Raw genomic sequence first — 57,671 nt, forward strand, 5'->3', positions numbered from 1 at the left:
TGTATTTGCTGGAATGACTGCACGGAACCCATTCGGTAATAAATTCGTTACCGGTCCATCTTTCACAAGGTACTCTAACGTTTGCTGCATAACCTCATTTGCTTTTGGAGTAGGTACAGCTAATGTTTGCGGTACAACATAACCATTTTTATCAACAAGGTATAGTTCTCTATTCACTGTTTGTCCTTGCTTATCTTTCTTAGCTACTTCTTTCTTTCCACCCTCTGTATACGTAACTTGTTTTGGCGGATCAATTTGTTCCGTTGCCTTCTCCTGATTTATAAAGCCACACCCTGTTAGTAAAACAGCGCTCACAGTAGCACCAACAACCCATTTAAAAGTGGATTTAGGCATGCCATTCCCCCCTAAAATCTAAGTTTGTACTATTATGTATACGAGCTGTTTTATGTTTTAGAACTAGCTGCCCGGCAAATAGCGGGATAAAGTAAAACTTTAATCAGTGGGGTTTTCTTCATTATTAGCCCTCACCAATCGGACTTTTATGGGCAGTTGATCCCCCACCTAACTTCTTTGCTTTCGCTAAATTTTGAGGTGGGGGTCTTACTGCCCATTAATAAACAAAAAACTCCTGATTTCTCAGGAGTTCACGTATATGAATTCTACTATTATTCTTTTTCTAAATGAATATGTTTCACATTTTCAATCGGTTGGCCAAACCATTTCGATGCAATTTCTTTAAATAGGCCTATTTTTCCTGTTGTTAAGAAGAGATGATCACTTTGTTCTTCTCCCTCATTCAACATTTTACTATGGTATAAAATTGTACTTACTTCGCGCGCTGTTTCATCACCTGAACTAATGAGTTGTACTTTATCTCCCATTACTTTTTTAATAACAGGACCTAAAATCGGATAATGTGTACAACCTAAAATAAGTGTATCAATATCAGTATTTTTCAGCGGTTGCAACGTTTCTCTTACAACTTCATATGCCATTTCACTTTCAAAATTGCCACTCTCTACAAGCTCAACGAAAGGTGGACATGCTAAACTTTCTACCATAACACGGTTATTAATAGACTTTAACGCTTCTTCGTATGCACCACTTTTCACCGTTCCAATCGTTCCAATAATCCCAACATGATACGTGTTTGTCACTTTTAAAGCTGTACGTGATCCTGGGTGAATAACTCCTACCACTGGAATTGGTAATTGTTTCTGCATCTCTTCTAATACAACCGCAGTTGCTGTATTACACGCAATAACTAACATTTTGATATTCAAATCTAGTAAATGCTCCGTCATTTCCCACGTAAATTGACGCACTTCTTCTCGAGAACGTGGACCATAAGGGCAACGTGCTGTATCCCCTAAATATATAATGCGCTCTTTCGGCAACTGACGAATTAATTCCTTCGCTACTGTTAAACCGCCAACTCCTGAATCGATAACACCGATTGCTCTATTCAACTTCATCACCCGTTTTCTCATTCATCATCTTATTTTATCATTATATTTTACACACTTTAAGTTCGCTCACTTAAAGTGCTTCTGTATGAAAATTTTCATTTGTACCTGTATAGACTAGGACCTTTTTTATTTTGCTCCTTTTTTTCATAATTTGCAAGACAGAAAAATAACCGACCTTCTATACGAAAGTCGGTTTCTTCTATAATAAAGTACGTATTTATTGCTCCATCTTTTTTTGAAAAGAAGACATTCCTATTAATAAGAAGAAATGAGCAGAAATTAACATGACAATTAAAATAAAATTCAAACGATAACTATTTGTAGATTCCATAATTTTGCTCGCTACAGCTGGTCCAAATGCCATACCGAAAAAGTTAATTAAATTGTATAAACCAAGACCGACTCCAACTTTAGCTGGATGTAATGTTTTCGGTATAAATGTGTTTACTGATACTTGAATAGCTGAATAACTCATAAACGTTAAAATAATCGCCAATACAATAACAGCAATGTTCCCGTTTGGAATAAGCCCTAAAATTAAAAAGCCAACGATCATAATGGCAGACGCTACATAAATCATATTCACATTTCCAAACGAAGGGACGATCTTTCCAGTAAGAAAACTAGATACAATACCAAAGAGTGATGCAACAAACAGTGCGATTCCGATAACGAATGGAGATAATCCGTGCTCTCTTCCTAACAATAATGGTAATAATAATAAACTAGCACATAGCGCCACATTCATTATAAATCCGACCGCTATTAAACGAAGAAATGGTTTATTTGTAAACAACTCAATATCAATAAATGGATGTTCCGCGTTCTTCATACGAACCGTGAATAAAAATAAGAAAGCAGCCGATAACACAAATAGCCAACTATTAATATTTACCCCTAATAAAACAGTCGTAATGAATGCAAATAATAACGCCGCTCCGGTGTAATCAAAATGAAACGCTCCATCCGTATGCTGCGCTTCTTCCGGCATAAATTTTAAAAGCAAGAAAATCCCCACTACTGAAATAACCATAAATAAAAATAAATATGGCCACCCCAATGTGTTCGTAATAGCCCCGCCAACTAAAGGACCAATACCTATTGCTAATGCAATAGAAGAACTAATCATCGCTAACGCACCAGGCTTCTTAGCAGGAACAACTAATTTCGCCACCGCAATCATACTAAGTGCAATAAACGCTGCTCCTCCACTCGCCTGCACTAACCTTGCAAGAATGGTAATCGTATAAGATTGATTCACAAATCCAATAATAGAACCCGCTACAAATATGATAATTGAAATAATTAATAGTTTTTTCACGCTATAACGATCAGCCAGCTTCCCATATATCATCGAGCCAATACCGACAACTAAGGAATACCCTACTACAACCCAACTTACCTTCGATTGGCTAATGGATAAATCACGAGCCATACCCTCTAACGCTACATTAAATAAAACTGCATTCATCGGTCCTAATAAAACGATAAAACATAATGTGAAAACAAACCATTTTGAATGGTTACTTATATCTTTCCCCATGTGTAACACCTCTCCTGATTGTAGTAACTGTAAATAAAAATGAAAAATAAAGTTGTTTAGCTCCTTGATTACCACTAAACAACTTCATCAAATGTATATATTCATCGCGCGACAAACTGAATTTGAAACGAAACATGTACGTTGTTCGATATTCATGGAACTATCATAATTTCAGCATTACAGTTTGTCAACGAAAAATATACAAAGTAAACTAATTAAGTGTTTTTAGTTTACTTTGTATAAAAATTGTTATACACTAATTTCGAATCCGATATAAGGAGGACTGACATGTTTATGCAAGTTTGCAATTTCTAACTTAATAAAACCAAATAAATAAAAAACTTTTATATAGAAGAAACATTACAGGAGGATTATGATGAAGAAAAAAATGTTAGTCGTATTAACGAGCGTAGAAAAATATCCAAATTTAAATCGAGCTACTGGTCTTTGGCTTGGTGAAGCTGTCCATTTCGTTAAAAAGGTAGAAGACGCTGGTTACGAAGTAGATTATGTCAGCCCACAAGGTGGCTATACACCGATTGATCCGCATAGCTTAGCAATGGCGGAGAGCATCGATTGGGAATGGTATCAAAAGAAAGAATTTATGAATCGTCTCGGTTCTACAATGAAGCCGAGTGAAGTAAATCCAGAAGACTACGCTGTTATTTATTACGCAGGCGGTCACGGTGTAATTTGGGACTTCCCAGAAAATAAAGAACTTCAAATGATTAGCCGCAACATTTATGAAAATGGCGGAATTGTTTCCTCTGTTTGTCACGGAGCTGCTGGTTTATTTCATATCACATTAAGTAATGGAGAACGTTTAATTAGCGGCAAAAAAGTAACAGGATTTTCAAATGAAGAAGAAAAGCTAGCTGAATTAGATCAATTCGTTCCATTTTTAACAGAGGATGAACTCATTAAAAATGGAGGGCTTTACGAAAAAGCTACGCAGCCTTGGGAAGCTTACGCTGTAGAAGATAATCGTGTTATCACTGGTCAAAACCCAGCTTCAGGTGGCCCAGTAGCTGAATTAGTATTACAACACGCAAACAAATAACAGGTAATAAAAAAAGCAGGTTTTCCATTACTATAGGAAAACCTGCTTTTTTACGAAATCATTTGCAAAATAGCAATAACTTCTTTTTCAACTTCCGAATCATCAATTGCTTCTATATACTCTGGTTTAAAAAGTTGATACTTCTTTAGTTGATAAAAATCAAGTATCGCTTTTTTTAACGTAATATCGTACTGAATACAAAAAGAATGATCTATAATACGTCTTAACATCACGTCATCTTGCACCATAAATAATTGTGCGTTCATTTTATTAAAGTAGCCTTGTTCCATACCAGCTTCAAAAAACATTTGCAAATTATGATTACGATTTTGTTGTGCAGCGACTAACTGATCAGATAAGTGCGGATATGCCTCTTTCAAATCTTGTAAAAAAACATCAGAAATATATGTCACACATTTTAAAGAGTGGATAAACGTCTTTTGGAAACGTTCTGCAAAAGACATACTTTCATTTTGATTATCCGCATCTCCTTCAAGAAGGTAGTTCATAAAGTCTTCTACCACAGCTTCAATAATCTCATCTTTTGAAGAAAAACGTTTATATAAAGTAGCTTTACTAATATCCATATATTTCGCAATTTCATCTATTTTCAATTGGCTAAAACTCGTTCTTCTAATAACGGGCTTTATTTTATTAATATAAGTGTTTGCACACGCAACTTTTCTCATTAAAAGAGCCTCCCCTTTTGTCCATACAAAATAGTATAGCAAATTCACGATTAATTATAAATGAAGTCACTATACGCAATACACCTTTTTAGTTTAAGGAGTCATTTATACTATAGAAAAAATGCCCGCTACCTTTATGAGTAACGAGCACTTTTTCTATACTTTATTTACAGCTCTTCTTATAGCTTTCCCTATTTCCATACTAGACTGCGGATTTTGCCCTGTAATTAAACGCCCATCTACTACGACATGTGGCGTGAATTTTGGAGCAACATAAAACAAAGCCCCTTCTTCTTTCAATTTACTTTCTAATAAAAACGGCACTCGCTTTTCTAAATGTACAGCTTTTTCCTCATCATTCGTATAACCTGTTATACGCTTACCAGCAACAAAAAACGATCCGTCCTTATTTTTCACACCGACTAAAGAACTTACTCCGTGACAAACAGCCGCTACAATCCTGTTATTGTTGTACATATTCTCAATTAAATTTGCAACATACGGATTACCTGGAAAATCTACAATTGCCCCGTGCCCACCACCAAATAAAACTGCATCATAATCCGAAAAATGAACCTTTGAGATCGGCTTCGTATTTTGCAATAAAGAAGCAACATGCTTAAATTCACGAGGTATCCCGTTCGGAATAGAAACTCTATCAATAGATACTCTACCACCCTTTATCGACACAATATCAACATCGAACTTAGCCTTTTTAAATACATGATAAGGAGCTGCGAGCTCTTCCAGCCACAAACCAGTCGGGTGTCCATTCATATCATGAGCGCTTGTTGAAACTAACAATATCCTTTTCAACATATCCCCTCCTTACTACCTATTTATGTATGGAGTGTTCTTATCATTCTTATAGAACATGAAACAGGCAGAAAAATAGCCGACTCTTCATTTAAAAGTCGGCTTTCTTTTTATAGTTCGAGCTCTCCCATGCGAAGAAGCTCAACAACTGCTTGTGAACGTCCTTTAACTCCTAGCTTCTGCATTGCGTTTGAGATGTGGTTGCGTACTGTTTTTTCACTAATAAAAAGTTCACCTGCAATTTCCTTCGTTGTTTTATCTTGAACCAGTAATTCAAATACTTCTCTCTCTCTCTTTGTGAGTAACGGTTTAGATTGATACGCTTTTTCCTTCAACTGGTATAACCCTCCTTGCTTAAGCCAGAGCCGTGTATGTGTAAGTTGGGTGTTTATTTAGTCAAGATATTGTATGAACGAAATGTGCAGGTGGTGAATGAAAATGGGCTTTATTTCACATGTTATTTTAGACTTTTATACAGTGCAGACACTCTTTGTATCCACTCACTTTTCTGTACGCCATATTTGTTCTAGTAATATGCTGACAACAGTACCTACGAATAAACCATTTCCGAATATATATTGCATAACAGACGGCAATGATTGAAGTGCTCCAGACGGTAAAAACATAACACCGCTTCCAAATAATACAGCAACTCCTAAAATCGTTACATTCCTTTCGCTCATTGGTACTTGTCTTATATTATGAAAACCAATTCCAATTAGTTGTACGAACGAAGCCATTAAAACTGCAGATGCGACAGCGGATGGCAACGATGCTAAATAACGAATAATACTCGGAAACAGCGACATTACGACTAGTAACATACATGCTAGTAAAAACGATCGTATATATTTTTGTTTCGTTAAACGTATAAATCCTGCCGTTGCTGGCAATGGCACGACACCTACAGTTGAAAATACAGAAGAAATGATATGAGAAATCCCTCCAACCCACGTACCATCCTTCAACTGTTTCTGTTCAATAATCCCTTTTTGAATGGTAGCTTGATTAATTGCTATAATAGCTGCCACTGTATTAGAAACTAAAATACATACCATAACGAAACTTGATACAGCCATACCTGTATTCCATTTCGGAAGTCCCCAAGCAAACATTTGTGGAAGTTGCACAAAATGAGTTACTTGAGATGGAATCGTCACTTTTCCTGCAATTAGAAAAAGAATCCACCCACTAATTAATCCGATTAAAACCGCATAACTTTTGACAAAACCTTTTCCAAAATTAGATAGTATAATAACGAAAAGAAATATGCTAAACGCAATTATCGCTGTAAATCCATCAATTTGAGAAACAGTAGCAGTAATTCCTAGCATCCCTTTTAGGAATACACCGCTTAATTGTAAACATAATAAAAGTAAAAACGTCCCTGTCACAAGCGGCGTAAATAAAAATAAAATACGTCCTATAAAACCAGTTACTCCTAATCCTATTAAAATAACACCGGAAATTATCATTCCTAATTCTAAAATTTGCAACGTACTATGTAATTGATCTTGTCCGGCCGTTGCGTAAGCAAGTACGGTAAATACTCCAACCCAAGATCCAGCTGGTCCATCCGCAATTGGTAGTCTATGTCCAAGCCACCCTTGTAAAAAAGAAGATATACCAACTACAAAGAATGTACGCTGCATTAAATAAAATATTTCTTCCGTCGTAAGATGAAATAATCCGCCAACGACAATTGGTAATGCGATTGAATTCGCTAATAAAAATATAAACCATTGCAAAGTTCCCATAATATGATTTTGATTATGTTGATTGTCCAAATTTTTCATCCTTCCTATCTAACCTATAAAAAAATATTGTAAGCATAAAAAAAGAAGGGTTCTACACTCGCAATTAGAACCCTCCTCAAAACATTTAAACGATTCTTTTATACAAGATTATTTAATTCCACCTTATTTAAACTACCAACAACAATATTTCCTTTATGTACAACGAGACACTTTTCTGTTTGACGCGCTACCGCTTCAGCAGTACATGTTGCATTCGTCAAAACAAAACTCGCTTCATCTCCTACATTCGGCCATACTCGCTTCCCTTTATTGTTTAACGTTTCTTTCCCTCCCGTAATAAAGCGAAGGGCTTTTCCTAAAGACCTTTCGTCACTCCACCCAAAACGTTCTGCCAATCGATTTGCCTTTTGCAGCATATCACCTGTACCAAACGGTGACCAATGATCAGTAATACTATCATTTCCTAACGAGACTTTCACACCTTTTTTATCTAATAACGGAATCGGGATTACTTGTTTCCCAATTGGCACGGTTGAAGTAATATCAATGTTTAAAGCAGCTAATCTTTCTGCCACTTCCTCAGCTTCTTTATCCGTAACACCACCAAGTCCAAGCGCATGACTAATTGTTACGCGACCTTGCCATCCCGCTTCTTCTGTTAAACTTGCCAATCTCTTCATTGTAAACGTTCCAAGATTATTCGCATCATGCAGATGAATATCAACATCCGCATTAAATTCTACTGCAATATCCATAATCGTATGTAATGATTTTTCGATATCATTATCCACTGTAGCTGGATCCACTCCACCTACTAAATTCGCACCCATACGCATCGCATCTTTCACAAGTTGCACAGAATTACTGCGCAATAATCCATGTTGTGGAAAAGCAACGATTCTACCAGAAACCTGATTTTTATATGTTTCCAGCGCCGCTAACGTCGCCTCCAAATTACCAAGTCCAATAATCGGATCAACATTACAATGCGTTCTAATATTCGTTGCACCATTTCGAAGCAATAACTGTAGCATATTTTCCGCTCTATCTTGAGCAGTCGCTAATTGCTTCGGCAAAATTTTTTCTTCTTCATGAAAACGTGTGAAAATACTCTCTGCTGGCATACAAGCTTTCCAAGGGCCACTATAATACGTCTTATCAATATGAATATGCATCTCTTCGAAAGCAGGCAAAATTAATAAACGATTGGCATCAAAAATTGATACCCCTTCCTCTTGAACAGCCCCTGCTATTATACTTTTAATTCGTCCATCTTCAATGAGTAAACTACATAACTCTGTTTCTGTTTGGGAAATTCTCCCCTCTTCATATGTATACCCTGATTCAAGCATTACATTAGTCAACCAATATACTGTCATCTCTATTCCCCCACCCTTTATTAAAAGTTACCTCATACCTCTTACTATAATTTTAATATCAACTGAAAATTAAGACAATTAATACGACTGTTTCCTAAAAAAATTGTAATACAACCGCATAGCCTTCTCATAAATTTCCATATAGAATAGAAGTATATAGTTTGCTAAAAAAGGAGTGAATTGGAAGATGTCAAAAAGATTATATAAATCCGAAACTGATAAAATGCTGTTTGGTATATGCGGTGGTTTAGGAGAATATTTTGATATTAGTTCTACCCTCATTCGCATACTTTGGGTCATTGCTGTTTTATGTTTCGGGACTGGTTTTTTAGTTTATTTCATTTGTTTATTACTTATGCCTCGTTCGTACTAGTGGCATCCTGCATATACTTAATCGAAATATAAAAAATCACCTATAGAATCCTATAGGTGATTTTTTTATGAAGAATATTTCATTGTTAAATGCAATATTGCAACTTCATCTTCTTCATTCTTATAACTATGTTTCTTATTCGCTTCAAATTGAATAGAGTCAAACTCATTCAATTCATATACATCGTTTTCCACTTGAATCGATATTTTCCCCTTCATGATCGTTACAAGTTCAATAGCACCTTCATGATGAGCTTCTGGTTCATATATACTATTCGATCTTAAACAAGCACGGTGCATTTCCATTCCTGTTTCTTTCGTATAACGGAACATCGTTTCTAAGTGCCACGCTTGTCCTACATCTACTGCAAATCCTTCTCCGCAGCGTGCAACAGCTACAGGTTCTCCAACAACCATCAATCTCGATAAAGGAATCGATAATCCTTTCGTTATTTTCCAAATGACAGCTAATGTCGGATTCGTTTCGCCTCTTTCAATCTTTCCTAATGTTAATTTACTAACCCCTGTTTTTTGAGCTAATTCTTCTAAACTTAATCTTTGTTCATTTCGAATTTGTCTTAACAGCTGACCTACTTGCTGAATGACTTCTTTCGTTTGCATATCTTCATGTTCTTTCATCTATAAAACCACCTTGAAGTATAAAATAGTTTACTTTTATTTATTTTAAGTATATTATACTATACATAATTATCAAGTTTCGAAAGGAGTGCTATACTTTATGCGCGCAATTTTATTAGGCCTTTTATCATCAGCCTTTTTTTCCGCAACCTTTATTATTAATAGAGCGATGAATGTATCTGGAACGAGCTGGGCTTGGACAGCTTCCTTCCGTTTTTTATTCGCTCTCCCTATTTTATTCCTTATCGTTTTATTTCGCAAAAACTTAAGGGGATTATGGGAAGAATTAAAGAAACATCCATTAGCGTGGATCGGATGGGGTTCCGTTGCTGGTATTGGCTTCTACTCTTTATTAAGTTTCGCAGCTGTTTTTTCTCCAGCGTGGCTCGTTGCTGGAACTTGGCAAGTTACGATATTAGCAGGATTACTTTTATCGCCATTATTCTTCGTTAAAATAGAAACGAAATCAGGTGCAAAACTTGTACGCGGAAAAATCCCGCTTCGCAGTTTATATGTTGCATTATTTATTTTACTTGGTGTAATTTGTATGCAAGCGACTGCAGCAGGTCATATTACAATGACTCAGTTTATTTCAGGATTTTTACCTGTCGTGGTAGCCGCTTTCTTATATCCATTCGGCAACCGTAAAATGATGGAACTTGTTGGTGGGCGTCTCGATACATTCCAACGTGTATTAGGAATGGCAATAGGTAGTCTTCCTATAACAATTTTACTTGGCATATACGGATTTTCTACTACCGGTATTCCAACATCAAGCCAAATGCTGCAAGGCTTTTTGTTAGCATTATGTTCTGGCGTAATTGCAACGATGACATTTTTCTTTGCTACTGACTTAGCAAAAGATAACCTCGCCCTACTTGGAGCTGTCGAAGCAACGCAAGCTGGAACGATGGTCTTTACCGTGCTTGGCGAAATTGTTTTCTTGAATGGTTCATTCCCTGGTGGGCTTTCCCTGCTTGGAATGATTATTATTATGTTAGGAATGGTTGCAAATAGCGTTTTAAATCGATCTGTTCCAATCGTTAAGCAGAAAAAAACAGCATAAAAAGGAGTATGGTTCTATCCCAAAGAACCATACTCCTTTTTTATTGTCCCCCTATTTCGCCTTATCAGAATAGTATTTCATTAGCTGTTTATACTAAAACCTATGTTATAATACGTTTCATGCGCAATATTAGGAGGTAAATTATGTTAAAAAAAGCAATCGCTGAATTTATTGGTACATTTGTACTTGTATTATTCGGAACTGGAGTAGCTGTCATTGGCGGCGGAATTGAAGGAATTGGAACGTTAGGAATCGCTATGGCTTTCGGTCTATCTATTGTGGCTATGGCATATAGCATCGGAACAATTTCTGGATGTCACATTAACCCAGCAGTATCAGTAGCTATGTTCATCAACAAAAGAATGAACGCTATGGAACTTTGTTATTATGTATTAGCTCAAATTTTAGGTGGTTTATTAGGAACTGCAACGTTAGTAACGATTTTAAAATCTGCTAAAACACCTTTAGATAATTTAGGACAAAATGGTTTTGGAACTCTTGGTTTATCTGGAGCATTTCTAGTTGAATTCATTTTAACTTTCGTATTCATTTTAGTGATCGTTGCTGTAACAGGTAAAAAAGGAAGTTCTTCTCTAGCTGGATTAGTAATTGGTTTCACATTAGTTTTAGTTCACTTATTAGGAATTCCGTTAACTGGAACTTCTGTTAACCCAGCTCGTAGTATCGCACCAGCTTTATTCGCTGGCGGAGAAGCCCTTTCTCAACTATGGGTATTCATCGTTGCACCAATTCTTGGTGGTATTGTAGCAGCTATTGTTGGTAAATTCATTTTAAATACTGAAAAATAGAATTTTCAATATTTCTGAATAAAAAAAGGCGAGCCCTCATTATGAGGATGCTCGCTTTTTTACTTTTTCATTTTAGACTTTAAATTTGTAACTAATTGATCTACTGTTACATTTGCAAGTACGTTTTCCATCGCTTCTTGCGCTTGCATTAAAATAATTTCTAATACTGATTGAATATTAGCTCCTACTGGACATTCAATGTTGGGATTTTCATGGAAGGAAAATAGCTGTCCTTCTTCTACAACTTCCACTGCTTTATATACATCAAGTAATGTAATTTCTTCTAAATCACGAGCAAGTGTCGTACCACCTTTACCAGCTTGTACATCAACAAGTCCTGCTCTCTTCAACATTCCTGTAATGCGACGAATCACAACTGGATTTGTATTCACACTACCAGCAATCCATTCAGAGGTACAGCGAGAGTTTCGATCTATCGCAAGTAACGTTAACATATGAACACCTACTGTAAAACGACTACTAATCCCCATCTGCACACCCTCCTTTGTATTCATTCTATTAAAAGACGACTCTTATTATTATATACTATTTTTAATTTATACATAAAGAAAAAGCATGATTCCAATAGGAAATCATACTTTTCTCTCATTATTGACGCTTTATAAACTTCGCTAAATCTTTAAATTTCACTTTATCTGAGTAATTCATTACACCGTTTACGTAAATGCGGCTTGTAACAGCACTTAATATACCGATTGTCGCTAAAAGAATTAGCAGTGTTATCGTAATTTCTAACATACCCGTCTCACCAGCTACAAAGCGTGAGAATGTGACCATCGGGGTAAAGAATGGAACGTAAGAACTTATAACAACAATCGTACTATTTGGATCACCTAGCGATTTAAGACTTATAAACAATGCTGCCATTATTAAAATCGATACTGGTATCATTACACCTTGTAAATCCTCAGTCTTAGAAACAACCGCACCAGCCGCTGCATACATCATCGCATAGAGGAAATATCCTGTAACAAAATAAATGAGGAACATACCGATAACTTGTGCATCTAACTTTGTAAAATCAATTGGCAATCCAAATAAGGAACCATTTTCTAAATCTACCCATCCTAGTAACCAAGGAACTAGGTAACCACATGCCAATATGACAAGTTGTAATAACGCCGTTGAAACAACCGCTAAAATTTTCGCATACATCATCGTAAGCGGTTTTACTTTCGGAATCATGACTTCCATAACACGAGAAGCTTTTTCAGAAGCAATATTCATCGCAATTGTGCTTCCGAACATGACAATAAACATATACAAAGCAAATGTAAAGAAATAGGCAATTCCGAAAGAAGCAGAACGATCTTTAATCGCTTCTTGTTTCACTGTGATTTCAGTTTGCAATTTTTGTGCAATTTCCGGTGAAACATTATGTGTAGCAATTGTTACTGCCGTATATTGCGCTTTTAAATAACTAGCCATAATTGTAGAAGTTGTTTCACTAGGGAACCCATTAAACATATACGTAACTTCTGGAACTCCATTCTTTTCAGTCACACGGAATAAACCGTCTAACTCGCCTTCTTCTACTTGTTTATGTAGTCTATTAAAATCTTCTTTTGAACCAATTGTTAATTTAGCTGATGGTAGTAACTTATTTAACTCTTCTTTTTGTATTTTATATGTAGAACTCTCTACTACAACTGCAATTTTATCTTTATCCTTATTTTTATCATTACTTGAAGTAAAATGATTAAATGCAAAAATCCCAAATACAATTAAAAACAAAATCGCACTCGTAATTAATGATCTTTTAGATAAAAATGATTCCCTAAAATAAAATGAAAATACGTGAGAAAATTTACGCATCGTTATTTCGCCCTCTCTACAAAGATTTCGTTTAACGTCGGCTCTAACATTTTAAATTGTCGTAAAGTAATACCTTGTTCTTGCAACTGTTGTAAAATCTTTAGAGCTTCTGCATCATCTTGTACTTGCACATAAAGAAGGCCTTGTTGCTTTTCATACGATACATGTATAGCCGCTAATCCCTTCTCATTCTCTTCTGTATCTTCAATCGTTAAATTGCGGAAACCATATTCTTTTTTAATATCGCTTAACTGGCCTTTTACGACCGCTTCACCTTTTTTCAAAATACATACATGTTGGCAAAAAGCCTCTACTTGTTCCATACGATGACTAGATAAAATAATGGTCTTTCCGCTCTGTACTTGTTCTTCAATAATGCTAGCTAACATTCCAGCATTAACTGGGTCTAGTCCGCTAAACGGTTCATCTAAAATGAGAAGTTCAGGATTATGAAGAAGAGCAGCAATTAATTGGATTTTTTGCTGGTTCCCTTTTGAAAGCTCTCCTGCCGTTTTAAATTTATATTCCGGTATTGCCAATCGATCTAACCAGTGATCAATAGCAAGATCTACTTCTTTTTCGTCATTCCTTCTAATCTACCAAAATATCGCAACTGGTCTATTACTCTACTTTTTGTATATAAACCTCTCTCTTCTGGTAAATATCCAATTGTTACCCCACTAGTCCCAAATGATTTTCCATCCCATGTAATAGATCCTTCATTAGGCGTTAATAATCCGAGAAGCATTTTGATTGTCGTTGTTTTCCCTGCACCATTTCGTCCAAGTAATCCTAGCACTTCACCTTTAGGTAACGAAATTTGCAAGCCGTTAACTGCTTTTGATTCCCCAAATAGTTTCGTTAAGTTTTGAATTTGTAAACTCAAAGTATAAAGCCTCCCCTTTAATATCATTCATACTCTCTTTCAAAGACTATGTTTATATAGGATAAAATATAGCACTACGCTTCATCCTTTTAATATGTAGCACCACCTTAATCCATCATTTGTTCTATTTAGTTAAAATTGTAAATAATATCATGTTATTTGTCAATTATAATTGTCATTTCGACAATAAAACTTGTCAAAATGATTCCCAACATTTTTCTCATCTTTCTAATATAGGACATACTACTATATATATAAAAGACAATATGCAAATGTTCATACAAAAAATATTATTTTTCGATATATAATATTAACTGATTTTCTAACATCGAGGAGGATACATATGAAGATGAAGAGGGGCATTACCACTTTATTATCTGTAGCAGTTCTATCTACATCGCTTGTAGCATGTTCAGGAACACAAGAGAAAACTGTGGCGAAAGAAGAGAAGGCAAAATTAACAGACCAGCAATTAATGGCTGATTTATGGTATCAAACAGCTGGTGAGACGAAAGCACTTTACTACCAAGGATACAATATCGGTCAATTAAAGCTCGATGTAATTCTTGCAAAAGGGACAGAGAAAAAACCTGCTATCGTACTGGATTTAGATGAAACGGTTTTAGATAACAGTCCTCATCAAGCAATGAGTGTAAAGACAGGAAAAGGCTATCCTTACAAATGGGATGACTGGATTAATAAGGCTGAAGCTGAAGCCCTTCCAGGCGCAATTGATTTCTTAAAATATACCGAATCTAAAGGTGTAGATATTTACTACATCTCAAATCGTAAAACGAACCAACTAGATGCAACAATTAAAAATCTTGAGCGTGTAGGTGCTCCTCAAGCAACGAAAGAACATATATTACTACAAGATCCGAAAGAAAAAGGAAAAGAAAAACGCCGTGAACTCGTTTCGCAAACACATGATATCGTCTTATTCTTCGGCGATAACTTATCTGATTTCACTGGTTTTGATGGAAAGTCTGTAAACGATCGCAATCAAGCAGTCGCAGATTCAAAAGCACAATTTGGTGAGAAATTTATTATTTTCCCGAATCCGATGTATGGTGATTGGGAAGGCGCTTTATATGATTATGATTTCAAAAAATCAGATGCAGAAAAAGATAAAATCCGTCGCGACAACTTAAAATCATTTGATGCAAAATAAAGAGGATGGCATTCGCCATCCTCTTTATTGCATATTTCTCGTTAAAGGTAAAATAAACACTTCTACACGTCTATTTTTCGCCTTTCCTTCTTGCGTATCGTTCGGGGCAATTGAACGGTATTCTCCGTAACCAACCGCACTAAATTTCCCTGGCTGTAATTCTTTATTTTGCAGTAATACTTGCATAAAATTAACTGCCCGCTGCGTACTTAATTCCCAATTCGATGCAAATTGCGCATTTGCAATAGGAACATTGTCCGTATGACCAGATACTGTAATTTCACGAGGTGATGCTGAAACAAGTAAATTAGACATTTCTTTTGCAATACTTAGCGATTCTAATTTCACGTCCGCTTTCCCAGAATCAAATAGTACATTTTCTAATATCGTTACCTTTAGTCCTTTTTCTGTTAAATCAGTTTTAAAAGAAGAAGATAATTGATTTTCCTCAATATACTTATCAATACCTTTTTGTACCGCTTTTAATTCGTTCATTTCTTGCTGCTTTACTTCAGCTTCAGCATTCTTTTTAATCTTCTCAGATTCTAGACTGTTTGCCGATAACTCTTTCTCTTCATTCGGCTTTTGATCACTTAAAAATTCTTTATTTCCTGTTCCACCTGCTAATTCGCTTCGAAACGCTACTGCCATCTGTTTGAACTTCGCAGCATCTATACTACTCATCGCAAATAAAACGATGAACAATGCAAATAACAACGTTAACATATCAGAATAAGGGATTAACCAAGTTTCATCGATATGTTCTTCGTGTTTTTTCTTTTTGCCTCTTCTATTTTTTTTACTCCGCATTTTTTTCTGCTCCTTTTTCAAGCTTTTTACGCTCAGTTGCAGAAAGTGCACCTAAAATGCGGTTCTTCATAATAAACGGATATGTACCCTCTTGTAACATTAATAAACAATCAATAATTAAACGTTTTTTCTCTAGTTCATCTGCAGATTTTTGCTTTAATTTATTTGCAAATGGATGCCATAATACATAACCTGAAAAAATACCAAAAATCGTTGCAATAAACGCACCCGAAATAGCGTGACCTAACTTTTCAATATCAGTTAAATTGCCAAGTGCAGCTACTAGACCAATAACAGCACCTAAAACCCCTAATGTCGGTGCATATGTACCAGCTTGAGAAAAAATTGCCGCTCCTTTTGCATGCCTTTCTTCAATTGCTTCTAATTCAGCTTCTAAAATCTGCTCTAAATCTTCTGCGGATACGCCATCAATCACAAATTTCATACCACGCAAAAGAAATTCATCTTGAATTTTATCTAATTGCTGCTCTAAAGACAAAATACCGTATTTTCTACTTTCAGATGTCCAATGAACAAATAATTCTAGCAACTGTTCATAACTTAAATCTTTTTTATTAGAACCAAAAAGAACTTTAAATAATTTTGGAACCCTCTTTAGTTGATTCATCGGAAATGCTATACATACTGCAGCAAATGTACCAACAAAAATAATTAATGCTGCGGCAGGGTTAACTAAGGCCATTACGTCAGCGCCCTTGACGACCATCCCTACCACTACCGCCACTACTCCTAAAATGAGTCCAATAAGTGTTGCAAAATCCATTCCCATTCACTCCTAGTCTATACAAGAAGTTCTTCATTCTCGATAATCGCTACATCTTCTTATATATATATATTACATAAAAAATGAATTTCATGAAAGATAAGAAATGAATTATATGAAAAAATACTACAATTTCACACATTTTCTGACATTTTCTTTGCATTTCTATTACGTTATGACTCTTATATTTCTTTTTCAGTAAACTAGACTTATAATAAAAAACGATACATATTTCATTAAGAAAGGACCGTGATTACAAGGTATCATGAAAAAGATAATCATTATTTCTGCCACTACTATTGTAATCGGTATCACTTCTTTCGCTTACTTTAGTTCTAAATCACCACTGCAAAATGAGGCGAAAGCTGTCGAAAGTCAACAGCATAGTAATCACCAAAAAGAAGAGATTCCTGCTTTTCCAAAAGCTGATCATAATGCAAAGAAGCTAGACAATGATTTTTCCGTTGTAACAAATCCAGAGTCTAATCTTGTCTTAGTTAATAAACATCGAAAACTACCAGACGGATACACACCTGAAGACTTAACAAGACCGAACGTACCATTTACTAGTCCAAAAGATAAAGAAAAAACGCTACTGCGCAAAGATGCTGCAGATGCGCTTGAAAATATGTTTGAAGCGGCAAAGAAAGAAGGACTTGAACTTACAGCTGTATCTGGTTATCGTTCCTACAAACGCCAAAAATCATTACATGACACATACGTTAGACGTCAAGGAAAAGCTGAAGCTGATTCAGTAAGTGCCATTCCTGGTACGAGTGAACATCAAACTGGTTTAGCAATGGATATTAGTTCAAAATCTGCTAAATTCCAATTAGAGCCTATTTTTGGAGAGACAGCCGAAGGAAAATGGGTTGCAAAACATGCCCATGAATTTGGCTTTGTCATTCGTTATTTAGAAGATAAAACAGAAACAACAGAATATGCATACGAACCGTGGCATTTGCGCTACGTTGGCAATCCATACGCTACATACATATATAAACATCATTTAACATTAGAAGAAGCGATGGAAGACAAAAAATAAGAGAGCAAATTGCTCTCTTATTTTTCTTTCACTCTATCATTGTAGTAATTTTTTCTTCCACTCTTCAGGCCATGGTTCGCCTCTTCCCGTTTTTTTCGATGCTTGAACCATCATTCCACGACCAACTAAACAAACTTCTCCTGCTGCATTCTTCACCATATAATGCAAATCTAAAGAAGAATTCCCAACCGATCCCGCTTTTACATATACTTTCAACTGTTCATCAAAATATATTTGCTTAATAAAATTACATTGTAAATCTGCTACAACGATCATCGTTTCTGAAGATTCATGCGTCCATTCTTGCATAAATCCAAGTTCTTTAAACAGTGCAATACGTGCTTCTTCAAAATAAGTAAAGGCAACGACATTATTTACATGTCCAAACATATCTACTTCACCAAAACGAACTTTTACAGGACTATAAAATGAAAAACCACTTTCCCATTGCTCAAAGTCTTCAATATAAGAAATTCTCTTCATTGTTCCCTCTCCTTTTCGCCTTAAAATAAACAGAATAAACAGAAAAATAAAGTTATAAATATTGCCTCTTCAACATGAAGAGGCAATATTTATTAATAGTTATTGTCGCTACCAAAGAAATCTTTGAACGATTGAATTGTTGTATCACGGTTTAATGCCGCAATTGAAGTTGTTAATGGAATACCCTTTGGACATGATTGCACACAGTTTTGAGAGTTACCACAGTTTGCAAGTCCGCCATCTCCCATAATTGCACGTAAGCGATCTGCTTTATGCATTTCACCTGTTGGATGTGAGTTGAATAAACGAGCTTGTGATAACGGTGCTGGTCCAATAAAGTCAGATTTACTATTTACGTTTGGACATGACTCTAAGCAAACACCACATGTCATACATTTTGAAAGCTCATAAGCCCATTGACGTTTCTTCTCAGGCATTCTTGGTCCTGGTCCTAAGTCATATGTACCATCAATTGGAATCCAAGCTTTAACGCGTTTTAGAGCGTTAAACATGCGACTACGGTCAACTTGTAAGTCACGTACAACTGGGAATGTCTTCATCGGCTTTAAGCGAATTGGTTGTTCTAACTGATCAATAAGAGCTGTACATGATTGACGTGGTTTTCCGTTAATCACCATCGAACATGCGCCACATACTTCCTCTAAACAGTTCATATCCCATGCAATCGGAGTCGTCTGGTTTCCTTTTGAATCAACAGGATTACGACGAATTTCCATCAGTGCCGAAATAATGTTCATATTTGGACGATATGGAATTTCAAACTCTTGGTCAAACTCTTGTGCATCTGGTCCATCTTGTCTCGTAATGATGAGGCGGATTGTTTTCTCAGACATGTTGCTTATCCCCCTTCTCTTCACCCTTAGCAGCTACATCATGTTTTGAAGAATAGTCACGTTTACGTGGTTTAATTAAGGAAACATCCACTTCTTCGTAATGGAATGCTGGTGCTTTTCCTTCTCCCTCAAATTTCGCCATCGTAGTTTTTAAGAAGTTTGCATCATCACGATTTGGGAATTCAGGTTTGTAATGTGCTCCGCGGCTCTCATTACGGTTATATGCGCCAATTGTAATAACACGTGCTAACTCAAACATATTCGCAAGTTGGCGTGTAAATGAAGCACCTTGGTTACTCCATCTTGCTGTATCGTTAATGTTAATACGTTTGTAACGAGCCATTAGCTCTTCAATTTTCGCATCTGTTTCTAGTAACTTTTTATTTTCACGAACTACTGTAACGTTATCTGTCATCCATTCTCCAAGCTCTTTATGAAGAACATACGCATTCTCGTTACCATCAAGCGTTAAAATATTGTTAAATTTCTCTGTTTCGATTAATTCATTTTGCTCATATACAGTAGATGAAACAGCATCAGATGATTTAGAAAGACCTTTCATATACTCAATCGCGTTCGGTCCTGCTACCATACCACCGTAAATTGCTGATAATAGTGAGTTCGCACCAAGGCGGTTACCACCGTGCATAGAATAATCACACTCACCTGCTGCAAATAAACCTGGAATACTTGTCATCTGCTTATAATCAACCCATAGTCCGCCCATTGAATAGTGAACTGCTGGGAAGATTTTCATTGGTAGTTTACGAGGATCATCACCTGTAAACTTCTCATAGATTTCAATAATTCCACCAAGTTTAATATCTAGTTCTTTCGGATCTTTATGAGAAAGATCTAAGTACACCATGTTTTCACCGTTAATACCTAGTTTTTGCTCTACGCAAACGTCAAAGATTTCACGCGTTGCAATATCACGAGGTACAAGGTTTCCGTAAGCCGGATATTTTTCTTCTAGGAAGTACCATGGTTTACCATCTTTATATGTCCAAACACGGCCACCTTCACCACGTGCAGATTCACTCATAAGACGTAATTTATCGTCTCCAGGAATTGCCGTTGGATGAATTTGAATGAACTCGCCGTTTGCATAATATGCGCCTTGTTGATATACAGCAGAAGCTGCTGTACCTGTATTAATAATAGAGTTAGTTGATTTTCCAAAGATGATACCAGGGCCCCCTGTTGCCATAATCACGGCATCAGCTTGGAAACTTTTAATCTCCATTGTTTGTAAGTCTTGTGCAACGATTCCTCGGCACACACCTTCGTCATCCACAACAGCTCGTAAGAAATCCCAACCTTCGTATTTCGTTACAAGTCCTGCTACTTCATGACGACGTACTTGCTCATCTAATGCGTATAGTAATTGCTGTCCAGTTGTTGCACCAGCAAATGCTGTACGGTGATGTTGTGTTCCACCAAAACGACGGAAATCAAGAAGTCCTTCTTCCGTACGGTTGAACATAACACCCATACGGTCCATTAAATGGATGATACCAGGTGCTGCTTCACACATTGCTTTAACTGGTGGTTGGTTCGCTAAGAAGTCCCCACCATAAATTGTATCGTCAAAGTGGATCCATGGAGAATCCCCTTCACCTTTCGTATTTACGGCACCGTTAATTCCACCTTGGGCACATACAGAATGCGAACGTTTTACTGGTACTAAAGAAAACAGTTCAACATTTACTCCTGCTTCCGCCGCTTTAATCGTTGCCATTAAGCCAGCCAAGCCACCGCCGACTACTATAAGTTTCCCTTTCATGCTCTCCCACTCCTTACTGGTTTGCTAGCTGTGGATCGATGAACGCTAATAATGCACTCACACCTACATAAGATAGACCTAAGAAAATAGCTAATGTTACATAAGTAGAGATTCTTTGTGAACGTGGAGATACTGTAATTCCCCAGCTGATGCAGAATGTCCATAGTCCATTTGCAAAGTGGAAAATTGTTGAAACAACACCGACTAAGTAAAATGCAAACATAGCTGGATTGTTTAAAATATCTGCCATCATATCATAGTTTACCTCTTTACCTAACATTGCTTGAATACGAGTTTCCCAGACGTGCCAAGAAATGAAAATCAGTGTAACGATACCTGAAATTCTTTGGAAGACGAACATCCAGTTACGGAAATAACCGTAAGAAACCGCATTGTTCTTAGCTGTAAATGCAATATATAAGCCATATATAGCATGGTACAGTATCGGTAAAAAGATGATGAAAATCTCTAGCGCGTACCGGAATGGAAGGAGCTCCATAAAGCCTGCAGCTTTGTTAAAAGCCTCTGCTCCTCGTGTTGCAAAGTTGTTTACAATTAAATGTTGCGTCAAAAAGACACCAACCGGGATGACCCCCATTAATGAGTGCCACTTACGAAACGTATACTCGCGGCCTTTCATGTCCCCATTACCCCCCTTGAATGTTTGACTGCTGTTTTCAGATTAGTTTACAACAATAATGTTTTTTCACTATTGGCATAAGAAAAACTGAAAAAATTATTCGAAATATTTCAGCATAATTTGATACCAAATTCATTTTACTCCTATTTTTGTCGAAGCGTCAAGAAAACGTATACATAATTTGCATATAATTTGCCAATTCTTTTTTTCTTCTTATATATTCAGATTTTCCCAAAGAAAAATCTGTTTTTATAAATGAGAAATGTTATATAATAATCCCTATAGAAAGAGGGGAATATTGTGAGTAAAAATACAATCGATACAACATCTTTAGAAGATGTTTCATTGAACGCCTTCGCTTATGAATTGCTACGTGAAGAATTACTACCTGATTTAATCGGTAACGATTTAGATGGTATTTTATACTGGTCCGGTAGAAACCTTGCAAGAAAATATCCACTAGAAACAACTGAAGAAGTCATTCAGTTCTTCGAAAAAGCTGGCTGGGGCACTTTAAGCATTATTGAACATAAGCGTCGTGAAATGCAGTTCCAACTTAAAGGCACACTCATCGCTGAACGCCAAAAACAAAACAGACATTCTTCTTATCAATTAGAAGCTGGATTCATCGCTGAACAAATTCAAAAACAACGAAACGTCGTTGCAGAGTCCTATGAAGAAAAGAAAAAACGTTCAGACTCTATTACATTTCTTGTGAAATGGGATATAAAAGATCTCATTGAAGTGTAGCATTACCTACAGTCAACTAGACATATAAGTTTAGTTGACTTTTTTGTATTTTCATTCAGTTAGATTTATTTTAAATCTTCAGAAATTATACCAGAAAATAGAAGACGTTGTAAACTACAACGTCTTCTTATCCGCTAAATAAGTATAAATCGTTTGTGCGACATTTTTCGGCATACCTGCTTCGACAAATTCAGCTACAGAAGCTTCCTTCATCTTCTTTAATGAACCAAAATGTTTTAACAATACCTTTTTCCGTTTATCACCGATTCCTGGAATATCATCCAGTGCTGATTGAATGACAGATTTCCCATGTAATTGACGATGGAATGTAATCGCAAATCGATGCACTTCATCTTGAATGCGCTGCAACAAATAAAATTCTTGGCTATTTCGCTCAAGCATCACGGGTTCAGGTGGGTCCCCAATAATTAAATGGGAGGTTTTATGTTTGTCATCTTTTACAAGGCCTGCCATCGGAATATATAAACCGAGTTCATTTTCTAAAACATCACTTACAGCTGCCAGATGACCTTTTCCACCATCAATAATGATTAAATCTGGTAAAGGCAAACTTTCTTTCAGTGCCCTTGTATAACGGCGTCTCACAACTTCTCTCATAGACTCATAATCATCCGGTCCTTGAACCGTTTTAATTTTATATTTCCTGTATTCTTTCTTAGCTGGTTTCCCATCAATAAAAGCAATCATTGCAGAAACAGGATTTGTCCCTTGAATATTTGAGTTATCAAACGCCTCAATACGATAAGGTGTTTCAATCCCAAGCTGTTTCCCTAAATGATCTACCGCTTTAATCGTTCGCTCTTCATCACGTTCAATTAAATAGAATTTCTCTTCAAGAGCAATCTTCGCATTTTTATTTGCTAATTCTACAAGATCTTTTTTCTTACCACGTTTCGGCTGTGTCGCTTCCACTTCTAAAAAGCGCTCTACTAGCTCTGAGTCTATACTCCCTGGAACGACAACTTCCTTCGGCTTAAAATGACTGCTGTTCTCATAAAATTGACCGATAAACGTTAAAAACCCCTCTTCTGGTTCGTCGTAAATTGGAAACATAGAAACGTCACGTTCAATTAGCTTTCCTTTTCGAACGAAGAAAACTTGAACACACATCCATCCTTTATCAACTGCATACCCAAACACATCACGATCCACTAAGTCACTCATAATCATCTTTTGTTTTTCCATAATCGCATCAATATGCGCGATTTGATCGCGTAATTCTTTTGCGCGTTCAAATTCTAGTTTCTCTGAAGCTTCATACATCTTTGTTTCTAATTCTGAACGAACTTCTTTATGTCCACCATTTAAAAACTTAATAATTTCATCTACAATTTCTTTGTTTTGTTCTTCCGTCACTTCTTTCACACAAGGTGCTAAACATTGACCCATATGATAATATAAACAAACTTTATCGGGCATATTTGAGCACTTACGAAGCGGATACATACGGTCTAGCAATTTTTTCGTTTCATGAGCTGATTGTGCATTCGGATAAGGACCAAAATACTTTCCTTTATCCTTTTTTACGTTTCGTGTAATGAGTAATCGCGGCTGTTTCTCAGCTGTAATTTTAATAAAAGGATATGTTTTATCGTCTTTTAATTGAATATTATATTTTGGATCATGTTTTTTTATTAAATTTAACTCTAAAATGAGAGCCTCTAGATTTGAGGAGGTTACAATATATTCAAAATCTACAATTTCTCCTACAAGCCGAAGTGTTTTTCCATCATGTGAACCAGTAAAGTACGAGCGCACACGATTTTTAAGCACTTTTGCCTTTCCGACATATATAACCGTTCCTTGCTTATCTTTCATTAAATAACAACCAGGTTGATCTGGTAAAATAGCCAGCTTCTCTTTTAAATGTTCGTGCACTCGTCACCCTCCATTTCTACATGCTTAGCATTTTTATTTTCACATGAAAACATACTATGCCAAAACACCCAACATACGTTCTTCCATTGTAACGGAAAGGTGTAAAAAAGGAAAATAAAAAAAGCTGCCAAATGGCAGCTCCTTTATTTTAGAAGTGTTTAGAAACTAATTCTACTAACGCTTCTTTCGGTTTGTAACCTAACGCTTGATCAACTACTTTACCGTCTTTTAATACGAAAAGAGCTGGAATGCTCATTACTTCGAATTGACGAGCAGTTTCTTGGTTTTCATCCACGTCTACTTTTACTACTTTTACTTTTTCGCCTAGTTCTGCATCAATTTCCTCTAATACAGGAGCGATCATTTTACAAGGTCCACACCATGGTGCCCAGAAATCTAATAATACAACACCTTCGCTAGTTTCAGATGCGAAGCTTTGGTCATTTGCGTTTACAATTGCCATTTTATTTCCTCCTTCAAGTATATTCTACCAAGAGTATATCATTAACTTATATACGTGGCGAATAATATGTATCGTTATGTATTGTAACAAAAAAGTGTTCCTTTATACTATATAAAAATATGGATTACATACTAAAAAGATGAGAGACAGGGGATCTCTCACCTTTTTCTATATATAGGGGTACTTCACTTGGAACTCAAGGGTACTCAAATCATGAATGTACTTTTAACTTTTTAAACTCTTCTGTTAAAAGAGGTAACACTTCAAATAAATCGCCAACAATACCATAGTCAGCTACTTTGAAGATGCTTGCTTCTGGATCTTTATTAATCGCAACGATTATTTTCGAGTTAGACATACCAGCTAAATGCTGAATCGCGCCCGAAATACCGCATGCAATGTATAAGTCTGGCGTAACAACTTTACCAGTTTGACCAATTTGTAATGAGTAATCGCAATACTCAGCGTCACAGGCACCACGAGATGCTCCAACTGCACCGCCTAATACGTCAGCTAACTCTTTTAATGGCTTGAATCCTTCTTCACTCTTCACACCGCGTCCGCCAGCGATAATAACTTTCGCTTCAGAAAGATCAACACCTTCTGCAGTTTTACGGACGACATCTTGAATGATTGTACGTAGGTCTTTTACATCTACCGTAATAGAAGATACATCACCACTGCGAGACTCATCTTTTTCAAGCGTTGCAATGTTATTTGGACGCACTGTCGCAAATAAGATACCATCTGTTACAATCTTCTTCTCAAACGCTTTACCAGAGTAGATTGGACGAGTGAAGATAACATTTCCACCTTCAACCTCTAAAGCAGTTACGTCAGAAACTAGACCAGCTTCAAGCTTCGCTGCTAATTTTGGTGATAAATCTTTACCAAGTGCTGTATGTCCAAATACAATACCCTCTGGCTTTTCTTCAGCATATACAGCTAAAAACGCTTGTGCATACCCATCAGATGTATATGATTTTAATTTATCATTTTCAACTGTCACAACGCGATCTGCACCGTAATGAATCAATTCATTTGCAAAAGAGGCAACGCTGTCTCCAACTAGAAGACCTACTACTTCACCGCCTTCTGCAATTGTTTTTGCTGCTGCTACCGCTTCAAACGAAACGTTACGTAGCGATCCATCACGAACTTCACCCATTACCAATACTTTACGAGCCATAGATTTTCCCTCCTGCATATATAATTTCGTATTTTATTAGATTACTTTCGCTTCTGTATGGAGCAACGATACAAGTTCTTTTACTTGATCTTGCAGCTCGCCTTGTAACACTTTTCCTGCATCTTTCTTAGGAGGCAAATAGATTTCAATTGTTTTTGTCTTTGCTTCCACATCATCTTCTTCTAAATCTAAATCATCTAATTCTACTTCTTCTAGTGGCTTTCTCTTCGCTTTCATAATACCTGGAAGCGATGGATAACGCGGTTCATTTAAACCTTGTTGTGCTGTTACTAAAACTGGTAATGAAGTTTCAATCACTTCCGTATCACCTTCAACATCACGCTCAATCTTCACATTTGTACCGTCAATTTCAAGTTTTGTAATTGTCGTTACGTATGGAATATTTAACGCTTCAGCTACACGTGGACCAACTTGTCCAGATGCACCATCAATTGCAACGTTCCCACCTAAAATTAAATCTGCATCTTTATCTTTTAAATATTCAGCAAGTACTTTTGCTGTCGTGAACTGGTCACCATTTTCAACATCATCTTCAATATTAATTAATACCGCTTTATCGCAGCCCATCGCTAATGCCGTACGAAGTTCTTTCTCACTTTCTTCGCCACCGACTGTTACAACAGTAACTTCGCCACCTTGTGCGTCTCTTACTTGAATTGCTTCTTCAATCGCATATTCGTCGTAAGGGTTGATGATGAATTCCGCTTCGCCATCGTAAATTGCACCGTTTTTAATTACGATTTTTTCTTCTGTATCAAATGTTCGTTTCATGAGTACGTAGATGTTCATTCCATTTACCCCCTTGTTTTTCAGAAAGATTCTATCAATTCTAATTTTCTGTTAATTTATATTAAAAAAATAATTGAACTACCTGCCACTAAATGAAGGTTTACGCTTTTCTAAAAACGCTGCTACACCTTCTCTTCCATCTTCACCCGTAAATACTTCACCAAAGATTTGAGCTTCGCGTTGTACACCTTCATAATAATGAGACGATTTCGTCGTTTGCAATAACTCTAGTACAGCACGAGTCGTCGCTGGGCTTTTTCCAGCAATCTGTTTTGCAACTTTAAGCGTATCATCTAAAAATGTTTCTTCAGCAAAAACTCCATTAACCAGTCCCCATTTTAATGCTTCTGCACCAGTAATCGGTGTACTTGTTAACATCATTTCACAAGCTTTCGCTTTCCCAACATAACGCGGTAATCGCTGTGTACCTGCAAATCCAGGAATTAAGCCAAGTGTTAATTCAGGTAAACCCAGTTTTGCACTTTCAGTTGCAAAGCGCATGTGGCAAGACATAGCAAACTCAAGGCCGCCGCCAAGTGCCGCTCCATGAATTGCCGCGATAACTGGTTTTGAACATTTTTCAACACGCTCAAACGTAACTTGTCCAAGCTGTGCTAATTCAGTCGCTTGCTTCGCTTCAGTAACAGATGTAAATTCTTTAATATCTGCTCCCGCTGAGAAGAAGCGCCCTTCACCGTGAATTACAACAACACGAATGTTATCATCTTTCTCCACTTGATCAATTAATTCAGTAACGTCATGCATAACTTGTGAAGACATCGCGTTAGCCGGCGCATGATTTAACGTCGCCACCGCGATATGATCTTCAACTCTTACAGATAGGAATTTCAACATGATCCCTCCCATTATTGACGATAGCCACAAGCTGCAATAAGTAGCCCATGTACCGTTTTTGAAAGTGCGACCAGATCATACTTATGATCGCTCATTACCCAATTGGTCACAACTTCATCTACTGTTCCAAAGATCATTTGTCTTGCCACACGAACATTTAAATCCGCTTGGAATTCACCTTGCTTTATACCTGTCTCTAAAATCTCATCCATAACTTGTAAGTAGCCTTTTAATACTTCATTTATTTTCAGGCGTAAGTCTTGATTGGATTGTCTTAGCTCTAATTGCGTAACGATAGCAAGAGGATCATTTTGTGACAACAGCAAGAAGTGCGTTTCTACCAACATGAATAATTTCGATACAGCGCTTTCAATTCCTGCTGTTTTTTGACGAATTGTTTCGACAAATTCTCCCATCTTCTCTTGGAATAAGGATATTAATATATCTTCTTTATTTTTAAAATATAAGTAAATCGTGCCATCAGCTACCCCAGCTTGTTTTGCTATTTTAGAAACTTGCGCTTGGTGGTACCCATTCTCCGCAATCACAATGACTGCCGCATCAATAATTTGATTGTATTTCGGTCTATTTTTCCTCACTTTACTGTCCCCTTCAAGAAGATGACTGAATGAATAGTCATTCATATTCTTATAATACTGACTATTTAGAAAAGTGTCAATCCTATTTTTTCAAAAAGAAAGGGCCTTAGCCCGTTTGCTCATCCTCATTCTTCTTTTTCTCTTCATCTATTAGGACACGACGTAAAATTTTTCCGACTGTCGTTTTCGGCAGTTCATCTCTAAACTCATATACTTTCGGCACTTTATAAGCCGCTAAATATTTGCGCGCAAACTGATTTAATTCTTCCTCAGAACACTCCATACCTTCTTTTAACACAACAAACGCTTTAACTGTCTCTCCTCGGTACGGATCGGGAATTCCAATCGTCACTACTTCTTGCACTTTTTCATGCTCATATAATACTTCTTCTACTTCACGAGGATACACATTAAAGCCACTCGCAACAATCATATCTTTCTTCCGATCTTTCACATAGAAAAATCCATCTTCATCCATGTAACCAACATCCCCTGTATGAAGCCATCCGTCTTGTAATACAGCTGCTGTTTCTTCTGGCTTATTCCAATACCCTTTCATAATTTGAGGACCCTTTACAACAATTTCACCAATTTCACCCGGAGGTAAAGCCTCTCCAGTTTCAAGTGACATAATGTTTGCCTCTGTATCTGGCCACGGCACACCAATACTTCCTGGCACGCGTTTTTCCCACAAAAAATTCCCATGTGTAACTGGCGACGACTCCGTTAATCCATAACCTTCTACCAATTTGCCACCTGTAACTCTCTCAAACTCTTCCTGCACTTCTACAGGAAGCGGGGCAGATCCACTAATACAAGCCTCGATAGAAGAAATATCATATTCTTTTAAGAGGGGACTATTTAATAGAGCAATATAAATGGTTGGTGCCCCTGGAAATAGTGTGACTTTATGTTTTTTTATTGCTTCAAAAACCATTTTCATATCAAACTTCGGAATCAGCACCATTTTATACCCTTGCATAATACTTAAATTCATTACAGCTGTCATCCCATACACATGAAAGAACGGAAGAACACCAAGAATTACTTCTTCTCCTTCTTTACAATTATATAGCCAATGCGCTCCCATTAAAGTATTCGAAACAAGGTTTTTATGCGTCAACATAACGCCTTTCGGAAATCCCGTTGTTCCTCCTGTGTACTGTAAAAGAGCTAAATCATTTTCAGGATTACAAGGAACTTCAACATTAACATTACTTTCTCGTTCTACTGATTTCCATAGATGAATCGTTTCACTTTCCGACACATTCACAACAAGATTTGCCTGCTTTTTTTGTACAAATGGATAAAGTAAATTTTTAGGGAAAGGTAAAAAGTCCGCAATACGGGTTACGATAATATGTTCAATTTTTGTAGCAGCTTGAACATTCGTTACTCTTGGAAACACTAGATCGAGACAAAGAATTACTTTTGCTCCCGAGTCATGAAGCTGGTATTCTAATTCTCTTTCTGTATATAGTGGATTTGTTTGTACTACGATACCTCCCGCAAGTAATGTGCCATAATAACCAATTACAGATTGCGGACAGTTCGGCAACATAATAGCAACTCGATCACCCTTTTCCACACCGAGCTTTTGAAGATAATTTGCAAATCTCTTCACCTTATCGTGGAAGTCTGAAAATGTAATATCCTTCCCTAAAAAGTGAAGCGCTTTCTTTTCTGGATAGCGAGAAGCCACCTGTTCCACATATCCATGAAGCGGCTGAATATCATAAGAAATCGTACTTGGAATTTCTTCTGGATAACTTTTCAACCATGGTTTTTCCACCTTCATTCCCCCTTCAAATACATAAAAAATAAATGAATGTTCATTCATGATGGTTGTTTTCATTATATTATAGTCGCCATAACGTTGCAATCATAATATTCTGACTTTTATATAACTATGCTTCACTCCATTAACTTCTTATTATATGTATAAACTCTCCTCATCTATAAAAGAATAAGAGAGTTATTATTTAGCTTAATCTTATTATCGTTAACACAGCTCCTGGTGTAGTTGTTGATAATGTGGCAACAGCTAACAAACCAAATAGTTGCAAACTAATAGCATCTCCTGCTGCAAGAGTTGTAATAATTGTTGCACTAAATGATGTAGTTGCTAACGCAGGAGCATTGATCGTCCCAGCAAGTGGTGCTCCATTAATTGTAATCCGCGAACTGACTAATAATGAAGCCGTTATATTAATCGTATATGAAATGTAATAATTCCCAGCATTTGCAACCGTAAATACTGTGTTTCCACCAGAAACAGTAATTCCTGGACCGATGTTTTGATTATTTGGAAGCGGGACATTCGTTCCACCTAGAAGTACCGATATCGCTGTTCCTGACGTATTATTTGCAAATGCATATGTCGCCGTGATACTTGTACCTGTTACTCCCGTCGGACCGGTCGCTCCTGTTGGACCCGTCGAACCTGTTGGACCTGTTGGACCTGTTGCTCCTGTTATTCCCGTCGCTCCTGTTGGACCTGTTGCTCCTGTTATTCCCGTCGCTCCTGTTGGACCCGTTGCCCCTGTTATTCCCGTCGCTCCTGTTGGACCTGTTGCTCCTGTTATTCCCGTTGCTCCTGTTGGACCTGTTGAACCTGTTATTCCCGTTGCTCCTGTTGGACCTGTTGAACCTGTTATTCCCGTCGCTCCTGTTGGACCCGTTGCCCCTGTTATTCCCGTCGCTCCTGTTGGACCCGTTGCCCCTGTTATTCCCGTTGCTCCTGTTGGACCTGTTGGACCTGTTGAACCTGTTGAACCTGTTATTCCCGTCGCTCCTGTTGGACCCGTTGCCCCTGTTATTCCCGTCGCTCCCGTTGGACCTGTTGCTCCTGTTATTCCCGTCGCTCCCGTTGGACCTGTTGCTCCTGTTATTCCTGTCGCTCCTGTTGGACCCGTTGCCCCTGTTATTCCCGTTGCTCCTGTTGGACCTGTTGAACCTGTTGAACCTGTTATTCCCGTCGCTCCCGTTGGACCTGTTGCTCCTGTTATTCCTGTCGCTCCTGTTGGGCCTGTTGCTCCTGTTATTCCTGTCGCTCCTGTTGGGCCTGTTGAACCTGTTGCTCCTGTTGGACCCGTTGGACCTGTTGGGCCCAGCTTAGGAACTGTCCCATCACAACTAAAACAGCATGAATCAACATGTACACCATTTTGATTATTACACCCACAATATCCATTTATATTATTGCTCCATGAAGACATGTTGATCACGTCCTTTACATTCAATCTTTTACGTACAATCACCGAGTTAGAAAACACCTATCTAAATAAAAAAGAACTACTTTACCTAGTGGGGATAAACACAGATTCATTCCATACATTCTATTAATTATTACATGCGATTCGCTCTCTTTTTGCTTGTACTTTCGCCTTCTTGCTCAAACGAATTTCTTTTTCTCCATTCTGCATAGACATACAAACTTCAATCCAATTGGTGTATTCATCGACGGACTACTCGCAGTTGGAATTGTACTTTTCTTTTCATGAAAATTAGGATTTCGCCCAACAGCCCTTGCTTAATAGGAATAGTTATTTCAGCTCTCGGCTTAGCGATTATTCAAATCTTTATCGTTAGTGCCATTTTGAACGCTACTGTACTTGGAGCACCTTATTTCTTATGGGGGATGAGGAAGAGTGGGAAGAAGGTGAGTTTAAAAGGAAACTATCTTTTTTTCACGAATGTAACTTATGAACATAACTAGGAGGGATAAATATGTACCAAACTATTGAAGGCTTCTTGCAATCATGGACATACGAGGCTGAGTCTACTCAAAAAATGCTCGATGCATTAACAGATGAGTCTTTATCACAAGAAATTGCACCTGGGCACTGGACATTAGGCAGAGTTGCTTGGCATATCGTGACGGCAATTCCTGTTATGCTGTCTGGTACAGGGCTTAAGTTTGAAGGAGAAACGAAAGATTATCCTGTTCCAAGTTCTGCCACAACAATTGCAGATGGTTATCGTAAAGTGAATGCGGCTTTTGTTGAAGCACTTCAAGGTGAATGGACGGATAAAGACTTAGCTACTATTAATGACTTCTTTGGTCGTCCTATGCCAAATTCTATATTTTTAATGACACTTATTAATCATCAAAATCACCATCGTGGACAAATGACGGTTTTAATGCGACAAGCCGGCTTAACAGTCCCTGGCGTATATGGCCCATCAAAAGAGGAATGGGCTGCAGCTGGAATGGAAGCTCCTAAAATGTAACAACAAAAAAAGACAAGGAATTTACAACCCTTGTCTTTTTCTGTAACTTGTTTCATGTGAAACTATTTTTTACTAAATGGTTGTTTTATGGAAAAGATAGGTTAAAATGAATACATATTATGAAGAGGAGCAACCAAATTGAATACAAAAAATAAAAAAATAGTTATGAGAACTATTTTACTAACTTCTATTATCGGAGTTATTAGCGTATCTCTTTATTTCACAAATTATGGTACCCCTTGGGGGAAACAAACAGCAGTTACAGAATCAAAAGAATATATTACAAAATACTTTGATCTAGATGCGGAAGTCAAAAATACTTCTTACGATGCTAAAATGAATAGCTATGCAATCTCATTTGAGACAAGTAGAGACGGAGAGTTTACTATCGAATATAAAAGTCCTAATAACTTTAATATTTCTCCAGGAGTACAAGCGTATTTAAGCAAACACTCCAAATTTACAGAGTAGTAACGAAGCATACATATACAAAAAAGAGTTGCTGTAACGTCAACTCTTTTTTCTTATTCTTGTCATACAGTTATATCTTCCTTCTCTATATTTTTAATTCCGTAACATGCAATCACAACTCCAATTGCTGCCAATGCTAGTTGAAGAGGAAGAAAAGTTGCTACAGAAAACGTAGTGCTGTTCATTGCAATTGATACAACAATCAGGGATGAAACAATTGTAGTTGGCACTGAACGTTTACGCATTCCGAAATATAGTGGGATTAAACTTATTCCCGCAGTTGCAACGGCTAAAGGAACAAGGTTTATCCCTTCTCGCATCAATTGATCTACTGTGAATGAATTAGGAAGAATTGAAAAATAGCTATCTATCCCAAAGAACATTCCTACTACTAAAATATTAGATAAAATAACTGTTATAAATGTTAATGTTGCTGTAATAACCAACTTACTAACCATCATTTTCTTTCGGTTAATTGGATAAGAAAACATAAGTAGTATTGTTTTGTTTTTATATTCACCAATTATTAACCTTGCGATTAACACACTACCAAAAATAATAAATGTTGCTCTTACTAATGTACTAGCCATTAACAAAACCATCTGTGGATCTCTCATTTCTGGATCTCCTTCTATTTGAGAAACGATGCCCGTAAAGATTAGTAATGCCAGTATAGCGATATTTGCAATAATCGCTCCCCTCACATACCATCCAAGCTTAAACTTTTTTAATTCTAGCTTCATAAGACGTAGCATAATAGTCCTCCTTCCATTTACATTTTAATCGATATAAATCGCTCCTGTTTTACTTAAAATCTTCACTTCGTTTTTTGCATCACCAATGGTTCCTGCTTTTACCTTTTCTGTATTTTTATCTTTCTTAAATCCTTTTACATTCACCATTACGTCAGATGAATTACTTTTAGCCGTAAGTTTTAAAGATGTCGGAACACCTTTATACCGTACGCCAATATCTCCTGATTTTGTTTCTACAAATAACGATTTTCCTTCTTTCATATCCTTCAATAATACTTCCCCAGATGTTGAAGTGATGTTCATATTTGAGTTACTTACATTTGTTATATAGTTATCACCAGTCGTAGACTTTATATTTAATTCTTGTACTGAACTATCTTTTACAGCTAACTCTCCACTTTGCGATATGAATTCACCTTTCTCCGCTGATAGTCCTACAACCATTTCATCTCCGGACTCACTTTTTGTCACGATATTTTTCACTTCTATATCGCTTATTTTCACATCACCCGATTTATTATTTAATACAATTTTATCTATTTCTTTCTTTGGAATAGCTATAGATATACTATTTTTCTTCCTAAACGTAAAAACATTAAAAAATCTGGTCGCCTTTTCTTTTTGCTTAACTATAACTTTATTTCCTGCTTGTTCTATTTCGACGGGATCTATCTCTTTATCTACTCGTTTACCTTGAGCCGAAATTACTATTTTGTTAGCGTCTGTACTTTTCAACTCAATATCCCAGTTTTCATTGTCCACTTCTATCTCTTTTATATGATTTATCCCAAAAGACTTTTCTTTCTTAAAACCTTTCCCCTGAAATGTCTTAAAACCAAAAATCATACTAGCAATTGTCACAAATAAAATTGCAATTACTATTATTTTTTTCAACATTCATACCCCAGTTCATTGTTGTTTTATGCTTGCTTCAAGCCACATCAATCTTTTCGATTTTACGATACGATAGATAACTAATGAAAATTCCTAATAAACAGAGTGAAATTGGAATAACAATATAATCATAAAAACTTACACCATTTCCATAGTTACTGTTCATTAACATCCCAATTATTACTGCAGAAGTAATCGTTGTCGGTGCCGATTTCTTTCTCATCCCAAAAAATAAAGGAATTAAACTAATACCAGATATCATAAATGCGCTTATAAAGGTAGCTGGAACAGTAGCTATTATTTCGCCCATCGTAATAGGTGTTTCAATTAGCCCCATCATTGGGTTCATAAAAAATATGAGCAAGCTAATACTGAAAGTAGCGATAATCATGCTCACAAAACAAAAACTAAAAACAATTGTTAATTTCGCTCTCATTAACTTTTTCCTTTGTAGTGGATACATAAACAATAGTTGCATCGTTTTGTTCTTATACTCATCAATTACTAAACGTGATAAAATGACCGCACTAAAAATAAGAAATGTCATCCTAATAAAGAGATTTGCTAAAGTCATATACTTTGTGAAATCAGTGAGCGTCACATCTCCTTCACCTTTCACTCCCAACCCCATAAGACTTACCGCAGCAAAAATTGCTATAATACAAATGGCTACCCCTTTACAGTAACTAGATAATTTATGTTTCTTCCATTCAAGTTTCATTAATTTAAACATATAAACCACACCTCCATTACTGACATAACGATCTCTATGCTACTAACATTCTAATTCCAGCCATAACTACGCTTACTATTCCTATCACTAGTAAAATTAACGGCCATTTCCGCTCAGGTTTTCTATAATATAAAATCCCACTTATGAACATCACAATCAATCCACTTACTAGATTCACTAACAATCCATTAAGCATGAATGCCCTCTCCATCCATTACATTTAAGAAATATTCTTCTAAGGAACTATGTTTCTTATTAATACTTTCAATTTCTACATCGTTCATAATAAGTGCTTTTGAAATAGCTTGCTGCGACGCCTTCAATTCATACACACGAATCATGTTTCCACTCATTATTTTGTAATTTTTTATACCGAGTTTATCTTCTAAAATATAAGCTGCACGCTTCACCTCAGGAACAGTAATTTCAATGTACTCTGTTTGTTTTCCGTTAATACTCTTCATTGAAACTTCTTTTATTAGTTTTCCATTTTGAATCATACCGATTGTATCTGCCATTAGTTCCATCTCGCCTAAAATATGACTAGAGACTAATAACGTAATACCATATTCTTTGCAAAGCATTTTAAATAAGTCTCTTAATTCTTTAATACCAATTGGATCTAAGCCGTTAATTGGCTCATCTAAAATGAGTAATTCTGGCTTCGTCATAATCGCCCTTGCAATACCAAGTCTTTGCTTCATCCCTAATGAAAAATCTTTTACTTTTTTATCATCTATACCGTGTAGCTTCACTAAATGTAAAGCATGATCAATTGCGTTTTTATCGTAATACCCCATATATTCACAATGTAATTCTAGGTTTTCCTTCGCCGTTAATTTATCATAAAAGATTGGATATTCGATAATTGTCCCCATGCGCTTTAACAATTCATAAGATGTATCCGTTAACTTCTCACCAAAAATTTCAATATCACCGCTCGTCGGTTTTATTAAATTGGTGATCATTTTCATAATCGTTGTTTTACCTGCACCATTCGGTCCTAAGAAACCGTATATCTCTCCCTTTTTCACATGCATGTTAACGCTAGAAATAACTTCTTTCCCTTTAAACACTTTCGTTAACTGATTCGTTTTTAACATATATGTCATGTCACTGTCTCCTTTCGCACTACCTTATACTCCTATAATAGACAATGGAATTCTCTTTTTTCTTACCCGTTCCTTACAAATTCCTTACGCTGAAAAAAAGCTTGTAGAATCTACTTCTCTACAAGCTAAAACAGCATCTTTTTTAATACAACTGTAAAAATTGTTTTTTCATACGGCTTACTAGAAAGATGTATTTCTCCGTCCATCGCTTCCACAAGCCTTTTCGTAATCGTTAACCCTAAACCGCTTCCTTGATACAATCTATTTCTCGAATCTTCAAGTGTGTACATACGCTCAAACACTTTATCAATATGAGATTCGTCAATTCCTTTTCCTATATCCCATACATCTATATACACACTCGTTTCATCATCTCTTAACGTGATACCAAGTGTCTTTCCATCGTCTCCATATGTAATCGCATTTGATATTAAATTATTCAACACCCTGCCTAATACTTCTACATTTCCAAGTGCAAATATATTTCTTTCTGGTATATCAAGATGAACTTGAAACCCTTTTGTCGTCACTAAATCATAAAAAGATAAAATCTTGTCGCGGCAAACTTCATTCATATTTACTTTCGTCATCTCGATTGCCTTGTCGCCAGATTCTAATTTTGCTAAATCAAAAAACTTATGAATTAGTTCCATTACTTCTAGTGTTTTCACATGCACCTTTTCAAGTAATATTTGTTGTTCTTTTTTATTTATCGTTTTATCCTTATTTAACATTTCTGTATATCCAAGAATAACTGTTAGTGGCGTCTTTAAATCATGTGAAATATTTGAAAGCATTTTTCTCATCGAAATTTCTACTTTTGCATGATCTGCATTCGTTTTCTGTTTTGCATCTAATAATTGATTAATTGCCACTAATAATTTTTGCAATTCTAGATCATCTGTCATAACAAGTAACTTCTCACCTGTTTGTCCATTTACAATACTTTCTAACTTTCCATATGTGTATCGTAAATTTTTACTACTATTTTTTCTCATTTTATATTGTATGTAAATGACACATAACAACATAAAAATAATACCCAGTAACAAATTGACCATATTACATCACTTCCAACTTATAGCCAATGCCCCATAACGTTTTAATATATTCTGGATTAGATGGATCACTTTCGATTTTCTCACGCAATCTTCTCATATGAACATTAATAACGTTATCGTCACCGTAATACTCTTTGTTCCAAACGAACGTATAGATTTGTGCTTTCGTAAATACACGATTTTGATTCTTTACGAATAGCTTTAAAATATCAAATTCTTTTAAAGTAAGTTTGAGCGATTTCCCGTTTTTTTCAACCGTAAAATTAATTGGATCAATTGTTAGATCACCAATTTGAATCATCTTTTCTGTTTCTTCTGTAGCTGAATATTTCGTAGACCTCCGAATACCTGCCTTTACACGTGCAGCTAATTCGATCATAGAAAATGGCTTACAAATGTAATCATCTGCTCCAAGTCCTAATCCAACAGCTTTATCAACATCGGTATCTTTTGCCGACATCATTAAAATCGGAACAGCACTTTTTTCTCGAATGATTCGCACAACCTCTAAGCCATCTAGCTTTGGCATCATAATGTCGAGGATAATCAAATCAAATGAACCTTTTAAATATGTGTTCACACCCTCTTCTCCATCAGACGCAATTGTTACTTGAAAGCCTTCTTTTATTAAATACTTTTCCACCATCTCTTGAATTGAAATATCATCTTCAACTAATAAAATATGATGCGCCATATGTCTATCCCCTTTTTTACAAACATTAACATTTTAATTGTATCGCAACGACTGAACACTGTGAAGAATTATATGAATTTTCAAACCAACTTCCCTTCCTTCCCTAACAATGATATGATGAAATTTACTACGATAGTTCATAATTAACTTTATATAAAGGAGACTTTATCATGTCAGAAAACAAAAAAGTAAGCTTAGCTGATTTAATGCGCGAACAACTTGCAAAGAAAAAGCAAGGTAACGGTAATGGTCAAACTGCCAAAAACCAAAGCCAAGAAACAAAAAAATTACAAAACCAACAAACGAAGAAAACAAACAACCAACGTAGACGTACAGGTGTATAAATGAACGGACAAAAACGTTCTAATATCGCACCCGGCCTTGAAGTTGATATTGTATTAAAACAAGATCAACGCACAGGCAAATTAACACGTGGAATTGTAAAAGATATTTTAACAAACTCCCCTTCCCATCCGCATGGCATTAAAGTGCGATTGCAGGACGGGCAAGTCGGTAGAGTACAAAATATCATTCAATAAGAAAAGGAGCTCAAGTAAACTCGAGCTCCTTTTCTTTATTAACCTTTAATTTTCTCGATGAAAACTACTTTTAAATAGTCTCCTTCTTTAAATTGATCAATGGTACGGAAATCTTCTGGTAATGAATGTTCTTCTAATATTTTATATTTGCCATTCATCTCTTTAAATGCTGTATCGATAAAACCTTTAAACTTTTTCATATCGAATGCGCTACAATTTGTAGAAGCAACGATAATCCCGTTATTTTCTGTAATGGCAATTGTTTCTTTTAATAAATTTTTATAATCTTTCGCTGCACTAAATGTATATTTTTTTGAGCGTGCAAAGCTTGGAGGGTCAAGTACAACCATATCAAATTTCATTTTTTTCTTCGCTGCATATTTGAAGTACAGAAAGACATCTTCTACAATAATATCTTGTGCTTCATAATCAACTTCATTTACACTAAACTGCTCAATCGTTTTACTTAAACTACGATTTGCAAGGTCCACACTCGTCGTCTTGCTCGCTCCGCCAAGCGCTGCAAATACAGAGAAAGCACCTGTATAAGAGAACATATTTAACACGGTTCTTCCCTTTGCATACTTATCACGAATTTGTTTTCGAACGTTACGCTGATCTAAAAATACACCAACCATCGCTCCGTCATTTAAATAAACAGCAAAGTTCACACCATTCTCTTTTACGATAAGCGGAAACTCACCGCGCTCTCCTGCTACGAAATCATCGCCTTCAATGTATTTCCCTTTCGTATCAAAACGCTTTTTCTCATAAATGCCTTTAAAGTTTGCTACTTTTTGAAGAGCTGCTATAATCTCATCTCTGAAAGTATAAATCCCTTCACTATACCAACTTACTACATAATAGCCATCATAATAATCGATGATTAAGCCACCAAGACCATCACCTTCACCGTTTAGGGCGCGGAATGCTGTCGTATCACTTGCTTTGTAAAATTGCTTTCGTTTATGTAAGGCAGATTTAATTTTACTTTCAAAGAAAGATTGATTAATTTGTTCACTCTCTTTTCTCGTTAAAATCCAGCCGTATCCTTTATTTTGTTTTCCATAATAGCCTTTTCCAATGAATTGATTCTTCTCATCTACTACTTTAATGATTGTTCCTTCTTCCTGAACATCATTTAAATTTTGAATTGCATCTTTTAAAATAAGCGGATATCCACTTTTAATTTCTTTTATAAATTTCGGTTTTATTTTTACAGTTACTTCTGATCGCATATAATAACTTCCTTTCCATTTGCATGCTTTCTCTACAGGAAGCATTTAAAAAACGAGACTGAAAAAACAGCCTCGTTTCACTATACCATATTATTGCTTTGCTAGTACAACTCGCTCATACTCCCACTTAACTGCCCCATATTTACTACATTTTGACCTAAAATTCTTACTGTCCAACATAATAGAAAAAATCCTTATATATTTCACATTTACCATTGACAATGATAATGATTTTCATTATCATTTAATGTATATGAGTTCTCGAAAATACAGGCTACATTTAATAGGAGGAATAAAACATGATTATCGTTACAAATACAGCTAAAATTACAAAGGGCAATGGACATAAATTAATTGATCGTTTTAATAAAGTAGGTCAAGTTGAAACAATGCCAGGCTTTTTAGGATTAGAAGTTCTTCTAACGCAAAATACAGTTGATTATGATGAAGTAACAATTAGCACACGCTGGAATGCAAAAGAAGATTTCCAAGGTTGGACGAAGAGCCCAGCATTTAAAGCAGCTCACTCACATCAAGGTGGAATGCCAGATTATATTCTTGATAATAAAATCTCTTACTATGATGTGAAAGTTGTACGTATGCCAATGGCTGCAGCCCAGTAAATATATTTCTTTTTTTAAAGTATAGAATATGAGAAGCGTTACCACTTCTCATATTCTATACTTTTTATTTACTGTCTTTTTACTAGTTTCGCATGCACAACTAACCTTCCTGCTTCCGGATCAAGTGCATAGTCACACGTCGAAAGTGTTACGATTTGATCACTTGCTGCCAATTTTGTATCCGTTTTGTACAGCGATTTTTCTTGGATTTTCTCCAAAAATGATGTGTATTCCGTATCACTGCTAAAATCCGTTTCAATGTAATAAAAATCAGTTGTTGTTGTATACACCGAGAACAATTCAAGATCATATCCTTCAAATAATGTATCGTAATATAATTTACGATGTGACATGAAAAATTCTTCATCTAACATTTTCTTTAAACTTCCAAACATAGAACCATCTTTCATACGGTGACCATATAAAATAGTATTTCGATTTTGAGATTTCACATCATTACGATAGTCCATAAAGATGCTTCCTGCTCTCATATCTTCACCTTTATAATTACGAAATAAATAGTAATCATTGTCTTTCGCTTGAACGATTGGATAATTAATTTGTGTATCATCCATCGTAATCCATCCAACTATTTCTTGGTTAATTTGCTGCAAAGCTTTGAACTGTTTACGCACTTCCCCGTCTTGTGATTGCTCTTCCATCGGACTTTTTTCATAAATGTTTTGTGCTTCGGCCATTACTTTACGATTTTCATAGTAATCTATGAAAATATCACCTAATTCATATACTGAATAGAAAAAGGTACCTAAAAAAACAACTGTAAATATTCGTTGAAAAAAAGAATTCTTCTTCCGTTCTTTTTTACTACTCAAATTATCACCTCAAAACAGATTGTTCGCATATTTAAATACCCATTGGGACCATATACAACCCTGTATCTTCATCTTGCTTTACAACGACATCTACACCGTATATCGTCTTTATCATACTTTCTGTCACAACATCATTCGGCTTACCTTTCGTAACAATCTCACCGTCTTTCATAACAATGATATGATCACTATAGCGAATCGCCTGATTAATATCGTGTAATACCATAACAATCGTCAATCCATGTACTTCATTTAACTCTTTTACTAACTCTAATATTTCAAGTTGATAATAAATATCTAAATAGGTGGTCGGTTCATCTAAAAAGAGCATTGGTGTTTTCTGAGCTAACGTCATAGCAATCCAAACACGTTGTCTTTCTCCACCAGATAAAGCATGAATCTCTTTATCACGTTTGCTTAGCAAATTCGTACATGCTAAAGCCCTTTCGATTGCTTCTCTATCTTCATCAGTTTGTGAGGAAAAGATATTTTTATGAGGCATACGACCAAAACTTGTTAATTTTTCCACCGTCATATCTGCCGGTGCTTCATTTTGTTGATGGACAACGGCTAACTTTCTAGCAAACTCTTTCGGTTTATATTGGCTAATCGCCTTTCCATCCAATATTACCTCTCCGCTACGAGGCTCGTGATTTCTTGACATCACGCCAAGTAATGTCGATTTCCCGCAACCGTTTGGACCAATAATTGTTGTAATTTTACCAATTTCTATTTCACTACTAACCGACTTTAATCGATCCGTTATATTATCATAAGAAAAGGTTACATTTTTAATTTCCATGAACTTTATCACTCTTTCTAAGCAAGAATATTAAGAATGGACCACCAATAACTGCCATAATCGTCGCCGCTGGAATTTCATTAGGTGGCACAATTAACCTTCCAATCGTATCCGCCGTCAAAATTAATAACGCTCCTGCAAGAGCAGAAAATGGAATTAATACTTTATGATCTGAACCGACTAGTTGCCTTGAAATATGCGGAACGAGTAATCCTACGAAAGCAATAACACCTGCAATCGCTGTTGATACTGCCGCTAAAAGTACTGCAATAGCAGAAATAATAAGACGAACTCTTGTCACGTGTAGCCCTAAGTTTTTCGCAGTCTTATCTTGTAGCGATAATAAGTTACACCAAGCTCCTACAAACAGAGCAAGAATAAGACCAATTGTTCCATACGTAACCATTATTTCTACATCGCCCCACGTCTTCATCGTTATGTTAGAAGTCGTCGTTTGCTTAATACTCTTAATGAAATATCCACAAATTGTAATGAACGATTCATTTAATCCAGTGAACATCGCATTAATCGCTATACCAACTAAAATAATGCGAAGTGGACTTAACCCTGACTTCCATGAAAATGCATAAACGAGATAACATGCGAACGCACCACCTAAAAAGGCGAATACCGGTGTCCAGAAAAAGAATTGTGGGAACAGCGTAATAATAACAAGTGTCATAAAACTCGCCCCTGAAGATATACCGATTACTCCAGCATCAGCAAGTGGATTCTTCATAACAGCTTGAAAAAGCACACCCGAAACAGCAAGAGCTGCTCCAGTGAACAGTGCAATAATAATACGCGGGAAACGTAAATCTTTAATTACTTCAACATCTTCATTGGTCCCTGTAAATATCCCTTGTACAAGGTCCACTATCCCTATTTCTAAACTCCCTTTCATTGCTGACAATGATGTCATAACAATAAGCAATGCAGTAACAATGAGGAAACTCCAAGTTTTTTTATTCATTCCACTCTTCCTTTATATTAAAATGCATCACGGATACATCATTTTTTTCAATTCATCTAACGCTTCAATTGCTGCTAAATTGCCTGTCGTCCCAAATAAACGCTCTTCTAAATCGTAAACACGGTTATTTTTAACTGCAGCGAAGTGCTTCCATATGTCATTTGTTTTAAATTCTTTATCAAACATTTTCACAACTTCATCAGGCATACCATGAGCTGCTCGTAAAATAATGTCTGGATCTGCTTTTTTTAAATACTCTGTATTAGAAGCTAAATATTCTACTTGTTCACCTTGCACAATATTTTTACCACCTAGTTGTTTCACTAAATCACCAATGTAAGAATGCTCTGTTGCTACTAAATAACTTCCCGGCACACCTAATAAAATAAGCACTGTCGGTTCTTTCTTTCCCTTTACTGCTTTTTTAATTTCTGCAACTTTGTTATCTAACTTCGTTACAACTGCTTCAGCCTGTTTTTCGCGTCCATATTGCTTACCTAATTTACTAATGGAATTTTGCATATTTTTCAAACTTGTTAAATCTAAAAAGTTTGCTTTCATGCCCACACCATCAAAAACTGGCTTTAATTCATATTCAAGTGTTGTCACGGATAATACTTCTGACGGCTTTAATGATTTTACCTTTTCCATATCAGGACTCATCGGATTCCCGACTTCAGGTAAACCTTTATATCTCTTTGGTAAATCTTTCGTACTCGTTGGAACACCCACTAAATCGACTTCTAGCGCATCCATAATTTCAGTAACAGCGACTGTCGTGGCAACAACTCTCTCTTTACTCTCACTCTTCACCTGTTTTGCTGCTTCTTTTTTTGGCGCCGAGCATCCAGCTATACTCACTAATAAAATGATAGCCATTAGTACACTTGCAAGTTTCTTCACTCTCAATCACCACTCCTTTCCGAACAATATGAAACAAGTCTTGATGCATGCGAACATGCATCAAGACTTCAAAAATTACAATCTACCTGCTCTATATTTACGAACTAGTAAAGCAAGTGACCCAAGCAGTAGCACCATGTATAAGCCTAGTTGTGCTGTATCTGCCGTTTTTGAGTTTTTCTCTTTTTTCGAATCATTTTTTTGGTCTTCTTTTTTCTTCTTATCATCTGCATTTCGGTTAAAATCAGGATTATCTAATTTTTTTATATTATCTACTTTCGGTGTAATCACTGGATTGTTCGGATTTTTTTTCGGATCTTTTTTTGGATCCTCTTTAATCGTTCCTAACCCACCAATATTATTTGTATCAAATTGAATTTGGACATCGTAGAAATGATGATAATTCATTTCGTCGATATCTACTTTTACTTTTGCATTTAATTTTGCAAATAAATCACTTACTTCAAATTGCACTACTCTCGTATTTGCATTTTTATCTTCACTCACTAATTTTGCATCAGCAAATAGACCATCTTTTTCTGTTTGGAATTTCGTAATCCACGCACTATTTTTCAGCGTCATTTCAATGTACTTTTTACCATCTTTCACGATTAATTTTGCTGGATGTACAGTGTAGTCATGCATCTTTGAAATCTCATTTGTTTTATCTTTTAACACTTTAAATGGAATATCATATTCACCATCTACTAAATTTTTTGGATCAACTATTATTTTTGGTTGATTATTTCCACCTTGGTTATCGTTTCCGCCCTGATTGTTATTTCCACCTTGGTTATTGTTTCCGCCTTGGTTGTCGTTTCCACCTTGGTTATCATTTCCACCTTGGTTACCTAAAGCTTTAATACTGTTTTCATCAAATACAAATTGAACATCGTAGAAATGGTGATAATTCATTGCATCAATATCTACTTTTACTTTTGCATTTAATTTTTTCGATAAATCCTCTACTTCTAACTCTACTACTTTTGTATTTTGCTCTTTATTCTCACTTAACACTTTTGCGTTAACAAAAGAACCATTTTTCTCAAACTCAAATTTTGTAATCCATGCACTATTCGTTAATGTAAACGATACATACTTCTTACCATCTTTCACTTTTAGTACAGCTGGACTCTTTGTATATGTGTTCATGATTGAAATTTCTTCTGTTTTATCTTTTAAAACTTTAAAGCCAATACTGTATTCACCATCTTTAAGAGCTTTTGGATCAATGGTTGTATTATTATCTTGGTTATTGTTTCCACCTTGGTTATTGTTCCCGCCTTGGTTATTGTTCCCGCCTTGGTTGTCTAACGGTTTAATGCTACCTTTATCAAATGCAAATTGAATGTCATAGAAATGGTGATAATTCATTGAATCGATATCTACTTTTACTTTTGCATTTAACTTTTTAGATAAATCGCCTACTTCTACTTCCACTACGCGTGTATCAGCTTTTTTATCTTCACTTACTACACTTGCATCAACAAACGAACCATTTTTCTCAAATTCAAACTTTGTAATCCACGCACTGTTCGTTAATGTGAATGATACATACTTTTTACCATCTTTCACCTTTAACACGCCTGGACTCTTCGTGTACGTGTTCATCATTGAAATTTCTTCTGATTGATCTTTTAACGCTTTAAAGTTAATGCTGTATTCGCCGTCTTTAATTGTTTCAACATTCGGCTTCTCTACTTCTGGTTGCTTTTCTTCGTTTTTAATTGACTCAAGTTTTTCTTCATTAAATTGAAGTTGTAATTCATGCGTTTGTTTATAATTTCTTGATGCCACTTCAATAAATACTTTTGTATTTAACTTTTTAGATAAATTGTCTACTTCGAACTCTACCACTCTTGTATTTTTCTCTTTATCTTCACTTACTACTTTTGCATCAACAAATGAACCATCTTTTTCTGTTTGGAAATTTTTAATTGATGCGTTATCTTTTAACGTTACAATCGCTTTTTTCTTACCGTTTTCTACTTTTAATACGGCTGGACTTATTACATTTTCTTTCATTCTAGATTCTTCATCTGTCTTGTCTTTTAACACTTTAAATGGAATGCTATACTCTCCATCTTTAATTGTTTCAACAGTTGGTTTTTCTACTTCCGGTTGTTTCTCTTCGTCCTTAATTGGCTCAAGTTTTTCTTCATTAAATTGAAGTTGTAATTCATGCGTTTGTTTATAATTTTGTGATGCCACTTCAATAAATACTTTTGTATTTAACTTTTTAGATAAATTGTCTACTTCAAATTCTACTACTCTTGTATTTTTCTCTTTATTTTCACTGATTACTTTTGCATCAACAAATGAACCATCTTTTTCTGTTTGGAAATTTTTAATTGATGCGTTATCTGTTAATGTTACAGTCGCTTTTTTCTTACCGTTTTCTACTTTTAATACGGCTGGACTTATTAACTTGTCTTTCATTCTAGATTCTTCATCTGTCTTATCTTTTAACACTTTAAATGGAATACTATAATTCCCATCGTTAATTGTGTTAGAATTGGGTTGTTGATCTGAGTCAGGCTTTTGGTCGGGCTTCTGACTTGGATCCGGTTTTTCATTTGGATCTGGCTTATTAGCTGGGTCCTCTTTTTCATTTGGTTGTTCTACATGAATCGGTGTAATACTATTTTGATCAAATGCAATACGCACATCATAATCATGATGATAATTTAAAAAGTCTATGTCTACTTTTACTTTCGCATTTAATACTTTCTCTACATCGTCCACTTCAAATTCTACTACTCTTGTATCTTTTTCTTTATCTTCACTAATTACATTTGTCGCAACAAACTGGCCACTTTTTTCTGTTTCAAACTTTGTAATCCATGAACTATGTTCTAACGTAAAGGATACCTTCTTCTTCCCATCCTTCACTTTTAAAGTCCCTGGACTTACAGAGTATTGATTCATCATAGATTCTTCATCTGATGTGTCCTTAAGAACTTTGAAACCGATTGAATATTCACCGTCAGCCAACTGGGTAGCTGCTTGAACTACAAGTGGTTGTAATGTTGATACGAATGTAAATACCATTAAAAACATAGCAACAATAATTTTTACATACCTGTTCAATGGAACGACTCTCCCTTTTGAAAATTTTTTAATTATTTAATACTGTTCCCATCAAATACAAAACGAATATCATATGAAGCATCATAATTAATAATTGGGATATTAATTTTCACCTTGCCATTTAGTTTTTTTGACAAATCAGCAACTTCAAATTCTACTACTCTAGTATTCTCTTTTGTATTTTCACTTAACACAGTAGCTTCTACGAATTGACCATTTTTTTCTACTTGTAAACTTTTAATAGAAGTACTATCTTTCACCTTGAATGAAACATATTGTTTTCCATCTTTAACTGTTACTGTTGCCGGACTTTCAAAATAACTATTCATTCTAGATGATTCATCTTTATCGCCTTTCCATACAGTAAAAGCAATATTATATTTTCCATCAGCCAATTTTGTAGCAGCCTTTGTATCTTGTAAACCTAGTGTTGCTATAAACGTAAATAAAACAGCAAATACGGCAATAATCATTTTAAATTGTTTAAACATATATTCATCACCCTTCAAAAGATTTATTTACTTAACTTCACTTTACGAATTAAGAAAACACCTGAAATAAGAATTAACGCTGCAAATAATCCGATGCGTGATTCATCGCCAGTCTTTGGGTTATCTGTTTTCTCAGCTTTTCCACTTTCATTTGTTCCTTTGCTCGCCTCTTTATTTGCTTCTTTACTCTCTTCTTTCTTCACTTCTTCTTTTACTTGTGTATCTGTTTTTGTTTGATCATTCTGCTTTGTTACAGTAGTTTCTTTATTTTCTCCACCTACCGCTTTTACATTTGCATCAAACGCAAAGCGGATTGTGTAGTTATGGTCATAATTTACGTTTGGTACAACAACGTGAATTTTTGCAGCTGCCGGTTTAGATAAATCATCTATTTTAAACTCTACAGTTCTTTTATCAGCAGATTCATCTTTACTAACAACTTTTGCATCAACAAAGTTCCCGTTCTCAGGTGCTTTAAATTCTGTAATCCAAGCACTATGATTCATCGGAATTTGTACTCTCATTTCGCCATTTTTCACAACTAGCTTAGCTGGTTTCTCAAAATAATCATTTGCCATTGAAGCTGAATCATTTTCCGCTTTTTGAATGACATAGTTAATATCATACGTACCGTCAGCTAGTTGTGCTGAAACTTTCCCATATGGCATGACAAGAAAAGCTAGCATACATACGAACGTTATAATAAAAGCGGGTAATACAGAAATCTTTCTCATTTGGCTTACTTCCTCCTTGTTTATCCATCATCCATACTTTTTGAAAATGATAATTATTCTCATTTTATAAGAAAAAAATAATAATCCTCTATCATTATTTACTTGTAATTTATTTATGTAATATAGATATCGTTGATTATCATTCTCACTAAATGTTAAAAATAATATCCCTCCCTATTCCTTATAAAGAGCGATTCATATTTTAACATAAGTCCCTATCTCTTTTGTTGATTATCATTCTCAATGAAACTCAAAAAAAATAAAACTAACCATTCTCCTACTCTATCACCTCTATTTACAAAAATGATATCGTTATAGAAAACCTTAAACCTTTCACTCCTCACTTTCCTTCCAATATTTCCACAACTAAGTCAATCTTAGCCTACTCATAATTTTTTTGTCAACTATATTACGTATAAAATTTTAAATATCTAAATTTCTCTATATGCGTCTTTTTTTGTAAAAAAAGAGGCTTTCTATGAAAGAAAGCCTCTTTTCGCTATTTTTCTACAGCAACTTCTTGCTTTTGAAACAAAGAAATGACATATCCAATGACAATACCTACTAGAGCAGGAACTAACCAACCGATCCCTACACTATATAATGGAATTTTATTTAAGACAGGTGCTAATGCCTCAATTTGAAGATTTGCATTGTGCAATCCATCAAAGAAGCTGATCATGAATGCTCCTACAATACCACCTACATACATTACTAAAGGAAGACGAATATAGTTTTCAACAAGTGATAATACGATTAGCACGATACCGATTGGGTAAATTGCAATTAAAATCGGTAATGCTAATGCATTTAACTGAGTTAACCCAAGGTTTGCTACCATAAATGCTAATACACAGAAGATGAAAACGACTTTTTGATAAGAAAGCTTTGGTAATAAGGAAGAAAAATATTCCCCACAAGCTGCCACAATACCTACAGAAGTTGTTAAACATGCTGCTGTAATTGCAATTCCTAATAATAAAGTTCCGTAACTACCAAATAAATGATTTACAACGTTTGTTAAAATAATTCCTCCGTTTGCTCCCATTCCAAGAGACACACTAGAAGCTCCAAGGTAAGCAAGCGCTAAATAAACAAGAAGTAATCCAAGTGCTGCAATAAATCCTGCAAAGATTGTTACTTTCGCAATGCTGTTCTTATTTGTAACGCCTTTCGCTTTTAAAGCATTAATGACAACATTTCCGAAAACAAGTGCTGCAAGTCCATCTAAAGTTAAATATCCATCAATAAAACCTTTAAAGAGCGGAGCATTATATGCTTCTGTCGGTGCGCCAAATTCTCCAATTGGTGTAATAAGTGCTTTACCTACGATAATTGCAATAACAGCTAATAAAATCGGAGTTAATACTTTACCGATGCGGCCCACTAATTTCGATGGGTTTAAAGCTAAATAGAAAGTTACGGCAAAGAAAATGAATGTAAAGATAACAAGTGGATACGATTGACTAGCTATCTCACTTGGTAAAAATGGTGCAACACTCATTTCATAAGCAACAGTTCCTGTACGTGGAACACTTACGAATACGCCTAAACATAAATAAATTGCAGTGATAAAAACTAGTGCAAATATAGGATGCACACGCCCTGCTAGCTCATTAATATCTCCCTTTAGAGCTATAACGATAACTCCTAATAAAGGCAATCCAACGCCTGTTACGATAAAACCAAACAACGCGATCCATACATCTGTTCCAGCACCTTGTCCTAAAGCTGGCGGGAAAATCATATTACCTGCACCGAAAAATAGTGCAAATAACATTAAACTTATTGCAAACATCTCAGAAAACTTTAAAGATGATTTCATTTCTACTAACCTCCTACATATTTTTAGATTAACAAAATATTCTGAATTAAAATCCGTCACATATCCTCTTTCAAGCATACTTCCCCGTAAAAGAACGCAAAAAACACCCGTCCCTAACAAAGGGACGAGTGTTGAAATCGTGGTTCCACCCTTATTCTAATAAAATGAATTTATAACAAAATAAGCTCATTTTATAGCTCGTGTAAATTGATAACGGTTTTATCCGCCAAGAATTACAATGCATCATGCAGTTCACTCTTGAAGTTTAGAGGTGGTAAGTTTGTCTTTCCGTATTAGGAAGCTCACAGCCTAGGCTCCCCTCTCTGAGAATCGTCAAAAACAACTCATGTCCTCATCATTACTTTTATAAAATATCTTGTCGAAACTTGTTGTTTTTTTATTATATGGGCTATTTTTTAAAAAATCAATAGTTTTATTTTTTCTGACAAAAAAATATAGGGAGAAAATATTTCCTCCCTATAACTGCCCTATTAATATTTTCAATTCTTCCGCTGTAATATCCCGCCACTTTCCAGATTCCAGTCCACTTAGCTCTATATTCATAATACGAACTCGCTTTAACTTTGTTACAGTAAACCCGAAAGCACGGCTCATTCTACGAATTTGTCTGTTCATTCCTTGCGTTAAAACGATGCGAAATGTAGATTGATCAATTCTCGTCACTTTACATGGCTTCGTCATTCCATCTTTAATCTTTACGCCGCTGGACATCTCATTAATAAACCAATCTGTAAATGGCTTATCAACTGTGACAACATATTCTTTCTCGTGCTCATGATCTCCATGTAAAATTTGATTCGCAATGGCGCCGTCATTCGTTAATAAAATAAGTCCTTCTGACGCTTTATCTAATCGTCCAACAGGAAAGATACGCTCTGGGTAATTGATATAATCAATAATGTTATCCTCGATATGCTCGGCTGCTGTACAAGTAATACCGACTGGTTTATGAAAAGCAATATACACCTTTTCTTTCTCTTCCTTTGCAATAACCTGTCCATCAATCGTTACAACATCACCATCACTCACGAGTGCACCGTGCTTACAAATTTCACCGTTAATAGCTACGCGTCCTGCTTTAATAAGGCGGTCTGTTTCACGTCTTGAGCAGGATTTTGCTTCACTTATGTATTGGTTGATTTTCATGTTTATTTTTCACCTATAATCTATAAATAAGTTAAATTAAGCAAAATCAATTAGAGATTGATTCTATGTGTTTCAACAACTCTTCCTTTGCACTAATTGCTTCCTGATAGTCATTATTAAGTTTAATTGCTTCGTTATAATCCATCTCTGCTTTTGTATATTCTTTTAATTTAACATATACATCTCCACGGTATTTGTAATTTATTTCATTTTGAGATTCTAATTCTATCGCCTTTGTATAATCCATTTCTGCTTTTTCATATTTTTCAAGAATGTTATATACATGGGCACGATTACCGTAAGCTACTTCTTTATTCGGATCTAATTCAATAGCCTTTGTAAATTCTCTTATTGCGTGGTTATATTCCTTCTTCATATTATATACACATCCACGGTTATTATAAGCACTAGCATAATCTTTATTTAGTTCAATTGAATTACTATACATTATTAATGCTTGATCACTGTCCCCTAATTTGTCATATAAAAAACCCTCAAGATAATATATTTGGGCTGATTTATTAATATTAGGAGCTTTTTTTTGTATTAACTGCAGCGCCTCTTTAAATTGGTTTTTATTAATTAAATCCATTAACTGATTTACTAGTTGATTTAATTTTTCTTCATTTTCTTCTGAATTAGGTATAATATCTACCATTCCGTCCTCAGATATTACTATAATTACACAATTATCTTTTAAACCTTTTTTATTGGCATATCTGATTGCCGAATTATAGCGGGCTCCCCTAGAAGAATCTCCTAGACTTTTTTCAGCAGTACCATCTAAAATAACACCTATCGCATAACAATTCCCTTTTATATCCAAGTACAACGCTCCATCAATACAGGTGACTCTTTCAATTATATTTTTTAATTCATATTTACTTTTACTTAATAAATTAGTTCTATTTATTCTAATGGCTTCATTTTCTAGTTTATCAATTTCTTTCTCAGCCGTCTCAGTTGTTGTTAACACAACAATTGTACCGCTCTTTTGATTCACTGCATATTTTACTAAACTAACCAGCTTGTCTTTATTTTGTGGTTCTATTTTATCTCCAAATATTTTTTGAAGTTTTCCGCTCAATTTAATATCTGAAAATTTATTTTCTCTTAGATTTGGCGTACCATATCTAATAAATAAAATGGGATGTTCATATAAACGCCATTTAACATTTTCAATACTTCCATCTTCGATATTAGTAATTACATCACGCTTCATTATTACAATACTTATTTTATATTCAAATTTCCCTGTGAAATCAATCAAAAAAACTGGTTTACTTTTCAGTAATTCATAATCTCTTAGTCTACCTAAACCATATATTTTTTCATGATCCCCTATTAAAAAAGTTCTTTTATCTGATGTCTCTAATAATTTTCTAATTCTTCTATGCTGATCAAAAGAGATTGGTTCCTCTAGTTTGATGTAAAAGTCTATATGTGTATCTATTTCAGTCTTATTAACCAGTAATAATTTGGCCGAAATACTTCCACCCTCATAATTTAAAGTCGAAATATAATTGAATTCATCAAACAAATCATTTCCATATATACCTATATTCCTTTTAGAATGATCCCCTCCTGATATGTCAACCAACAAATTCCTCATAAATTCTCTACCTTTAGAGGCGAGATAATCTTCACGATTCCCCTCTTTTAACTGCTCGTATTTTCCCTCTCTTAGATCAGCATATATTTGATGAATTAAAAAGTTTAAAAATGAATATTTCAAAGTTTCTTTTATAAACTGATTAGCTTTTTCCTTATATAAAGATAATACATTATCTTCAAAACCACTAAACCTTATAAAACACATATATATCTTTTCCTCATTGCTCAAGAAGTTAACATAATTTAGCAAGCTCTCTTCACCCACTCTTACCTCTTCCCGTTTTTCACTTATAGATTCTCTATCTAACATTCGGTTAATAGTATCAATATTTTCATCTAATTCCTTTTTTCCACTTAATAAACTAGCTGCAGAAATATTATTTTCTACAAACTCTTTCACTTTAGGGTTTATATCATTACCATTAGTACCGATATCATGTATTTCTATATGCGTAGATACAGTTGAATTCAATCCTTTAATATATTTACTTATCAAGTCTTCCAATTGTTTCGTAAGTTTCACTAAATCGTTTAATACTAATTCCATCATGTCTCCACTCCTACCAAAAATAGTTTCTTAATTTATCATTACATATAAAACAATATGCCCCTTTAGATATACATCTAAAGAGACATATTGTACTTTTTTACTTCGCAAAAACAACTAAATAAATAACCCCTATCACCAAAAATATTCCACAACAAGCTAACAATACTTTTGCAAGTTTGTCCATAAACATATAATGGTTTCCCCTTTGTTTCGTTGTTTGCTATTTTAATTCGACAACTGTTACGCCTAGGCCTCCCTCGCCCATGTCACCGTAACGGTAATTCTTCACACCGCGATGCTTCTTCAAGTAATCTTGTACACCTTGGCGAAGTGCTCCTGTTCCTTTACCATGAATGATTGATACACGAGGATAGCTTGCAAGCTGTGCATCGTCTAAATATTTTTCAACGCGCATCATTGCATCTTCATAACGTTCACCGCGAAGATCAAGTTCCAATGAAACGTGGTAATCTCTACCCTTCACACTTGCAACTGCTTTTTTCTCAGTTTGCTTCGGTGTATTAATGTATTCCATATTGGATTCTTTCACTTTCATCTTCAGAATACCAATTTGTACGCTCCACTCTGTATCACTTACCTTTTCAAGTAATTGACCTTTTTGACCGAACGTTAATACTTTTACTTCATCGCCTGCACGTAATTGTTGTTTTGACGCTGTGTTTTTCACGTTTACTTTTTGTTTCTTCACAAGCTCTGGCGCCGCACCTTCTAGACGGCTCTTCGCTTCAATAAGCTCATGGTCTTTCACGTTCACAAGCTGTGCTTTACGCAATTGACGAAGTTCTTGAATAATGCCTTCTGCTTCTTTCTTCGCAGCTTCGACTTTTTCTTCCCCTTCTTTTTGCGCTTTTAACAATTTTTCATCGCGCTCATCATTAAATTCAATAATTTGACGCTGTAATTCGCGATGTAGTTTTTCAGATTGCTTGCGAAGTGCTTCTGCTTCGTTCCAGTCACGCTCTGCGTTCTTTTGACTTTCTTCTAACTTCGCAATCATATTTTCAATTTTGTTTGTATCTGTACTAATGTGGCTACGAGCTTGATCAATCACGCGATCAGATAAGCCAAGACGCTTCGAAATTTCAAAGGCATTACTACGTCCTGGTACACCGATCAATAATTTATACGTTGGGCTTAATGTATTCACATCGAACTCAACGCTCGCATTAATAACTTGCTCACGATTATATCCGTATGCTTTTAATTCTGGGTAATGCGTCGTAGCAACAACGCGAGCACCACGATTACATACTTCATCTAAAATTGAAATTGCTAGTGCAGCCCCTTCTTGCGGGTCTGTTCCAGCACCTAATTCATCGAATAAAACTAAGCTTTCAAAATCAGCTTTTTCTAAAATATCAACAATGTTCACCATATGTGAGGAGAACGTACTTAAACTTTGTTCAATCGATTGCTCATCACCGATATCAGCAAAGATATTTTTAAATACACAAATCTCTGACTCATCCATTACTGGAATGTGAAGACCAGATTGCGCCATTAATACACAAATACCAACTGTTTTCAGCGTAACTGTTTTACCACCTGTATTCGGTCCTGTAATAACAATTGTCGTGAAATCTTTACCTAACATAATGTTATTTGGCACGATAATTTCTGGATCAATAAGCGGATGACGCGCTTGTCTTAAATCCATATACCGCTCGTTATTTACGATTGGCTTCGTTGCTTTAATACGCTTCGCATAAAAAGCTTTCGCAAAAATGAAGTCAAGATTCGCAACTACTTCTACGTTAGATAAAACGATATCCGCTTCTACTGCCACTTCTTCTGTTAACATCAATAAGATGCGTTCAATTTCTTGTTTTTCTTTCACTCGTGCTTCTTGAAGCGCGTTATTTAATTCTACAATGACTTGCGGTTCAATAAATAACGTTTGCCCAGAAGCTGATTGATCGTGAACAATACCGCCATATACGCCTCGGTATTCTTGTTTTACTGGGATTACGTAACGTTCGTTACGAATCGTTACAATCGCGTCAGATAGCATCTTTTGCGCGTTTGAAGAACGCGTCATATTTTCTAACTTTTCACGAATACGGCTTTCTGCAGTACGAATTTGAGTACGAATACCACGCAGTTTATCACTTGCGCTATCGACTACTTCTCCGCCGTCACCGATGCAATTTGTAATTTTCTTTTCTAAATCATATAAAGATACAATTTGAGCGACATGAGTTGCTAAAATTGGCAACTCGACACCATTATCAACCATATCTTCAATGAAACGTTTCATATTGCGACTACCATACATCGTATTGGCAATATCAAGTAGTTCATGTGGGCTTAACATACTTCCAATCTTTGCACGCTTCACATTTGAGCGAATATCCGTAATACCACCTAATGGTGCACTACCTTTTAAGCGAATAACTTTCGCCGCTTCATCCGTTGTATCTTGCATTTCTACAATTTCTTCAAAATCAGTGCTCGGCACTAAATGCTTCACTTTGTCACGACCAAGTGAAGAGGCTGTATGTTCAAGTAATTGTTCTTTTACTTTATTATATTCTAATACACGCAACGTTCTTTCTAACATGTTGCAGGTCCCCCTTGTGTTACTTATTACGTTTAATATAGTCTAATAAACGTTCAATATCCCACGTGTTAATCACGTTATCTTTTTGAATCCAACCTTTACGTGCTGCTGCTACACCTGTTTCCATATCTTCTAACATTTCAAGCGTATGAGCATCCGTATTAATCGCTACTTTTACACCAGCATCTTGTGCTTGTTTTAATAATTTCGCGCTTAAATCTAGACGGTTTGGATTCGCATTTAATTCTAAAACTGTATTTGTTTCTTTTGCGAGCTCGATTAATAAATCTGTATCCACATCATAGCCTGCGCGTCGTCCAAGAAGACGTCCTGTCGGATGGGCAATCATTGTGACATGCTTATTCTCTAGCGCAGCACGAAGACGTTTCATAATCGTTTCACGGTCTTGTGAGAAGCTAGAATGAATCGCTCCAATGACATAATCTAATTCTGCTAATACTTCATCATCAAAATCAAGCGAGGCATCTGGTAAAATGTCCATTTCAATTCCGCGTAAAATTGTAATGTCTGGATACTTTTCGTTCATGCGTTCAATTTCTTTCGCTTGTTCACGAAGGCGCTCTTTCGTTAAACCGTTCGCTACTTTTAAGTATTGTGAATGGTCGGTAATCGCCATAAAATTATATCCACGAGCACGACATGCCTGTACCATTTCCTCAATTGAAAAGGCACCGTCACTCCATGTTGTATGCATATGTAAATCACCTTGTATATCAGAGAACTGAATTAAGTTTGGATACTCTTTAATTAATTCAATTTCTTTTCCATCTTCACGCACTTCTGGCGGGATAAATGGAAGACCGAAATGAGCGAAGAATTCCTCTTCTGTTTCAAATGTCTTCACTTCACCTGTTTCTAAGTTTTCTACACCGTACTCACTAATTTTCTCGCCTCTATCTTTCGCGATTTGACGCATTTTTACGTTATGGTCTTTTGATCCTGTGAAATGGTGAAGAGTGGTAATAAATTCTTCTGGTTGTACTAAACGGAAATCAATTGAAATATCATATTCATATTGAAGACGAACAGAAACTTTCGTATCTCCACTTGCGATTACCTCAATCATATTATCAAATTGCAGTAAATGCTCACGTACTACCGCTGGTTCTGTCGTTGCAATGATAAAGTCTAAATCTTTCACCGTTTCACGAACGCGGCGCAAACTACCAGCGCGAGAGAAACGAATTACTTCAGCAATATTCGACAATTTCTCCTCTATTTCCCCGGCAATAGGCAATACCATCGCGATTGGTAAACGCTCTGGACGAGATCCTACTTGATCGATTGCTTCTAATATTTTCTCTTCTGTTTTCT

Annotated in this window: 57 protein-coding genes, 1 pseudogene and 1 other annotated feature (2 of these 59 running past the window's edge); of the genes and pseudogenes, 12 read left to right on the forward strand and 46 right to left on the reverse strand. The window is 35.7% G+C overall.

The features are described 5' to 3' along the window. The 3 genes from gerM to PDL00_RS13290 all read right to left on the reverse strand — a co-directional run. On the reverse strand, positions 1-354 hold the 5' portion of the coding sequence (gene gerM / locus PDL00_RS13280) for a spore germination protein GerM (protein ID WP_242256444.1). It extends 696 nt beyond the left edge of the window; only the first 354 of its 1,050 coding nucleotides appear in the window; the start codon lies at positions 352-354; its stop codon lies off the left edge, out of view. Between the two features lie 272 nt (positions 355-626). Beyond that, complete coding sequence (gene racE / locus PDL00_RS13285; RefSeq protein WP_000774000.1) at positions 627-1,436, reverse strand: glutamate racemase; 810 nt, start codon at positions 1,434-1,436, stop codon at positions 627-629. A gap of 211 nt (positions 1,437-1,647) precedes the next feature. Continuing rightward, positions 1,648-2,973 carry an MFS transporter gene (locus PDL00_RS13290; protein WP_242256446.1) on the reverse strand — a complete coding sequence of 442 codons (1,326 nt, stop codon included), beginning with the start codon at positions 2,971-2,973 and terminating at the stop codon, positions 1,648-1,650. A gap of 376 nt (positions 2,974-3,349) precedes the next feature. Here PDL00_RS13290 and PDL00_RS13295 point away from each other — a divergent pair, with 376 nt between their 5' ends. Beyond that, on the forward strand, positions 3,350-4,033 hold the full coding sequence (locus PDL00_RS13295; RefSeq protein ID WP_071720590.1) for a type 1 glutamine amidotransferase domain-containing protein: 684 nt from the start codon (positions 3,350-3,352) through the stop codon (positions 4,031-4,033). A gap of 50 nt (positions 4,034-4,083) precedes the next feature. Here the strand turns inward: PDL00_RS13295 and PDL00_RS13300 are convergent, their stop codons facing one another. From PDL00_RS13300 to PDL00_RS13320, 5 genes are all read right to left on the reverse strand, one after another. Beyond that, positions 4,084-4,722, reverse strand: a complete 639-nt coding sequence (locus tag PDL00_RS13300) for a TetR/AcrR family transcriptional regulator (RefSeq protein WP_242256448.1) — start codon at positions 4,720-4,722, stop codon at positions 4,084-4,086. Between the two features lie 156 nt (positions 4,723-4,878). Further along, positions 4,879-5,541, reverse strand: coding sequence for a type 1 glutamine amidotransferase domain-containing protein (locus PDL00_RS13305; RefSeq protein ID WP_270729491.1), 663 nt, complete (start codon positions 5,539-5,541; stop codon positions 4,879-4,881). A gap of 107 nt (positions 5,542-5,648) precedes the next feature. After that, on the reverse strand, positions 5,649-5,873 hold the full coding sequence (gene gerE, locus PDL00_RS13310) for a spore germination transcription factor GerE (RefSeq protein ID WP_000659484.1): 225 nt from the start codon (positions 5,871-5,873) through the stop codon (positions 5,649-5,651). Between the two features lie 165 nt (positions 5,874-6,038). Continuing rightward, positions 6,039-7,334, reverse strand: coding sequence for a purine/pyrimidine permease (locus PDL00_RS13315; RefSeq protein ID WP_270729493.1), 1,296 nt, complete (start codon positions 7,332-7,334; stop codon positions 6,039-6,041). A 98-nt stretch (positions 7,335-7,432) separates the two neighbouring features. Further along, positions 7,433-8,674, reverse strand: coding sequence for an amidohydrolase family protein (locus PDL00_RS13320; RefSeq protein WP_270729495.1), 1,242 nt, complete (start codon positions 8,672-8,674; stop codon positions 7,433-7,435). 187 nt (positions 8,675-8,861) lie between these two features. Between PDL00_RS13320 and PDL00_RS13325 the strand changes: the two genes are divergently transcribed. Beyond that, positions 8,862-9,047 (forward strand): PspC domain-containing protein, encoded by a 186-nt coding sequence (locus PDL00_RS13325; RefSeq protein ID WP_000044433.1) that lies wholly within the window; start codon positions 8,862-8,864, stop codon positions 9,045-9,047. A 65-nt stretch (positions 9,048-9,112) separates the two neighbouring features. On the opposite strand, the gene PDL00_RS13330 is transcribed toward PDL00_RS13325, so the two are convergent. Next, positions 9,113-9,685, reverse strand: a complete 573-nt coding sequence (locus tag PDL00_RS13330) for a helix-turn-helix domain-containing protein (RefSeq protein WP_270729497.1) — start codon at positions 9,683-9,685, stop codon at positions 9,113-9,115. A 100-nt stretch (positions 9,686-9,785) separates the two neighbouring features. On the opposite strand from PDL00_RS13330, the gene PDL00_RS13335 reads away from it, so the two are divergent. After that, positions 9,786-10,751: a DMT family transporter gene (locus tag PDL00_RS13335; RefSeq protein WP_242256459.1), complete on the forward strand. Its 966-nt coding sequence runs from the start codon at positions 9,786-9,788 to the stop codon at positions 10,749-10,751. A gap of 143 nt (positions 10,752-10,894) precedes the next feature. Beyond that, positions 10,895-11,560 (forward strand): MIP/aquaporin family protein, encoded by a 666-nt coding sequence (locus PDL00_RS13340; protein ID WP_074607624.1) that lies wholly within the window; start codon positions 10,895-10,897, stop codon positions 11,558-11,560. A gap of 59 nt (positions 11,561-11,619) precedes the next feature. Here the strand turns inward: PDL00_RS13340 and PDL00_RS13345 are convergent, their stop codons facing one another. The 3 genes and pseudogenes from PDL00_RS13345 to PDL00_RS13355 all read right to left on the reverse strand — a co-directional run bounded on the left by PDL00_RS13345 (position 11,620) and on the right by PDL00_RS13355 (position 14,282). After that, on the reverse strand, positions 11,620-12,051 hold the full coding sequence (locus PDL00_RS13345; RefSeq protein WP_242256461.1) for an Rrf2 family transcriptional regulator: 432 nt from the start codon (positions 12,049-12,051) through the stop codon (positions 11,620-11,622). A gap of 118 nt (positions 12,052-12,169) precedes the next feature. Then, positions 12,170-13,396, reverse strand: coding sequence for an ABC transporter permease (locus PDL00_RS13350; protein ID WP_270729502.1), 1,227 nt, complete (start codon positions 13,394-13,396; stop codon positions 12,170-12,172). 2 nt (positions 13,397-13,398) lie between these two features. Beyond that, positions 13,399-14,282 (reverse strand): annotated as a pseudogene (locus PDL00_RS13355) (ABC transporter ATP-binding protein). A 343-nt stretch (positions 14,283-14,625) separates the two neighbouring features. On the opposite strand from PDL00_RS13355, the gene PDL00_RS13360 reads away from it, so the two are divergent. Further along, positions 14,626-15,453, forward strand: a complete 828-nt coding sequence (locus tag PDL00_RS13360; RefSeq protein ID WP_242256467.1) for a 5'-nucleotidase, lipoprotein e(P4) family — start codon at positions 14,626-14,628, stop codon at positions 15,451-15,453. A 24-nt stretch (positions 15,454-15,477) separates the two neighbouring features. Here the strand turns inward: PDL00_RS13360 and motB are convergent, their stop codons facing one another. Further along, a complete protein-coding gene (motB, locus tag PDL00_RS13365) occupies positions 15,478-16,263 on the reverse strand; it encodes a flagellar motor protein MotB (RefSeq protein ID WP_242256469.1) in 786 nt (261 codons plus the stop codon). Next, complete coding sequence (gene motA, locus PDL00_RS13370; protein WP_242256470.1) at positions 16,253-17,047, reverse strand: flagellar motor stator protein MotA; 795 nt, start codon at positions 17,045-17,047, stop codon at positions 16,253-16,255. The genes motB and motA overlap by 11 nt, the downstream gene beginning before the upstream one ends. Before the next feature lie 265 nt (positions 17,048-17,312). On the opposite strand from motA, the gene PDL00_RS13375 reads away from it, so the two are divergent. Further along, complete coding sequence (locus tag PDL00_RS13375) at positions 17,313-18,092, forward strand: M15 family metallopeptidase (RefSeq protein ID WP_242256472.1); 780 nt, start codon at positions 17,313-17,315, stop codon at positions 18,090-18,092. Positions 18,093-18,128: 36 nt separating this feature from the next. Here the strand turns inward: PDL00_RS13375 and PDL00_RS13380 are convergent, their stop codons facing one another. The 4 genes from PDL00_RS13380 to sdhC form a co-directional block, all read right to left on the reverse strand. After that, on the reverse strand, positions 18,129-18,575 hold the full coding sequence (locus tag PDL00_RS13380; RefSeq protein WP_242256474.1) for an acyl-CoA thioesterase: 447 nt from the start codon (positions 18,573-18,575) through the stop codon (positions 18,129-18,131). A 92-nt stretch (positions 18,576-18,667) separates the two neighbouring features. Next, the gene (sdhB, locus tag PDL00_RS13385; RefSeq protein ID WP_001291830.1) at positions 18,668-19,429 is read right to left on the reverse strand and encodes a succinate dehydrogenase iron-sulfur subunit; all 762 of its coding nucleotides are present in this window, start codon (positions 19,427-19,429) and stop codon (positions 18,668-18,670) included. After that, positions 19,422-21,215 carry a succinate dehydrogenase flavoprotein subunit gene (gene sdhA, locus PDL00_RS13390; RefSeq protein WP_061677094.1) on the reverse strand — a complete coding sequence of 598 codons (1,794 nt, stop codon included), beginning with the start codon at positions 21,213-21,215 and terminating at the stop codon, positions 19,422-19,424. Before sdhA ends, sdhB begins: the two co-directional genes overlap by 8 nt. Before the next feature lie 13 nt (positions 21,216-21,228). After that, entirely contained in the window at positions 21,229-21,855 is a 627-nt protein-coding gene (gene sdhC / locus PDL00_RS13395) for a succinate dehydrogenase cytochrome B558 (RefSeq protein ID WP_000678354.1), read from the reverse strand. 300 nt (positions 21,856-22,155) lie between these two features. Between sdhC and PDL00_RS13400 the strand changes: the two genes are divergently transcribed. Beyond that, complete coding sequence (locus PDL00_RS13400) at positions 22,156-22,605, forward strand: YslB family protein (protein WP_000042227.1); 450 nt, start codon at positions 22,156-22,158, stop codon at positions 22,603-22,605. A 114-nt stretch (positions 22,606-22,719) separates the two neighbouring features. Here PDL00_RS13400 and uvrC read toward each other — a convergent pair whose 3' ends face one another. From uvrC to PDL00_RS13440, 8 genes are all read right to left on the reverse strand, one after another. Then, positions 22,720-24,504, reverse strand: coding sequence for an excinuclease ABC subunit C (gene uvrC / locus PDL00_RS13405; protein WP_270729508.1), 1,785 nt, complete (start codon positions 24,502-24,504; stop codon positions 22,720-22,722). Positions 24,505-24,652: 148 nt separating this feature from the next. Further along, complete coding sequence (trxA, locus tag PDL00_RS13410; protein ID WP_001018946.1) at positions 24,653-24,967, reverse strand: thioredoxin; 315 nt, start codon at positions 24,965-24,967, stop codon at positions 24,653-24,655. A gap of 211 nt (positions 24,968-25,178) precedes the next feature. Beyond that, positions 25,179-26,156 carry an electron transfer flavoprotein subunit alpha gene (gene etfA, locus PDL00_RS13415; RefSeq protein WP_061677092.1) on the reverse strand — a complete coding sequence of 326 codons (978 nt, stop codon included), beginning with the start codon at positions 26,154-26,156 and terminating at the stop codon, positions 25,179-25,181. Positions 26,157-26,192: 36 nt separating this feature from the next. Then, positions 26,193-26,966 carry an electron transfer flavoprotein subunit beta gene (gene etfB, locus PDL00_RS13420; protein WP_270729511.1) on the reverse strand — a complete coding sequence of 258 codons (774 nt, stop codon included), beginning with the start codon at positions 26,964-26,966 and terminating at the stop codon, positions 26,193-26,195. Positions 26,967-27,044: 78 nt separating this feature from the next. Further along, positions 27,045-27,821, reverse strand: coding sequence for an enoyl-CoA hydratase (locus tag PDL00_RS13425; RefSeq protein ID WP_000911294.1), 777 nt, complete (start codon positions 27,819-27,821; stop codon positions 27,045-27,047). Positions 27,822-27,832: 11 nt separating this feature from the next. Further along, entirely contained in the window at positions 27,833-28,420 is a 588-nt protein-coding gene (locus PDL00_RS13430) for a TetR/AcrR family transcriptional regulator (RefSeq protein ID WP_080468722.1), read from the reverse strand. Between the two features lie 106 nt (positions 28,421-28,526). Continuing rightward, complete coding sequence (locus PDL00_RS13435) at positions 28,527-30,212, reverse strand: long-chain-fatty-acid--CoA ligase (protein ID WP_242257461.1); 1,686 nt, start codon at positions 30,210-30,212, stop codon at positions 28,527-28,529. Positions 30,213-30,402: 190 nt separating this feature from the next. Continuing rightward, positions 30,403-31,638: a BclA C-terminal domain-containing protein gene (locus tag PDL00_RS13440; protein ID WP_270729515.1), complete on the reverse strand. Its 1,236-nt coding sequence runs from the start codon at positions 31,636-31,638 to the stop codon at positions 30,403-30,405. 511 nt (positions 31,639-32,149) lie between these two features. Between PDL00_RS13440 and PDL00_RS13445 the strand changes: the two genes are divergently transcribed. After that, a complete protein-coding gene (locus tag PDL00_RS13445; protein WP_242257202.1) occupies positions 32,150-32,653 on the forward strand; it encodes a DinB family protein in 504 nt (167 codons plus the stop codon). A gap of 138 nt (positions 32,654-32,791) precedes the next feature. Then, a complete protein-coding gene (locus PDL00_RS13450; RefSeq protein WP_242257203.1) occupies positions 32,792-33,124 on the forward strand; it encodes a YfjL-like protein in 333 nt (110 codons plus the stop codon). A gap of 62 nt (positions 33,125-33,186) precedes the next feature. On the opposite strand, the gene PDL00_RS13455 is transcribed toward PDL00_RS13450, so the two are convergent. The 7 genes from PDL00_RS13455 to PDL00_RS13485 all read right to left on the reverse strand — a co-directional run bounded on the left by PDL00_RS13455 (position 33,187) and on the right by PDL00_RS13485 (position 38,373). After that, positions 33,187-33,879 carry an ABC transporter permease gene (locus PDL00_RS13455; protein WP_242257204.1) on the reverse strand — a complete coding sequence of 231 codons (693 nt, stop codon included), beginning with the start codon at positions 33,877-33,879 and terminating at the stop codon, positions 33,187-33,189. A 24-nt stretch (positions 33,880-33,903) separates the two neighbouring features. Further along, a complete protein-coding gene (locus PDL00_RS13460) occupies positions 33,904-34,776 on the reverse strand; it encodes a DUF4097 family beta strand repeat-containing protein (protein ID WP_270729518.1) in 873 nt (290 codons plus the stop codon). A gap of 34 nt (positions 34,777-34,810) precedes the next feature. Next, a complete protein-coding gene (locus PDL00_RS13465) occupies positions 34,811-35,506 on the reverse strand; it encodes an ABC transporter permease (RefSeq protein ID WP_242257206.1) in 696 nt (231 codons plus the stop codon). 34 nt (positions 35,507-35,540) lie between these two features. Beyond that, entirely contained in the window at positions 35,541-35,702 is a 162-nt protein-coding gene (locus tag PDL00_RS13470) for a hypothetical protein (RefSeq protein ID WP_012261777.1), read from the reverse strand. Further along, on the reverse strand, positions 35,695-36,618 hold the full coding sequence (locus PDL00_RS13475; protein ID WP_270729522.1) for an ABC transporter ATP-binding protein: 924 nt from the start codon (positions 36,616-36,618) through the stop codon (positions 35,695-35,697). The genes PDL00_RS13470 and PDL00_RS13475 overlap by 8 nt, the downstream gene beginning before the upstream one ends. Positions 36,619-36,743: 125 nt before the next feature. Continuing rightward, positions 36,744-37,679 (reverse strand): HAMP domain-containing histidine kinase, encoded by a 936-nt coding sequence (locus tag PDL00_RS13480; RefSeq protein WP_270729524.1) that lies wholly within the window; start codon positions 37,677-37,679, stop codon positions 36,744-36,746. 1 nt (position 37,680) lies between these two features. Then, positions 37,681-38,373, reverse strand: a complete 693-nt coding sequence (locus PDL00_RS13485) for a response regulator transcription factor (protein WP_270729527.1) — start codon at positions 38,371-38,373, stop codon at positions 37,681-37,683. Positions 38,374-38,543: 170 nt separating this feature from the next. Here PDL00_RS13485 and PDL00_RS13490 point away from each other — a divergent pair, with 170 nt between their 5' ends. Further along, complete coding sequence (locus tag PDL00_RS13490; protein WP_001293582.1) at positions 38,544-38,717, forward strand: hypothetical protein; 174 nt, start codon at positions 38,544-38,546, stop codon at positions 38,715-38,717. Then, positions 38,718-38,912: a YwbE family protein gene (locus PDL00_RS13495; protein ID WP_063262677.1), complete on the forward strand. Its 195-nt coding sequence runs from the start codon at positions 38,718-38,720 to the stop codon at positions 38,910-38,912. It abuts the gene before it with no gap. Between the two features lie 38 nt (positions 38,913-38,950). Here PDL00_RS13495 and PDL00_RS13500 read toward each other — a convergent pair whose 3' ends face one another. Further along, entirely contained in the window at positions 38,951-40,150 is a 1,200-nt protein-coding gene (locus PDL00_RS13500) for a class I SAM-dependent rRNA methyltransferase (protein WP_061677079.1), read from the reverse strand. A 299-nt stretch (positions 40,151-40,449) separates the two neighbouring features. On the opposite strand from PDL00_RS13500, the gene isdG reads away from it, so the two are divergent. Further along, a complete protein-coding gene (gene isdG / locus PDL00_RS13505; protein ID WP_000587815.1) occupies positions 40,450-40,773 on the forward strand; it encodes a heme oxygenase in 324 nt (107 codons plus the stop codon). A gap of 68 nt (positions 40,774-40,841) precedes the next feature. Here the strand turns inward: isdG and srtB are convergent, their stop codons facing one another. From srtB to polX, 12 genes are all read right to left on the reverse strand, one after another. Next, the gene (gene srtB / locus PDL00_RS13510; protein ID WP_270729529.1) at positions 40,842-41,606 is read right to left on the reverse strand and encodes a class B sortase; all 765 of its coding nucleotides are present in this window, start codon (positions 41,604-41,606) and stop codon (positions 40,842-40,844) included. Between the two features lie 31 nt (positions 41,607-41,637). Beyond that, positions 41,638-42,408: an ABC transporter ATP-binding protein gene (locus PDL00_RS13515; RefSeq protein WP_242257211.1), complete on the reverse strand. Its 771-nt coding sequence runs from the start codon at positions 42,406-42,408 to the stop codon at positions 41,638-41,640. After that, on the reverse strand, positions 42,398-43,381 hold the full coding sequence (locus PDL00_RS13520; protein ID WP_097818329.1) for a FecCD family ABC transporter permease: 984 nt from the start codon (positions 43,379-43,381) through the stop codon (positions 42,398-42,400). The genes PDL00_RS13515 and PDL00_RS13520 overlap by 11 nt, the downstream gene beginning before the upstream one ends. A gap of 27 nt (positions 43,382-43,408) precedes the next feature. After that, the gene (gene isdE, locus PDL00_RS13525) at positions 43,409-44,290 is read right to left on the reverse strand and encodes a heme ABC transporter substrate-binding protein IsdE (RefSeq protein ID WP_141434932.1); all 882 of its coding nucleotides are present in this window, start codon (positions 44,288-44,290) and stop codon (positions 43,409-43,411) included. Positions 44,291-44,359: 69 nt separating this feature from the next. After that, a complete protein-coding gene (locus PDL00_RS13530) occupies positions 44,360-47,374 on the reverse strand; it encodes an NEAT domain-containing protein (protein ID WP_270729531.1) in 3,015 nt (1,004 codons plus the stop codon). A gap of 32 nt (positions 47,375-47,406) precedes the next feature. Next, positions 47,407-47,865: an NEAT domain-containing protein gene (locus PDL00_RS13535; protein WP_061677075.1), complete on the reverse strand. Its 459-nt coding sequence runs from the start codon at positions 47,863-47,865 to the stop codon at positions 47,407-47,409. Positions 47,866-47,888: 23 nt separating this feature from the next. Then, the gene (gene isdC / locus PDL00_RS13540; protein ID WP_097818331.1) at positions 47,889-48,599 is read right to left on the reverse strand and encodes a heme uptake protein IsdC; all 711 of its coding nucleotides are present in this window, start codon (positions 48,597-48,599) and stop codon (positions 47,889-47,891) included. 499 nt (positions 48,600-49,098) lie between these two features. After that, entirely contained in the window at positions 49,099-50,424 is a 1,326-nt protein-coding gene (gene brnQ6 / locus PDL00_RS13545) for a branched-chain amino acid transport system II carrier protein BrnQ6 (RefSeq protein WP_270729533.1), read from the reverse strand. A 117-nt stretch (positions 50,425-50,541) separates the two neighbouring features. After that, positions 50,542-50,792: a binding site (T-box leader), on the reverse strand. A gap of 109 nt (positions 50,793-50,901) precedes the next feature. Beyond that, complete coding sequence (locus PDL00_RS13550; protein ID WP_270729535.1) at positions 50,902-51,591, reverse strand: 23S rRNA pseudouridine(2604) synthase RluF; 690 nt, start codon at positions 51,589-51,591, stop codon at positions 50,902-50,904. 46 nt (positions 51,592-51,637) lie between these two features. Further along, on the reverse strand, positions 51,638-53,752 hold the full coding sequence (locus PDL00_RS13555; protein WP_270729537.1) for a tetratricopeptide repeat protein: 2,115 nt from the start codon (positions 53,750-53,752) through the stop codon (positions 51,638-51,640). A gap of 223 nt (positions 53,753-53,975) precedes the next feature. Next, positions 53,976-56,336 carry an endonuclease MutS2 gene (locus PDL00_RS13560; protein ID WP_270729539.1) on the reverse strand — a complete coding sequence of 787 codons (2,361 nt, stop codon included), beginning with the start codon at positions 56,334-56,336 and terminating at the stop codon, positions 53,976-53,978. A 19-nt stretch (positions 56,337-56,355) separates the two neighbouring features. Continuing rightward, positions 56,356-57,671 carry the 3' portion of a DNA polymerase/3'-5' exonuclease PolX gene (polX, locus tag PDL00_RS13565; RefSeq protein WP_242257347.1) on the reverse strand. The gene runs 403 nt beyond the window's last position, so only the last 1,316 of its 1,719 coding nucleotides appear in the window; its start codon lies beyond the right edge, outside the window; it ends in the stop codon at positions 56,356-56,358.

This window comes from Bacillus cereus group sp. TH152-1LC, from assembly GCF_027710505.1.
Classification (GTDB): Bacteria; Bacillota; Bacilli; order Bacillales; family Bacillaceae_G; genus Bacillus_A; species Bacillus_A mobilis.

Bases quoted from the DNA above. Each gene is read 5' to 3' on its own strand.
- racE (WP_000774000.1), bottom strand. From the start codon at position 1,436: ATGAAGTTGAATAGAGCAATCGGTGTTATCGATTCAGGAGTTGGCGGT.
- PDL00_RS13290 (WP_242256446.1), bottom strand. From the start codon at position 2,973: ATGGGGAAAGATATAAGTAACCATTCAAAATGGTTTGTTTTCACATTA.
- PDL00_RS13295 (WP_071720590.1), top strand. From the start codon at position 3,350: ATGAAGAAAAAAATGTTAGTCGTATTAACGAGCGTAGAAAAATATCCA.
- PDL00_RS13300 (WP_242256448.1), bottom strand. From the start codon at position 4,722: ATGAGAAAAGTTGCGTGTGCAAACACTTATATTAATAAAATAAAGCCC.
- PDL00_RS13305 (WP_270729491.1), bottom strand. From the start codon at position 5,541: ATGTTGAAAAGGATATTGTTAGTTTCAACAAGCGCTCATGATATGAAT.
- PDL00_RS13315 (WP_270729493.1), bottom strand. From the start codon at position 7,334: ATGAAAAATTTGGACAATCAACATAATCAAAATCATATTATGGGAACT.
- PDL00_RS13320 (WP_270729495.1), bottom strand. From the start codon at position 8,674: ATGACAGTATATTGGTTGACTAATGTAATGCTTGAATCAGGGTATACA.
- PDL00_RS13325 (WP_000044433.1), top strand. From the start codon at position 8,862: ATGTCAAAAAGATTATATAAATCCGAAACTGATAAAATGCTGTTTGGT.
- PDL00_RS13330 (WP_270729497.1), bottom strand. From the start codon at position 9,685: ATGAAAGAACATGAAGATATGCAAACGAAAGAAGTCATTCAGCAAGTA.
- PDL00_RS13335 (WP_242256459.1), top strand. From the start codon at position 9,786: ATGCGCGCAATTTTATTAGGCCTTTTATCATCAGCCTTTTTTTCCGCA.
- PDL00_RS13340 (WP_074607624.1), top strand. From the start codon at position 10,895: ATGTTAAAAAAAGCAATCGCTGAATTTATTGGTACATTTGTACTTGTA.
- PDL00_RS13345 (WP_242256461.1), bottom strand. From the start codon at position 12,051: ATGGGGATTAGTAGTCGTTTTACAGTAGGTGTTCATATGTTAACGTTA.
- PDL00_RS13350 (WP_270729502.1), bottom strand. From the start codon at position 13,396: ATGCGTAAATTTTCTCACGTATTTTCATTTTATTTTAGGGAATCATTT.
- PDL00_RS13360 (WP_242256467.1), top strand. From the start codon at position 14,626: ATGAAGATGAAGAGGGGCATTACCACTTTATTATCTGTAGCAGTTCTA.
- motB (WP_242256469.1), bottom strand. From the start codon at position 16,263: ATGCGGAGTAAAAAAAATAGAAGAGGCAAAAAGAAAAAACACGAAGAA.
- motA (WP_242256470.1), bottom strand. From the start codon at position 17,047: ATGGATTTTGCAACACTTATTGGACTCATTTTAGGAGTAGTGGCGGTA.
- PDL00_RS13375 (WP_242256472.1), top strand. From the start codon at position 17,313: ATGAAAAAGATAATCATTATTTCTGCCACTACTATTGTAATCGGTATC.
- PDL00_RS13380 (WP_242256474.1), bottom strand. From the start codon at position 18,575: ATGAAGAGAATTTCTTATATTGAAGACTTTGAGCAATGGGAAAGTGGT.
- sdhB (WP_001291830.1), bottom strand. From the start codon at position 19,429: ATGTCTGAGAAAACAATCCGCCTCATCATTACGAGACAAGATGGACCA.
- sdhA (WP_061677094.1), bottom strand. From the start codon at position 21,215: ATGAAAGGGAAACTTATAGTAGTCGGCGGTGGCTTGGCTGGCTTAATG.
- sdhC (WP_000678354.1), bottom strand. From the start codon at position 21,855: ATGAAAGGCCGCGAGTATACGTTTCGTAAGTGGCACTCATTAATGGGG.
- trxA (WP_001018946.1), bottom strand. From the start codon at position 24,967: ATGGCAATTGTAAACGCAAATGACCAAAGCTTCGCATCTGAAACTAGC.
- etfA (WP_061677092.1), bottom strand. From the start codon at position 26,156: ATGGCTCGTAAAGTATTGGTAATGGGTGAAGTTCGTGATGGATCGCTA.
- etfB (WP_270729511.1), bottom strand. From the start codon at position 26,966: ATGAACATCTACGTACTCATGAAACGAACATTTGATACAGAAGAAAAA.
- PDL00_RS13425 (WP_000911294.1), bottom strand. From the start codon at position 27,821: ATGTTGAAATTCCTATCTGTAAGAGTTGAAGATCATATCGCGGTGGCG.
- PDL00_RS13440 (WP_270729515.1), bottom strand. From the start codon at position 31,638: ATGTCTTCATGGAGCAATAATATAAATGGATATTGTGGGTGTAATAAT.
- PDL00_RS13445 (WP_242257202.1), top strand. From the start codon at position 32,150: ATGTACCAAACTATTGAAGGCTTCTTGCAATCATGGACATACGAGGCT.
- PDL00_RS13455 (WP_242257204.1), bottom strand. From the start codon at position 33,879: ATGCTACGTCTTATGAAGCTAGAATTAAAAAAGTTTAAGCTTGGATGG.
- PDL00_RS13460 (WP_270729518.1), bottom strand. From the start codon at position 34,776: ATGTTGAAAAAAATAATAGTAATTGCAATTTTATTTGTGACAATTGCT.
- PDL00_RS13465 (WP_242257206.1), bottom strand. From the start codon at position 35,506: ATGTTTAAATTAATGAAACTTGAATGGAAGAAACATAAATTATCTAGT.
- PDL00_RS13470 (WP_012261777.1), bottom strand. From the start codon at position 35,702: ATGCTTAATGGATTGTTAGTGAATCTAGTAAGTGGATTGATTGTGATG.
- PDL00_RS13475 (WP_270729522.1), bottom strand. From the start codon at position 36,618: ATGACATATATGTTAAAAACGAATCAGTTAACGAAAGTGTTTAAAGGG.
- PDL00_RS13480 (WP_270729524.1), bottom strand. From the start codon at position 37,679: ATGGTCAATTTGTTACTGGGTATTATTTTTATGTTGTTATGTGTCATT.
- PDL00_RS13485 (WP_270729527.1), bottom strand. From the start codon at position 38,373: ATGGCGCATCATATTTTATTAGTTGAAGATGATATTTCAATTCAAGAG.
- PDL00_RS13490 (WP_001293582.1), top strand. From the start codon at position 38,544: ATGTCAGAAAACAAAAAAGTAAGCTTAGCTGATTTAATGCGCGAACAA.
- PDL00_RS13495 (WP_063262677.1), top strand. From the start codon at position 38,718: ATGAACGGACAAAAACGTTCTAATATCGCACCCGGCCTTGAAGTTGAT.
- PDL00_RS13500 (WP_061677079.1), bottom strand. From the start codon at position 40,150: ATGCGATCAGAAGTAACTGTAAAAATAAAACCGAAATTTATAAAAGAA.
- isdG (WP_000587815.1), top strand. From the start codon at position 40,450: ATGATTATCGTTACAAATACAGCTAAAATTACAAAGGGCAATGGACAT.
- PDL00_RS13515 (WP_242257211.1), bottom strand. From the start codon at position 42,408: ATGGAAATTAAAAATGTAACCTTTTCTTATGATAATATAACGGATCGA.
- PDL00_RS13520 (WP_097818329.1), bottom strand. From the start codon at position 43,381: ATGAATAAAAAAACTTGGAGTTTCCTCATTGTTACTGCATTGCTTATT.
- PDL00_RS13535 (WP_061677075.1), bottom strand. From the start codon at position 47,865: ATGTTTAAACAATTTAAAATGATTATTGCCGTATTTGCTGTTTTATTT.
- isdC (WP_097818331.1), bottom strand. From the start codon at position 48,599: ATGAGAAAGATTTCTGTATTACCCGCTTTTATTATAACGTTCGTATGT.
- brnQ6 (WP_270729533.1), bottom strand. From the start codon at position 50,424: ATGAAATCATCTTTAAAGTTTTCTGAGATGTTTGCAATAAGTTTAATG.
- PDL00_RS13550 (WP_270729535.1), bottom strand. From the start codon at position 51,591: ATGAAAATCAACCAATACATAAGTGAAGCAAAATCCTGCTCAAGACGT.
- PDL00_RS13555 (WP_270729537.1), bottom strand. From the start codon at position 53,752: ATGGAATTAGTATTAAACGATTTAGTGAAACTTACGAAACAATTGGAA.
- PDL00_RS13560 (WP_270729539.1), bottom strand. From the start codon at position 56,336: ATGTTAGAAAGAACGTTGCGTGTATTAGAATATAATAAAGTAAAAGAA.